Consider the following 57671-nt stretch of genomic DNA (forward strand, 5'->3'; position numbering starts at 1 on the left):
GACGCCCTTAACTCCAGCTAAAATGGTTTATCTCACCTTGCGCGAAAAGAATGTCAGCGTTTCACGCTGTGTCATTACCCTTTCGCACGATATTCACCTTGCGCAAAAGAACCGTACTCACTACGTTCGTTGTCGGTAACCTTTTGCACTATATTTGAAACAAGCTTAACTAATGGCTATGCTTAAGAGGTATTTAGAAAAGGTTTGATGTGTGTCGCTATACTTAATTTATTTACTTGTTATGTTTGCTTTATTCGGTACATCAGCGAGTTATTTTGCGCGTTTTATTTATCGCTATTGGGTTCATAAAGATATGGATCAAATGCTGATCTATAAAGCTGGGGGGTGTGCCCTATTGATAATGACATTGTCAGCAATAGGGGCTCTGCTATTTTAGTTACTTATTGTGAAGCTTTCACACTTGCTCTTAATGCATAGAGATTGAATAGGGAGCACTTGTTTGCAAGTTTCATCAGGGGTTTGTCTTTCGTTCAGTATTCGCTCTTGTGCAGTTTCAGCATCAGCTAGGCGCTCAACTTCACTTTCATCAACATTCTTAGTCGAAAACACAATATAGTTACTTGGGCCACCACACGCAGCTCTCTCACCCACACCGATTACTTTACATTGAAAGCTTGCCTCACAGCTTAGATCAGCCACATAAGCTTTCAGGGTGTTGCTCTCTTTGTTCTGAGTACCTGTTGAGGACTGACAGCCTGTTAACATGAGCAGAGTTGATGTAACTAGGGCCAAAACTGTTTTCATGTATGTTCCTTTTATTGAGCGATATAAGTACTGCCGCTTAGTGTAACACACTTGTTATTGATACATTGTGTCGCTGGCTTAGTTAACATGGCACAGATGCTTTGCATACCTGTTTGCGCATTATAAAGACTTTCGTACTTTGTCAGTTTATCTGCAACAGCTTTGGCTGTTTCATCAGTTGTAGTTTTAGTTGAGAAAAGCATATAGTGGCTAGGGCCACCACAAGCTCGGTTGCCAGCAGCTATTACCTTACATTGCGTATTGGAGTCACACTCATTATTTTTTTCTATTGCACTTATGTCAGCTCTAAGTGAGTTTAAAGTTTCTTGAGATACCTTTTCTAAACCCAGCTCAGCTTTATCTACTTTTGAAAGCTCGGTTACTTTCGGTGCAGACGCAGGCTTTTCTTCCGATGTAGAGGTCACCTTTTCAGCGCTTTGTGGTTTTGTCTGTTCGGTATTATTCATTTCATCAGTTTGACCACAGGCTGATAAAACGAATAACACAGCTGTGAAAATAGTGGCTTTTTGCATAACGTGTTTCGCTCTTTTTTCAATCAGTTTGCATGTTATTGATCATTTATTCAAGCATAGTGAAAATGAACCTGTTATGTAGAACAGTGACTTAATATATTGATAATGCACTTCCTATTTAGTCGCTTTACTCACGTTAAAATAGTTTGTTGAATTAAGAGAAGAGATATAAATCTTTTATGGTATTTGATGTGACTAAAATTCAGGCATAAAAAAACCGCTGTTAAGCGGTTTTAATACAAGTTAATGGCGGAGAAGGAGGGATTCGAACCCTCGATAGGGCTACAAACCCTATACTCCCTTAGCAGGGGAGCGCCTTCAGCCACTCGGCCACCTCTCCGGCGCAAACTTTAAATATGGCGGAGAGATAGGGATTTGAACCCTAGATACGCTATTAACGTATGCCGGTTTTCAAGACCGGTGCTTTCAACCACTCAGCCATCTCTCCATGGGCAAAGATAATACTCAGCGATTATGCTGCTGTAAATAGCTTTTGATTTGTTTGCTTAAAATTTAACCCAAAATTAAAGAAAAAATTCTTTTTTTAGCTCTGATAGCCACATCGGTTAAATTGTGTATAGTGAAATCATAAAGATAAGCGCTTTAAACGGTTACTTATATTGAGCCATATGAGCCGTCGACAGTTTTTGAGCGCAGACTGCAAAAAGAGACTGCCAGCTAAAGCTTGGCTTTTTAGTAGTTGATTTCTTTAAGCGAGGTTGCGTGTTGCTGCACGCCGCAGCTGTCTGGATCATGATGAGCTCCTAAGTTATGTAATTGAGTAGTGCTTGATTGAGTGTATTTTGCATTCGATTTGATTAATTTAAAAACAATAAAAATTACTGTTTTCGGATAAGTTTTTCTAATGTATTTTATTCTTCATTATGATTTTTGAATAGTTATTCTTATCTGTTTTTCAATATCTAAGGGCTTTTTCGGTTCTTTGTGAATAATTATTTAATAAGCTAGGTTAATTAATTTTATGCTCGTTGTTGTGAAACCAAGTGATTCGCCTTTTATCGAAGCGCAGGTTCAATGGATAAAAGAAGAATGTGTAAAAAGAGGGCTCAAGAATCAGTGGTTCTTTACATCAGGGGGTTTTGAGACAGATCTCACCGCTATCAAGCAAAAGCTAGCAGAAGTAGAAACGGTTGTTGCAGTTGGCGGTGATGGTACATTGCATTTGGTCGCGAATGCATTGGCGAATTCACCTGTTTCGCTTGCTGTGCTACCAGCTGGCACGGGTAACGATTTTGTGAGGCAGTTCGCCTATTCTCAACAGCAATGGCGAGCCTTGGTTTTTTCTGAATCTTATAGGTTATTAGATTTAGGTAAAGTCAATCAGCGCTTTTTCATTAATGTTGCAGGCATAGGGTTTAATGCTGCAGTTGTAAAAGATATGAATACGTTCCAAACCCGTCATAAGCTGAGCTATATTTTTGCGGGCATTAAGCACTTACTTAGCTTTAAACATACTTCATCTCATGACCCCTCTCTGATGCGTGTATTTGCAAATGGTCAGTTTTTTGCTGCAGGCTTAAAAGTAGCGCCGAGTGCTAGGGTTGATAATGGCAAACTATTAATGCTGCATTTTAGGGCTGAGTCTTTACTGAGTAGACTTTGGAGCTTTTTACTGATGCTAGTACATCAGCATGAAACGTCATCTCATCTTGAGGTGAGTGAGTTGATGGAGTATGAAATCTCTGATCCTGATCTGTTAATTGAAGCTGATGGCGAAATAATAGGAGAGACACCCGCAGTCGTTAAAGTCTGTCGAGGCGCACTTAAGGTGAGGTTATAAAAAGAGCTGGCATTAGCCAGCTCATAAAGGGAGATAATTAATACTGTAATCTAATAATGCTTATTTAGATTTAAAGTTGAAAAGCTGATAGCCGTTCATTGCTGGGATCTGCGCAACTAAATTTGTCTCTGCATGTGCAATACCTTCAAATTTATCGCATAAGCCATTTGCTTGTTCTTCAATTTGCTTTGCTTGTAACTGCACTTTTTCTTCAATTTGTTTGCCCATGTTTTCCATGCGCGTTTCAAAGCTTTCCATGTCGCCGCCTGAGCTGACCATTTCAGAGCCGACCATCATTAAGATACTACCGATTGATTCCATCATGGCTGATTCGACTGCTTCTTCTATGTGAGTTTCAAAGTGATTATCAAAATTTTCTCCGAACTCATGAAAGGTCTTTTCGCCCATGACAAATGCACCTTGTTGATAGAAGGTATCACTGATCTCAACGTGTAGTTCATCCATCAGACCGTTAAGAGACTCTAGTCCTTGTAGGTTGAACGCTTGTGCTACTTCATCCAATGCAACACCAGCAAGCTTTACGCCGTCAAGAGCGATGTTTGCCACTTGTGGTAGTTGTACTCTGAGTGAATCAGCATAATTCGCTAAGGCTGTTTTTTGATCGTAGGTTAGGGTGATTGCTTGTCCATCAACATAAAGCTCACCATAGCTGTCAATTGTTAGTTGCTTATTATTCTCTGCAGTGATCTGCAATTGATTTGGTGTGATGCGAACATCATTCTGGAAATCGACTTGACACTGATCGCTGCTAATTTGAATACCGTGATCTTCATGAGCGATTGCTGAAGTACTTAAAATTAGCGTTGTTGCTAGCATAAACTTTTTCATAATTATCATTCCTGTTGATAGACTCGATGATTACTTATCAAGATGAATGCCAAAAATTAAAGCCATTTAAATTCAGTCTCTTATGTTTTTTGTTTTCTTTTTGTAAGTGTGCTTATAGCTAAAATAAAAATGAAAGTGGTTTATTTAACCAATTATTACGATTTTTAACATTGTGCTCTCCGTGCTAAGTCGCATCGTAAAGTTTGCAAACCTAAAAAATCGAGCTAATTATTAATTCAGTATTGTGCTTATAGTTATGAGGTTGTCACCATGCGTAATTCCTTTTCTGAAGATGCGCCTATTGATGATGAGTTTGGTGCGGAGTTAGATGATTTAAATACAGAGTCTTCTAGCATTCAAAAGCGCCGTGCTCGAAAAAGGTTAGAAGATTATTTTGAACAAAAGCGCTTACGCGAAAGCTTAGGTGATGATGAGTTTGGAGATATTGATTAAACAAAGCGCACTGTTTGTAGCTAGTTTTCTCCGCTTAAGGTCAAAGTCAGTGCTGGAAGTAACTCTGCGTTAAATCTCAACTATCTAGACACGCTCCCGCAGTACGTCATAATGGTGCGCACGGCATAAAATAGTTTGAGATTAATATGGGCAAAGTTAAGGTTTGGGATGGCTTTATTCGAGGCTTTCACTGGTTGTTGGTTATTGCGTTAGGTGTGTTGTATATCAGTGGTGAAGAAGGCTGGTTAGAGTTGCACTTTGTTACAGGTTACGTGTTGTTAGCACTGATGTTAGCCCGATTAATTTGGGGTGTAATTGGTAGTGAAACAGCCAGGCTAAGCAAGTTGATTAATCACCCGACAAAGGTTGTTAATGCATTAAAAGGCAAAGAAGACAGGGTAGGCCACAATGCTGCGGGAAGTCTGATGGTTGTGCTGTTTTTTGTGTTGATCCTTCTGCAACTTGTCACTGGGTTATTTACGACAGATGATATTCTTGTTGATGGCCCACTAGTTCGGTATGTCAGCTATGATCTTGTTGAGTTAGCAGGGTCAATACACCACAGTAATATCGATTTTATAATTGCCGCAATTGCATTACATATTTTGGCTATCATTGCCTATCGCTTTAAAGGTAAAAACCTCATCAAAACGCTTTTAACGGGAACAGTAGAATCAAGCTTGCAACAGCCAAAAATGAAGGCTGGTTGGATAGCTTATATCATCTTTGCTCTGTTAGCGGCGGTATTAATTTTCTTGTGGGGCATGGAACCTTTAAGTCAATTGATGGCATAGGCGAATACTGAAGTGAATAAAAAACCCGATAAACTCAACTTATCGGGTTTTTGCATTTTTATGTGGTGAGCTACTTAGTCACTTAATCGGTTTAAACCATTCAATGCTGCTACGCGATAGGCTTCAGCCATGGTTGGATAGTTAAAGGTGGTATTAACAAAGTACTCGATGTTATTACCCGGGCCTTTTTGTTCCATAATTGCCTGGCCGATGTGAACGATTTCTGAGGCGCGCTCACCGAAGCAGTGAACACCTAAAATCTCTTTTGTCTCCGAATGGAATAGCAGCTTCAAGCTACCTACTTGTGTGCCTGTGATTTGCGCACGTGCAAGGTGTTTAAACTGTGCTCTACCGACCTCGTAAGGAATTTTAGCAGCTGTTAGCTCTTGTTCTGTTTTGCCCACTGAACTCATTTCAGGAATGGTATAAATACCTGCTGGAATGTCATTGATTAGTTTCTCGTTACAACTACTTGAAACTATGGCTTTAGCTGCGATACGGCCTTGGTCAAATGCGGCACTGGCTAAGCTAGGATAACCAATCACGTCACCAACGGCATAAATGTTATCGATTTCGGTTTGGTAGCACTCATTTACTTTCAATTGTCCGCGGCCATCGGCTTTTAGGCCTACAGCGGCAAGATTGAGCTTATCTGTATTACCGGTTCTGCCATTGGCAAATAAAATGCAATCGGCACGTACGCGTTTTCCTGATTGCAGATGCAGTACGACACCATGTTCATGTGGTTCAACTTTGGCAAACTCTTCATTATGGCGAATAACAATGCCACTATTCCAGAAGTGATAACTTAGTGCATCAGAGATCTCTGCATCCATAAACGCCAGTAATCTATCGCGGGTATTGATCAGATCAACTTTTGCACCTAGACCTTTAAAGATAGAAGCATACTCACAGCCAATAACACCGGCACCATAGATTAAAACGCGCTGAGGGTCATGCTCTAGACTTAAAATGGTGTCACTGTCATATATTCTAGGATGAGAGAAATCGACACCAGGTGGACGGTATGGGCGTGAGCCTGTGGCAATCACAATAATCGGTGCCGTGATCACTTCATAAGAGCCATCTGCATGTGTCACTTTAATTGAGTAACGGTCAATAAAGCTGGCATCACCTTGAAATAACTCAATGCGGTTTCTGTCATAAAAGCTGCTGCGCAGGTTTGATTGCTTAGAGATCACATTACTGGCATGGCTAAGAATATCGCCAAAAGTTAAACGTTGCGGTTTTTCAGTGAGGCTGAAAAGTGGGTTTTGTTTATATTCAATTAAGCGACTGACAGAGTGTCTGAGTGCTTTTGAAGGAATAGTGCCCCAGTGAACGCAACCCCCACCAACCGCTTTATGGCGCTCGATAACGGCAACACGTTTGTGGCTTTTAGATAGGTTCATGGCGGCGCCTTCACCGCCAGGGCCTGAACCTATAATAATGGCGTCATACATAAATGACGCCGGCTTGTCTGTATTTGATTCTGCTTTTTGTTTGGCCACAGCCCCTCCTCAACTTGCGAGTTGGCTATCACCGAACAAATTGATTTAAGCGTTCGATAATAGCCTTGCATTTAGTGCTAACCATGCTTGTTTTTGCGTTTGCCAAGCAGCTTCAAGTTCTTTGTATTGCTTGGCAATTGCCGAAGTATCACATTGCTCACGCATGGAATCAGCTTTTGCTTCTAATAACTGCTTTTGTGCCGCACAAAAGGTTTGTAACTTTTTTAGAAGCAAATCATATTCTTGTTGTAACAATGTAAGCTGATCTTGGGCTAAAGGCAATTTTGCCAGCTTAACTTTAGTCTTAAGTAACAAGGTTTCAGCTTTGGCTTTTTCGATACGCTCGACTGGTGTGCGTTTGAGTTTGCTGGCAAGGCCGACTGCCGCAAATGCACGGATCATCCATTTTGTTGGGTCGTAGTGGTACCAACGAATACCATTGCGATAGTCACTGGCAAAAATATGGTGGAAATTGTGATAGCCCTCACCATAGGTGAACAATGCTAAAAAGCCATTATCACGGGCGGTATTTTTTTCAGTATATGGGCGAGAGCCCCAAATATGCGCCAGTGAGTTGATAAAGAAAGTAAAGTGCTGACTTAATACCAGCCTTAATACACCTGCCAATAATAACATACCAATAATGTCACCAAACAGTGCACCTAGCAGTAATGGAATCCCCACATTCGTTAGTAACACAAGTTTCATGTAATGACGGTGTTGAAACATCACGATAGGGTTGCGTTGTAAGTCTCTGGCATTGCTGTAGTCGCCATAGTTTTTACCTTGGTAGTCACGCAACATCCAACCAATGTGGCTATACCAAAAGCCATTGGTTGCGGCATAAGGGTCTTTAACAGGATCATCGACTTGACCATGATGAACACGGTGGTCGCTACTCCAATGTAATGCGCTATTTTGCAGTGCGAATGCGCCACCTAGTGCAAATATCCATTGCACTGCCGGGTGAGCTTCATATGTTTTGTGCGCCCATAAACGGTGGTAACCGGCGGTGATTGATAAACCGGCATAAAACATACAGGCAACAAAAGCGATCCAAGTGCTGGTTTCAAAACCATGGGTTATTCCATACCACGGCACTAGGGTAATGGCTGCCAGAAATGACAGGGCAAAAAATAAAACATTTGTCCAAATGAGAGGGGGTTTTTTCATCTTAAAAAATCTCAGCGTACACTTGTACGCTAAAATAGTATTTCATTCTCATCACGTCAAGTATTAGACTGCACAAGTTATCGATAAACTCTAGGGAGAAAATATGTCAGGTGTTCGTGCACAACAAAAACAAAAAACCCGACAAGCCTTGATTGTAGCTGCATTTAACCAGCTCAGTGCGGAGCATAGTTTTTCTAATTTGAGTTTAAGAGAAGTGGCAAGAGAAGCGGGCATTGCACCAACTTCGTTTTACCGACACTTTAAAGACATGAATGAACTCGGTTTAACCATGGTTGATGAAGCGGGTTTAACATTACGCCAATTGATGCGACAAGCACGCCGTCGAATAGCAAGTGGTGGCAGTGTGATCAATACTTCTGTGCTGACTTTTATGGAATTCATCGATACGTCGAGTAACCAATTTAGATTGTTGTTACGAGAGCGCTCAGGCACATCAAAAGCATTTCGTGCAGCAGTCGTTCGTGAAATCCAACATTTTATTTTAGAGCTTGCGCATTATTTAGAAGCTGAAACCCCATGCGATGCGAATCATGCTTATATGCAAGCAGAAGCCATGGTGACCTTGGTGTTTAATGCCGGAGCTGATGCACTTGATCAAGACGCACAACAACGAGAAGAATTAACCGAACGTCTGATTTGGCAGTTGCGTTATATCGCCAAAGGCGCGAACCATTACGGCACACATCAAGTAAATTCAAAGCCTTCATAAAAAAATCATACAAAAATTAATCTACTCGATTGTTTACTGTTCAAATTTAAAAAGACCCTTAACTTTTATGTTTAAGGGTTTTTTTATTCTTATTTCAAACGCAATTTGCTTTTTGATTTCTTTCTTGATTCTGTTTTTGCTGTTTTGTTGAATTGTTTATGCTTGATTTTAAGTGTGCAGGCATGTTAAAAATCGCATCAGTTACAGCATAAATACAAAACATGCAGAATAAGAAATGAAAAAGTTCACACAATTGTCACTGCTATTAAACCTCTTACTGATCAAGTATCGGTGCGGGGCGGTGTGCGTGTGAAATGCAGCATAACGAAAACCCCGCACATTGCGGGGTTTTTTGTTTTTGCACTGTTATCTAATGACTGATTAAAACTATTTGCTTATAGCGATGGTGTTCAAAGGGCGATACAAAGGGGTGAGGAGCTAAGGTATGAATGATAAAGTTTGGATTTTTGATACAACATTAAGAGACGGTGAGCAGGCGCTAAAGGCGAGCTTAACTGAAGATGATAAAGTACAGCTTGCACATGCCATTAGCCGACTTAATGTGGATGTCATGGAAGTCGGTTTCCCGGTTTCAAGCCCCGCAGATTTTCGAGCAGTACAGCGCATCGCCACTGAAATTAAAGGCCCGGCGATTTGTGGTTTGGCACGCGCTGTGGCAAAAGACATCGAAGCCTGTGGTGAAGCATTACGTCCAGCAGAGCAAAGCCGTATTCATACCTTCATTGCAACCAGCCCTTTACACCTTGAGCACAAGCTACGCATGAGCCTAGATGATGCAACTGCGATGGCGGTGAAATCAATCAAGCTAGCCCGTAATTACACCGATGACGTGGAGTTTTCGTGTGAAGATGCCGGTCGTACACCGCATTGGGATTTATGTCGTATTGTCGAGCAAGCAATTAAAGCAGGCGCTTCAACCATCAACTTACCTGATACCGTGGGCTATGTGACGCCTGACGAGTATGCGGCGATGATCCACCATTTAATGAATAACGTGCCAAATATCGACCAAGCGCGTTTAAGTGTACATTGTCATAACGACTTAGGTTTGGCGGTGGCAAACTCGATTGCTGCAGTACAAGCCGGTGCGCGACAAATCGAATGTACGATTAATGGTATTGGTGAGCGAGCGGGTAACTGTTCGTTAGAAGAAGTGGCGATGATTATGAAGATGCGTCACGACCATTTAGGTGTTTACACCGATATTCGCAGCGAAGAGATTTACCGCGCTTCACGTCAAGTTGAAACCATTTGTAATATGCCTGTGCAGCCGAATAAGGCCATTGTCGGCGAAAATGCCTTTGCTCACAGCTCAGGCATTCACCAAGATGGTGTGTTAAAAGCACAAAACACTTACGAGATCATGGCTCCAGAAACAGTGGGCGTACCAAACAATCAATTAAATATGACCTCGCGTTCAGGTCGCCATGTCATTGAGCATCGCTTAGAAGAGTTAGGTTATCAAAAGTCTGATTATGACATGGATAGCTTATATGACAGCTTCCTAGCGCTAGCGGACCAAAAAGGCACAGTCTATGACTATGACCTAGAAGCCATGATCTACTTTAATCAGATCAGTGATAAAGACGAAACCTACCAACTTGAGTTTGTAAACTCAGCTTCAAATTCACAATCAGTTGCCAGTTCGACCATTGGCATGACAGTAGGCGGACAATCAAAGCAAGAAGCTGCCACGGGCAATGGCCCGGTCGAAGCCTCATTCAAAGCCATTGAACGTATTACGGGCATGGCGGTTGAAGTGATTGAATACAACCTAGATGCCACAGGCCAAGGTGCAAGCTCACTTGGTCAGGTAAATATTATTGCGAAATACGATGGTCGCCAATATCACGGCGTCGGCCTTGCTGCCGACATCGTAGAAGCTTCAGTACGCGCCATGATCCGCGTATATAACTTAATTGACAGAGCACAAAAAGTGTCTGACTTAAAACAACAAAGGAAAGCAGGATGAGCCAACAAAGTTACCAAGTCGCCGTTTTAGCTGGAGATGGCATCGGCCCTGAAGTCATGTCTGCCGCCGAGCAAGTACTAGATGCGGTTAGCGCAAAGTTTAATTTTACGCTAAAGCGTGAGCACCATGCCATTGGTGGTGCTGCCATTGATGAATTTGGTGCGGCGCTTCCTGACTCTACTTTAGCGGCATGTGAAAAAGCAGATGCCATTTTATTTGGCTCAGTAGGCGGTCCTAAGTGGGAGCATTTACCGCCAAATGAGCAGCCAGAACGTGCGTCTTTACTGCCACTTCGTAAGCACTTTGGTTTGTTCTGTAACTTGCGTCCAGCACAGTTATTACCAGCATTGAGTGCCGCATCTCCTCTACGAGCAGATATCAGTGCGCAAGGCTTTGATATTTTATGTGTGCGCGAGTTAACAGGCGGTATTTATTTTGGTGAAAAAGGCCGTGAAGGCGAGGGGGGGAGTGAAGCCGCATTCGACACGCAACGTTATTCTCGCGCTGAAATCGAGCGCATCGCGCGTTTTGCATTCGAAGCAGCGCGTCTGCGTAGTAACCATGTTACCTCAGTAGATAAAGCCAATGTATTGGCATCAAGCGTACTATGGCGTGAAGTTGTCACTGAAGTGAGCAAAGACTACCCAGAAGTGACGCTTGATTATATTTATGTAGACAACGCAGCAATGCAATTGGTGAAGCAGCCAAGTCAATTTGATGTGTTACTTTGCGACAACTTGTTTGGCGATATCTTGTCAGATGAATGCGCGATGATCACAGGCTCTATGGGCTTATTACCATCGGCCAGTTTAAACCAGTCAGGCTTTGGTTTATATGAGCCTGCAGGTGGCTCGGCGCCAGATATTGCAGGTAAGGGCATTGCAAATCCGATTGCACAAATTTTGAGTGCGGCCTTAATGCTTCGTTATTCTTTAGGGCAAGATGAAGCGGCACGCACCATTGAGAAGGCCGTGGCAGAAGCCGTTGCTGCAGGTGTTGGCACGCCAGATATTTACCCACAAGGTGGTTACACCACACAAGACGTTGCACAAGCAATCGTTTCACGTATTTAATTTTGGCTTATGGCTGCACCGTCATGCAGCCAAGATAAGAGGATGTAGCAAGTGGCTCAGACCTTATACGATAAAATTTGGCAATCTCATGTGGTTGCACAAATCAATGAACAAACCGACTTACTTTATATTGATCGACACTTAGTACATGAAGTGACATCACCACAGGCATTTGCAGGGCTGCGCGAGAATAACCGTAAAGTTCGTTGCCCTGAGAAAACCTTCGCGACCATGGATCATAACGTTTCGACCAAGAGTCGTTCGTTAGATGCCGCAAGTGAAGTATCGAAAAACCAATTAATGGCACTTGCGCAAAACTGTAAAGACTTTGGTATTGAGCTGTATGACTTAAACTCGATTAACCAAGGGATTGTGCATGTCATGGGTCCTGAACAGGGGATCACCTTACCGGGGACTACAATTGTATGTGGTGATAGCCATACCTCAACACATGGTGCATTTGGAGCCTTAGCACATGGTATTGGCACGTCTGAAGTAGAGCACGTATTAGCAACGCAAACACTACAGCAGAAAAAAGCCAAATCATTGAAGATCCAAATTAATGGTGTGCTGCGTCCAACCGTGACCTCAAAAGATTTAATCTTAGCTGTGATTGGCAAGCTAGGTACTGCTGGTGGTACGGGCTATGTGGCAGAGTTTTGTGGCGAAGGTATCGAAGCGTTGTCAATGGAAGCGCGTATGACGCTTTGTAATATGAGCATCGAAATGGGTGCCAAAGCGGGCTTAATCGCGCCAGATGAGACGACGTTTGCGTATCTTGAAGGGCGTCCGTTCGCACCAAAAGGAGATGATTTCAAAGCTGCTGTTGAATATTGGCAGACACTGAAATCAGATGAGAATGCGCAGTTTGATTTAGTGGTTGAACTCGATGCGCAAGATATTCAACCACAAGTGACTTGGGGCACAAGCCCAGAGCAAGTTATTGGTATTGATGAACTAGTGCCAAACCCAGACAAAGAAGCCGATTTAATCAAAGCTGATGCCATGCGTGCAGCTTTGAAGTACATGGGTCTTGAAGCGGGTCAGAAGTTATCTGATGCAAAAGTCGATACCGTATTTATCGGCTCTTGTACTAACAGCCGCATTGAAGACTTGCGTGCAGCCGCTGAAATTGTCAATGGCAAACAGGTTGCAACGGGTGTTGAAGCCTTGATAGTACCGGGTTCTGGTCTAGTAAAACAGCAGGCAGAGCAAGAAGGCTTAGCTGATATTTTCAAAGCGGCTGGATTTGAATGGCGTGAGCCTGGCTGCTCTATGTGTCTTGCAATGAACGATGACAAGCTGGGTGCTGAAAAGCGCTGTGCCTCGACCTCTAACCGTAATTTTGAAGGTCGTCAGGGTCGCGGTGGTCGCACTCACTTAGTGAGTCCTGCGATGGCAGCGGCTGCGGCAATAGCTGGTCACTTTACAGATATTAGAGGAGCGGTGTAATGGCGGTTTATCATCAAGGTTTATTGGCACCTTTAGACAAAAATAACGTCGATACCGATCAAATTATTCCAAAGCAGTTTTTAACTTCAACCAGTCGTGACGGCTTTGATAAAGCGCTGTTTTATGACTGGCGCTATTTAGATGATGGCAGTGCAAATCCTGACTTTGTGTTAAACGCTGACTGTTACCAAGGCGCTTCGGTATTATTAACGCGTGATAACTTTGGCTGTGGCTCATCTCGTGAGCATGCACCTTGGGCATTAAAGCAGTATGGGTTTACTGTGATCTTAGCGCAAAGTTTTGCAGATATTTTCTTTAACAACTGTGGTAATAACCAGATGTTGTGTATCGCGCTATCGGCTGACACATTAGACAGCCTGTTTGCGATTGCCGAACAGCATCAAGATATTCAGGTTGAAATTGATTTAGAAAATCAGCAGATCCGCAGTCAGTACTTCGATGCCATCGACTTTGATGTGCGTTCAGATATTAAAGCGCGTTTATTAAGTGGCTTAGATTTTATTGGTGAGACTGAGCAATTGAATGCGCAAATTGATGCGTTTGAAGCTAACTTAGCCGCTGATCGCCCTTGGCAATAAAACTAATAATTTAACGTTAATCGCGTTTTTTTGCATACAACCAGAGAGCTGACTACTCTCTGGTTTTTCTTTTTTAGGACAAGCATAATGAAAAAAAGCCTAGCCGTTCTTGCGCTACTTGTTAGTGGCTCAGCCATCGCGCGCCCAGCGCCACTGGTATCAATTCCAACCCATGATGCATTCTTCGATAAAATTGCAGCGCATTGTGGTAAAGCGTATCAAGGTAAAGTAACCCTAGATAACCAAGGCCCGAGCAAGTTTAATGAAGCTAAGCTAGTGATGCATGTGCGTCGTTGCAATGAAAAAGAACTACAAGTGCCTTTTCATGTTGGAAAAGATGCATCTCGTACTTGGATCATCACCAAAACAGGCAGTGGATTAAGTTTGAAGCACGACCACCGTTTAGAAAATGGCGATGATGACCCGTCAACCATGTATGGCGGCCATACAGTCGATGCTGGCTTTGCAAACGTGCAGTCTTTCCCTGCTGATCAGTATTCAAAAGAGTTATTTGTGAGCCAAGGCATTCCTCAGTCAATGGGCAACACATGGCAGATGTATATTTACGACGACAAGTTTACTTACCGTTTAGTGCGTGAAGGTCGCGAGTTTAGAGTTGACTTTGATTTAACGAAACCGATCACACCGCCAAAAGCACCTTGGGGTTATAAAGACTAGTCTTAATTCGCTTTTTGACACTATTGCGACTAGCTTTAGAACTATTGTGATGGTGTCGAATAGCTCGGCATCTGCCAACATGAGGTTAGTTATGTCGATCACCGAAAGGCAAAAAAAGCTAGTACAACGTAGTTTTGTTCAAATAGAGCCTCATGCAGAAGAAGCCGCAGCGCTTTTCTATCAAACCCTTTTCCAATACGATCCGTCACTCAAGCAGCTATTTAAAAGTGATATTAAAAGCCAAGGGCAAAAGTTAATGATGACCTTGCGTGTGGCAGTGAGGGGGCTTGATGATATAAATGCGCTGGTGCCCGTACTTCACCAATTGGCTGAACGGCATGTGGGGTATGGGGTGCAGGCCAAAGACTTTACTCCGGTAGGCAATGCGCTTTTATATACTTTAAAAATGGGGTTAGGGGATGCTTGGACGCCTGAATTGCGCCAAGCATGGGTTGATACGTTTCGAATGATTGCAACCGTGATGAAGGCGCATGCTTTTAATAGCTCAGCGCAGTAAAGTGTATTATCTGGGCACGCATTTTACTTCGGCTTGCAGATCTGGCTGATAAGCGCGAGGGTGAGTCGGTAATCTTTCAAAGTCTTGCACGCCTTTTTGCAAGGTCAATTGTGCATTCATGCCTTGGCAAAGCTTTTCTGAATGTCTTAATAAAAATACGCTTTGTCGTGTGAAATGTGCGTAATCATCTGAGCGGATCTTTAAGAAGTAGTGGTCATCGCTGAATTTAGTTTGTTCATAATGGATTTTGTGATCAAAGTCATATATTTTTTCAGGCTTACCTAATGGTGTCGGCGTGTGATGACAAGCGGTAAGTAGCCCGGTTAGTGCCCCAAAAGCCAATAATTTAATCCATTGTATTTTCATAACAGCCCCAAAATTGATGAGTTGGCGAGGTCCATACGCCTCTAAAAGCGGATTATTCTACCATGGGTTGGCAAGAAACGCTTTTGAGTAATACAAACTGTGCAGTCTTGGGATAGAAAAGCACACAGCCTGTTTCTCTTAGTTGTAGCACAAACCGCTGAACAGTCAGTGAATGTGCACCTAGAATAGGGTTTCCTGCATCATCAGTTGAGCGGCCATGTTCTAGCAATAATTCGCTATTGTTAAGGAAAACCGTATCAGACAACAGCGGTGCGACTCCGCCTTTTAGTGAAACGATGGCTTGCTGTAATTCCGCTTTCATGGTCGGGGTGGTGTGTTTTATAACCGCTGGAATAGGCTTTGTTGGTTGGGTGTGTGCACACCCAACCAACAATGTTACGCCCAAAAGTAGGGTAACGAGTCTGCAGTGCATTACTGCTCTTTCACCTTAATATCGACCATGCTATTGCGCATTGGGTGAAATGGCTGAGAGATATTAAGGCTGTCATCTAACACTGTTTTCTGCATGCTTGGCGCACGGTTGGCGGTTTCTTTTGCCACAACAGGGCAAGCGCCAGTTTCAATATGTGTTAGCGCCGCAGCTAGCATACCTTCTTGCTTGTCACCAAGCTGTTTAGAGAAGTCATCGGCGACATTACAGCCAGGTACTCTTGCAGATAGGCCAGCTTCAGAGTTTTCGTTTTCAACTGGGATAAAGCCGTCAGCGTAATCACCAAACTCTTTGGCGTTTGCGCCTTTAAATTGCACGGTATAGTAAACTTCGCCACAGTTTGGAGTTGGGGTAAAGCCGTATGGCTTACCGCATGTTTGACCACCAATCAGAACCACATTTACATCAATACCGCGCAAGCCATTGATCAATGATTCACTGGCAGAACAAGTGCCTGCACTTGAAAGTATATACACGGTATCTAAGCTGACGCTTGGTAAGATTTGGTTGGTATAAACTCTCTCGTTCCAATCGATTTTGCGATTTTCAAACGTATAATAATCTTCTTCAGTGCTAGCCGCTTCAATTTTGTCGTTGCGCAGCGTACGGCTGAACACCTTGGCATTATTTTGAGCGCTCTTAGCAGCTCCGTTATTTTCACTTGCTCTTGTTTGCTCTTCACCGGCTACCATATAACCAAGCTGAGCAGACATTACGACTAAGCCACCACCGTTGTAGCGCATGTCGAGTACAAGCTCGTTGATGTTCTCATCTGAAAATTGCTGGAATGCTGTGGCGAGCGGATCTTGACCAACAGAAATAAATTGGTTGAATTGTACATACCCCACTTTTTTGTCAGCGTGTTGTATCACTTGTGCATTTTGAACAGGGGTTGATTGTACATCACCAGCCGTCATTACAATCTCGATAGGGTTCTCTTCACCCTCACGCTGAATAGTAAAGGTGTGCTCTTCACCAGCTTTAGGTAGTAGACCTGCATTTAGGTTATCTACACCAGCCGAATCAGAGGTATTTATATCTGTGCCATTAATAGCTATAACTGTGTCACCTCGAAGCAAACCTGCTTTGTCAGCTGGAGAGCCGTCTTGTGTGAAAGCAGCTCTAAGCACACGAGGCGGGGTGGTACTGATGAATGCCCATCTTACGCCATAACCAGACACAACGCCTGATTGTGCTTCTTTTTTAAAGTCATCGTAACTCTCAGAGTAATGGAATTGGTCTTTTGCCTTACCTGAGTCGGTAATCGCGGTCGTTTTTAACTGTGCGAAATACTCACCAACTGAATCAAATGATTTAGGGTCGTTGTCTTCTACTTCGTCATACCAAAGATAAGTTTCGTTGGTATACGAGCGTAAGAACATTTTTTCATGCATTTCAGTCCCTGCTTTATCAGGGTAAGGTGCGTTTTCGTATGGGTCAGTGCCAACGCGAGGCGTTTTACATTGATTAACAAAACTGCTCGAAGGATCGTACTTATTTAGCGTCCAAGTAGGCTCTGTTACTGTTCCACCAGTGCTTCCTGTGTTTGTTGAAGGTGTTGTAGGTGTTGCTGTTTGTTGATTTTCGTTATTTGAGCTACCACCGCCACAACCAACCAATACTGTTGCAGATAAAGCAAGCGCAATGCTGAAGCTTAATGTATTTAGTTTCATAATATATTCCTATCACATCGTGTGTGATCAAAATACCAACAAGTGTTTGTAAACACAATTGGTACAACTTGATAAAGCAAATTTAATGCTAATTGTACCCGTACTTTTTTTGCCAAGATGTAAATAATTGTTGCTGCTTTTTAGATAACTTCAACCCATAAGTGCTCTGCATATAAAAGTAAGCATCTGCAATGCGCTTTTTGGCAAAACCAGGCGGCTCTACTGTGCGGGCTTTAAAATCGACTTTAACAGGGCAAGCACCATGCTTTAATGCAGTATTAGGCAACATACCAAAGCGATAATTACTTCTGTCACCATTTATTTCACCAATAGCGGGTGCTAAATTGTTTATATCAGCTTCCATTTTGCGAAATTTAGCGCTGACCTTTCTGCAATTTTTCCTGCCACCATCTTGCCAGCACTTTAGCTGGTGGCCAAACTCCCATGCCGACACAATATGCTCCCATTCAATACGCTTGGCGCGGCTGTTTGGTTTGCCTGCATGGGTATAGGGTTTTCTCGGTTCATAACCACAACTGTTTGCATCAGGAATGAGCTTTTTACCTTGGCGCTTGATCTTACAACCGCAGTAAAGCGTTGTGGCATTTTGAGGTAAGGTTTTATTGAGGTATTTTTTGGCTTGTGAAAAACTTGAAAATTCTTTGCCAATAGTTGGCGGGCTCAGCAACAGCAAAGCCATTAACGCGAATAGCGGGCGCATTTCTCTCACCTAAGTGGACTACAGAAAAATGCACTATATCACCGCAATAAAGGCTTTGAAATTATCTTGTTGATTGCAATAGTCTTATTAAAATAATGCTTTAGTTTGTTAGAGCAGAAGATATATTAAGTTGCTTTGTTTCTGCGCTTTCGCCAAGGCGGAGCTTGGAATAATAAGAAAATACCAGAGAGACAAAACAGCACACTGACAACAGAAAAGCTAATGAGCAGCGGGTTATTAAAGTCTTCTCGCTCGTCATAGTCCATAATGTGTAGCATCCAGAAAAAATCAAAAATACGCCAAATGGTGCTTCTTACGGTAATGATTTGCCCGCTTTGCGCCTCTAAATAGAGTGTTGTACTACACCAGTCGTTGTAAGTGACTACCCAGACGTTTTCTTTGTAGCCGATTTCTCTTGGGCCTTTAGCTAACAATTGAACAGCACTGATTTCGCCATTGCCTAAATAGTGAGCGTCGGATTGTTGCTTGATCAAAGCTTCGCTTGGTGCAGTTAATGGTTTACCAGTAATACCGTTAAACCAGGTCGTTTTATCACCTTGCACTTTAATAACGGGTATCTCTAATAGGTGCTTGAACGCAATACTTGAAAGTGCACCTTGGCTTTTTGTAATGAGATTCAAATCTACGGAGTAATCGGCCCGCTTAAATGGATTATCGAGCTGACGGTGAGCTAAGTGTTTGCCATGAACTTTTTCAAGCGGAATGGCACTCATGACAAACCCGCCTAATAACCAAGCGAATATTTGAATGGCGAGTAGGTAGCCAAGCCATTTGTGTATTTTTCGAATGGGTTTAAATGCTGTTTTTGTCATTATTTTTATCCAAGCAAATGAGAAAAGCGCTCAGTGTACCTAAAAAGGTTTCTCTGTCACTGCGACAAATTGTCTCAGCCTAAAAGTCGTATTAAATCTTGTTTAGTAGATAAGAACAATATTTGTTCAGTTTTAAAATGCGTTAGCGGTAGCAACCATTCGGTGAGTTAGTTACACTTGTCTATATTAAGTATCGCTTTGTTACACCTTAAAAAATATAGCTTAAAAAGAGAACAGTCATAATGTCAGAAATCCAATTCTTAAATGTAGACCTAGAGCTTGAATCAAAACAGGATATTAGTGCCTTGGTAGACGATTTAAAGAAGAACGCTATGGTGCTGCACTATGATAAAGATGACTATCGTCATTTAGCGCGCATTGAAGCCAACGCTGATGTGGTAAGTCCTGATAAAGCGATTAATCATTTATGTGAGCTAATAGAGTCTTGCTCTAAAAGCGCGCTTAAGCAATGGTTATCTTGCTCTAAGCGTACTTTTGATATTGGCTTTAACTCAGGCTCTGCACCTAAGTGTTTCTCTCAGCCAATTAGCGCCGATACGCTACTGAGAATTTCGGCGATTGGCGCGGGAATTGAAATCACTATTTATCCAGTCGAAAGTTAAGCTAGCTTGAATTTAACAAAAAACGCGATTTTGGGTTTCCAAAATCGCGTTTTTTTGTTTTTGAGCAAAATTTTCTTAAAACTGTTTTTAATGGTGTTTTTGCTCTTTGATAACCAAATGGAATAACAAAGCAGATCTAATTCTTTATCCTTGGCAACGCAAATCAGTATGCTTCAGCCTTAGAAAACCTTACTTCGAGTAGAAGTATTTCAGCAAGCAAACTAAGCAGACGGTTTAGGGTTAGGGGATAGATTCCATGTTGTTAAGTCAACTTAGTGCCGCGGCAAGCCCGCTGACACAAGAGCAAGTGCAAAAATTACAAGGTTTAGTGGCCGAGCTAAACCCAATTCAGCAAGCTTGGGTAAGTGGTTACCTAGCTGCAAATGCAAATACAGCTGCATTAAGCGGTGTAGTGGGCGGTCAAGCGCCAGCTGCAGGCGAAGCGGCTGCACTCACCATTCTATATGGTTCGCAAACTGGTAATGCCAAAGGCGTTGCTAACCAGCTAAAAGCGGCTGCAGAGGCGAAAGGCCTGGCGGTTAAGCTGGTGAACATGGCTGACTACAAACCTGCTCAACTTAAGAAAGAAAAGTTTATTGCTGTTGCTGTTTCTACTTATGGCGAGGGTGAGCCACCTGAAGATGCTGAAAACCTACACGCATTCTTAGCTTCGAAAAAAGCACCTAAGCTAGATGGCGTTAAAGTTGCGGTTATCGGTCTAGGTGATTCAAGCTACGAATTCTTCTGCCAAACGGCGATCGATTTTGAAGAGCGTTTTAAAGCTCTAGGCGCAGAAACGGTTGTTGCTCGCGCTGACTTAGACGTTGATTATGAAGACCAAGCAACAGCTTGGATCGGTGGTGCAGTTGATGCGTTCGAGCCTGAGCTTAAAGCACAGTCACAAGGTTCAGCACAAGTTATTCCTATGGCTGGCTTCGGTGCAGCACCAGCGCAAAGTCAATACACTAAGCAAAACCCATTTGCGGCTGAGCTAAGTGTGGTACAAAAGATCACAGGTCGCGACTCTACGAAAGATGTTCGTCACATTGAGATTTCACTAGAAGGTTCTGACATCACGTATCTTCCAGGTGATTCTTTAGGTGTTTATTTCTTAAATGACGAAGCACTTGTTGATGAAACGCTGGCACTATTAAACATTGATGGCGCGACTGAAATCACATTAGGTGAAGAAACCTTATCAATTCGCACAGCACTTATTGAAAAACTAGAGCTAACTCAGTCTTACCCTGGTTTCGTTGAAAAGTACGCACAAGCGACTAACAACGCAGAGCTATTAAAGCTAGTTGAAGACAAAGCTGCAATGCGTGAATACATCGAAGCACGTCAAATCTTCGATATTATCAAGCAAAACCCAAGCGATATCAGCGCACAAGATTTAGCAAATAGCCTACGTAAGTTACAAGCGCGTTTATATTCAATTGCGTCAAGCCAAGCTGAAGTGGAAGAAGAAGTACACTTAACGGTTGGTTTAGTCGAGTTTGATGCCTTTGGTGAAAAACACTTTGGCGGTTGTTCAGGCTATCTTGCACACCGTGCAGAAGAAGGCGTACAAGTTAAAGTCTTTAGCGAGCATAACGACAACTTCCGTTTACCAAGCGACGATAACGCACCTGTTATCATGGTCGGCCCAGGTACAGGTATCGCACCTTTCCGTGCATTCTTACAAGAGCGTGATGCACGTGAAGCTGAAGGTGAAAACTGGTTATTCTTCGGTAACCCACACTTCACCCAAGATTTCTTATACCAAGTAGAGATCCAAGGTTATGTGAAGTCAGGCCTACTAAACAAAGTAGACCTTGCATTTAGCCGCGACCAAGCAGAAAAAGTATATGTACAAGACCGTATTCGCGAGAAAGGCGAAGAAGTATTTGCATGGTTAGAAAAAGGTGCACACTTCTATATTTGTGGTGACGCTAACCGCATGGCGAAAGACGTTCACCAAGCACTTATCGACATTATTAAAGCCCATGGTGGCAAAGATGACGAGCAAGCTGAAAGCTATCTAAAAGCGCTTCGCAGCAACAACCGTTATCAAAAAGACGTGTACTAGTAGCAAGTGCTAGTACACCACACTGACCGTCACAGTAGAATTTTAGGATAAGCCATGAGCACAGATTACAAACCTAACAGCAAGCTAGACCCAAATGCTAAGTTTGCTGATAACGAAAGACTAAAAACACAAAGTAACTTTTTACGCGGTACCATTGAAGCGGATCTAAAAGACCAACTTACCGGTGGCTTTACAGCGGATAACTTCCAGCTAATTCGTTTCCACGGTATGTACCAGCAAGACGACCGTGATATTCGTCCAGAGCGTACTAAGCAAAAGCTAGAGCCAATGCACAACGTGATGCTTCGCGCACGTATGCCTGGCGGTATTATCACGCCTAAGCAGTGGTTAGCGATTGATGAGTTTGCTGGCGATAAAACCATTTACGGCAGTATTCGTTTAACTACGCGTCAAACATTCCAGTTCCACGGTGTGTTAAAGCCGGGCATTAAAGAAATGCACCAAATGCTTAACAGCGTTGGTATTGACTCTATCGCAACTGCCGGTGACGTTAACCGTAACGTACTGTGTACTACTAACCCAGTTGAGTCTGAGTTACACCAAGAAGCTTACGAGTGGGCAGCGAAGATTTCTGAGCACTTATTACCACACACTAAAGCGTATGCTGAAATTTGGTTAAACGGTGAAAAGACTGAAACAACAGAAGAGCCAATTTTAGGTTCAACTTACTTACCACGTAAGTTCAAAACGACGGTGACGATTCCACCAAACAACGAAGTAGACGTTCACGCGAACGACCTTAACTTTGTTGCGATTGCTGATAGCGGCAAACTGGTTGGTTTTAACGTACTTGTTGGTGGTGGTCTGGCAATGACTCACGGTGATGTAAACACATACCCTCGTAAAGCAGATGATTTTGGTTTTATCCCACTTGAGCACACGCTAAAAATTGCTGAGCACGTCGTATCTGTGCAGCGTGACTGGGGTAACCGTGTTAACCGTAAGAACGCAAAAACCAAGTACACATTAGATACTTTCGGTACAGATGCTTTTAAAGCAGAAGTAGAAAACCGCGCTGGCGTTAAATTTGAAGAAAGCCGCCCGTATGAGTTCACTCACCGTGGTGACCGCATCGGTTGGGTAGAAGGTATTGATGGTAAGCACCATCTAACACTATTTATCCAAAGTGGTCGTATTCTTGATTACCCAGGTCAACCACTTAAAACAGGTTGTCGTAAGATTGCAGAAATTCACCAAGGTGATTTCCGTATGACGGCGAACCAAAACTTAATTGTTGCCGGTGTGCCAGCTGATCAAAAAGACATCATTGAGAAAATCGCGCGTGAGCACGGCTTAATTGACGACTCACACTCAGAGCAACGCTTTAACTCAATGGCATGTGTGGCGTTACCTACGTGTCCACTTGCGATGGCTGAAGCAGAGCGTTACCTGCCAGAGCTTATCGAGAAAACAGAAGCAATTTTAGCGAAGCACGAAATCCCGAATGACGACATCATTATGCGTGTTGTTGGTTGTCCAAATGGCTGTGGCCGTGCGATGTTGGCTGAGATTGGTTTCGTAGGTAAAGGCCCAGGTAAATACAACGTTTACCTAGGTGGTAACCGTGAAGGTACGCGTGTACCTAAGCTTTACCTAGAAAACGTAGGTGAAGACGTTTATCTACCAGCATTAGACGAATTAATTGGCCAGTGGGCTAAAGAGCGTAACGAAGGCGAGTGTTTTGGTGACTTCGCTATCCGTAAGGAAATCGTTGCCGAAGTGAAAGTCTCAAAGACAGACTTCCACGCTTAAAAAACTATTGAGTTGGCAGGCATGATGCCTGCTAACCAAGGAACAAGCATGAGTAATTTTAAACAATTATTAGAGTTAGAAGGCGAAGCGCAAACAGCGTTACTTGCCGAAGCGAATGCTTTGTTAGAGCCAATGACACCGCAACAGCGTGTGGCATGGGCGCTTGAAAACTTGCCCGATACGGCATTTTTATCTTCAAGCTTTGGTATTCAAGCGGCAGTTATGTTGCATTTGGTTTCAACAGAAAAGTCAGATATTCCAGTGGTATTAACTGATACTGGCTATTTATTTCCAGAAACCTACCAGTTTGTAGATTACTTAACAGAGCGTTTAGACTTAAACCTAAAAGTATATCGTTCACCAATGAGTCCAGCTTGGCAAGAAGCTAAGTACGGTAAGCTTTGGGAGCAAGGTCAAGAAGGCATTAAACAATACAACACCTTAAACAAGGTGGAGCCAATGACTCGCGCTATCGAAGAAATTGGTGCAAAAACGTGGTTCAGTGGCTTACGTCGTGATCAGGCATCAAGCCGTGCTGACAAACAAGTACTTGAGATCAGCCGAGGTACTGTAAAAGTGTATCCGATCATCGAGTGGAGCAACCGCGACGTGTATATGTATTTAACCAAGCATGACTTACCTTATCACCCGCTTTGGGACGAAGGGTATGTATCTATGGGTGATGTGCATACTACCCGTAAGTTAGAGCCAGGTATGACAGAAGAAGAAACACGTTTCTTCGGCCTTAATCGTGAGTGTGGTCTACACATTGACGGTGACGGTATCTAAAAGCTCATATTGAAAAGTTCTTATTTAACCTGAATTCAGGTTATTTAAATGGCGAATTGTTAGAAACTAGTCTAAACATACAGCCATTAATAATTTTGCCTTGATGTAAATAAAAAGCACAGGTCTCAAAGCCTGTGCTTTTTTATTCCACATTTCCTATGTAATATTCCTAATTAGCAAACTAAAATAATAAAGAGTCGATACGACGGAGTGTTCTCGTGGGTTATAAAGCATATATGATGATTATGGTGATGTTGATTGGTGTGGCATCATTGTTTGTAATTAAACGTCCTGATGGTCAACCTTACCTGTCTATCGATGCGATTTTCAATAAAGTTGAAAACGATACGCAAAGCTTATTAGATGAATCTAAACGTCATTTAAATAAAGCGGTAGATTACGCTAAACAAGCCACCAGTGATGACAGTAAGGCAACAAAACAGCCGACCATTTATAAATGGCAAGACGAAAACGGTAACTGGATTTATTCAGACCAACCTAACCCAAAAGGCAACAGCCAAACTCACCAGCTTGATCCCAGCAAAGTCACTATCATGGCCGCTGAAGACACGTCAATTTTATATAAAGACAAACAAACCGCTGAGAGTGAGTCACTGAAAGCCAATGCGATGAATCCACAAGATGTCAAAGAGCTGATGAAGAATACTAAGAATATTCAAAAGCTAATGGACGATAGACAAAAACAACTAGATGCTGTTACTGAGGGTAAGAAAGAAAAAGGGAATTAGGTTGTGATATGGGCGAAGTAGCTTTAAGCAGTCTTCGCCTAAGTAAGGTGTGGGTGAACGAAACTATTTCAGCTGCTTTCTTTTACCTTCTAGCGTACCACGCTCATGTTTATCATTTTCAATAAATAAGACTTCACCATATTTACCGCGTTTTATACTGCTGTCGATGGCAATTACTTTACCTTTAAAGCGGGTTTCAATTTTTTTCTGAGAAGTGTGGCCAACAACGATGTGGTTCACATCAAAATGCTTTAATAATAAATCCAGTTCTTCAGCGGTGGCGCCGTCGTCTTTAAAGTAGCCGCGATACCAAATGGGGCCATGGGTTTTATGTAGGTAACGGGCAAAGCCTTCACGTTTTTTCGGCAGTTCTTTTTCAACAAGGTGTGATTTAAAAGTTTTGTTTATGGTGTCTAAAGTAACTTTATCTTCAGCGAGCTGAGGATGAAAACCGCCATGGGCATATAAGTGGTCGTTGATTTTTACCAGTACAGGCTTACTACGCAGCCAGCGACCTAAAATGGTATCTTGATTAAATAACTGATCAAAAGGTGTTTCTAGCAGCTTTTCGGCTTTGTCATATTTAGGATGTAAATAACGCAAGTCGCCATTTAAAACCATGACTTCATGGTTACCTAGCAGCAGATGAATTTTACCACCGGCCAGCTCGGCTTGCTTTTCTAGGTCGTGAATAAACCAAAGGATCTCAGTCACCTTGTCGCCACGGTCAAAAATATCACCTGTAATAACAAAATGGCCATCACCAAACGCCCACTGGTTTTGTGCGTTAATGATGTCATTATTTTTAAGTAAAGTGAGCATCAGCTCATACTGTCCGTGTAAGTCACTGAGCGCCGCTACGCGCTTAACACCTTGGAACTCAATCAACTGCTCATCAAATGTTAGCTGCGAAGTGTTTGCCGTTAAACCGCAATCAGTAAATCCATAGGGCAGGGAGACCCCTTCAAGATTGACCTGTTTGCGTTTAACTTGGTCATTACAAATCCAATTGACTGTTAATGCATTGGTATGCACGTCAATGTATGGACCGTCAGAAATGACTTCTTTGCTGGTCGATTCTGTAGCGCTGATTTGTGAGGCAAATATCAGTGAGGCACACGATGTGATGCGAAAGCGGCTTTTTATCATTATTTTTATCCTGTTCAAATTGGCGAGTGCTCAGTTTTCTTCTTAGAAAAGAAGCAGCCTTGAACACACGCACTTTGAGGCGATCAAGGCTGCTGTTCTAATGCTAAAAATTAAAACTTAATTTCTGCGCCTAAGTAGCCAAAGCGACCCATACCCGTGCCATAGCGGCTATAGAAGTTACCACGACCGCCCGGCATAAAGTCACCCTTGTCATCCAATAGGTTGTTAATACCACCAAACACGCGTAACTCTACGTCAGCTGCCAAGTCTGTATTATATGATACAGATACATCGTGACGCATATAGCTACCATAATTGTGATATGCCAGCGCTTCAGGGCTAGCGATACAACCATTGTCTTCTTCAGTTGATGCACAACGCTCAGCATTTCGCTCTAGTGCAGCGGTGTATTCTCGCTCACGGCTTAGGCTATCAGTAAATGACCCTAAATATTTCATCGCATAACGAACGCGCCACTCATCTAGACGCCAAACTACTGAGGCTGATAATTTGTCTTTTGAGCTACCATAGCCTGCATAGTCATCGGTCTCCAGGCCATCTAAACCAAGGTAAGTGGTTGAGCTTTCAAGGATATGGTTATAGTCCGCTTTAAAAGATAGGCGACCTAAGCTTTCAAAGTCGTATTTATACTCGATTGCGACATCGATACCACGGCTACTGACTTCATCAAGGTTATCTTCACGCTGTACGATTTCGGTAATGTTACCTTCATCATCACGGCTGATTTCGTTACAGAATGGATTGCTACTGCCAAACGCGGCACTTGAATCGTAACACTCTTGTAAGATGCGCTCATTAGAGATCACCGAGATAGCACCTTCAATGGCAATATCATAATAATCAACGGCAATTTGCAGATCTTCGATGGCACTTGGTGCCATAGTAAAACCAAATGTGAAGGTATCAGCTGTTTCTTCTCTTAGGTTAGCATTACCCGCATTCGGTGAGTATTTACTACCTGAGCTTGGATCGAATTCAAAGTCTGGGTCTTCAGCAAGTAAAGCCGCGAATATAGGATCTTGACGACACTTATCATGCCCCGCATTGGTCGAAGTTGCCGTTAAGCCCTCACAAATATCCGTAAAGCTGTCATAGTCACCGCGAGCAGGAGACATTAGCTCAGTGATAGTTGGAGCTCGTTGCGCACGGGCAAAGTTAGTACGAATAGTCAGATCTTCAATAGGTTGCCACAAAATGCCTAACTTATAGCTAGGCACAGTGCCTACGGCATCTATGCTGTATTTCGCTAAACGTAGTGAGGTTTCGAGAGAGAGGTTTTTCGCTAGTGGCGCATCTTTTAGTAGTGGCACATCAAATTCAGCAAAGCTCTCGTAGACATCGATTGAACCTTCAAATTGTGGCACAACGTTGAAAGTAATCCCGCCTTCGCGCATACCAATGCTGGTTTGTAAGTCTTGTTTATCTTTACGATATTCACCACCAAATACCGCCGACACGGCACCGGCTGGTAGCTCGAACAGCTCACCGGTCATGTAACCAACAATGTTAGTTTGATCAATATAGGTATTGATTTCAGGATTAACACGGATCCAGTCAGCCATCTCTGGAGTGATAGAGCCCTCACCAAATAGATTGATTGGCACACAGCCTGCTGCACGTGCTGCTTCGTCCTTACATTGAATAGTACCATCAGCAAGCTTTTCAGCATTTAGGGCATGGCTTAGTTTACGCACATCAAGTTCATTATAGCGTAATTGCTCTTGATGGAATTTACCTAGGCCGACTGACACATCCCAATCCCACTCTCCGTCGAATGCTGTGCCTTTCAAGCCAGCCCATGAACGTATGGTGGTACGTGTGTTATCGGTGGCAATATTACCCACTTCATTGAAGCGTCGGTCCCAATAAATACGGTCTTTGTATGGTTCGCTATCAAGAATGGCTTGCGGAACAAATGGGTTATCTAGCGGAATATAACCAGGTTTAATGCGGCCTAAGCGCTCTCCTGTTTCTGGGTCATAAACAGTCTGGCTTGCACCTTCATATTCATCTTCTGGTGACTTATCGTTGAATGATTCATCGATACTGAGTTGCACCTGACCATAAAAGCTCACGTCATCGGTTAGCTCATAATCAACTTTACCTGCGATAGAAAAGCTATCGTTAGGCACTTTTAGCATCACATATTGACGTGTATTGATACCGTAAATCTCTTCGTTGTCTTTCCAGTCGTCTCGCAATGTTTGGCCGTCATACCAAAATTGTTTGTCGTTGCGTGAATTTTCTAAGAATACGCCACCTGGAATACCGTCGCTCTTGCTTACCCAATCAGCCTGAGTGATGTCACGCATACACTGGTAACCTGTTGCGGTCTGCATCTGGTTACACATTTCGCTTTCACTGTAGCGGTATGCATCTTCAATTTGAGCACGGTCACGGTCAAAGAAGCTCATACCAAATTGGCGATCCCAGTTTGCACTGACAAAAGCATAGCCACGGCCATCATCAAAAGTACTACCAAAATCAAAATCTAGCGTGAACTCTTTACCGCCGCCATCAAATGACTCACCGGTACGCGCCTTAAATGTTGCACCTTCTTTGTCAGTTTGTGTGATGATATTTACTACACCGGCAACCGCATCGGCACCATAAGTTGCTGATGCACCGCCACTGATCACCTCAATACGTTGCACCATGCCACTTGGAATAGTACTTAAGCTGACCACGTTACCACTGTAACTGTTCGATACGACACGTCGGCCATCGATTAGGGTAAGTGTTCGGTCAGAGCCTAAGCCACGCAGGCTGATAGACGAGATACCAGTTGACGCTACACTCGATTGGCTGGTGGTGTTACTAATAGAGGCATTAATTGAAGGAATATTATCGACGAGGATTTCAGACAGAGAGCCTAAGCCAGTATCTGAAATTGCATCTTTATTCATAGTCACCAGCGGTGTGGCGACACTAAAACTATCTCGTTTAATACGTGAACCGGTGACGACAATTTTCTCAACTTTCTCTTCTTCTTGTTCTATTGTCGTTTGGTTTTGTTTTACTTTTACGGCATCTAAATCATTTTGCTGTGCATGGGTGCTGAATACGGCACCAAATAGGGCGGCTTGCACGGCAACGCAAAGTTGCTTCTTGTTCATGGTTGTTCCCGTTTTGATGAGTTAACTTGTTAAAGTGATGTCTGTTTTTGTGTTGTGTTTCTTATACCTTGATGATCAAGGACACATGAGACTTGATAAATTGCCGGTCTAACTCAACCTCGGGAACATCCGATTTATCTCTTTTTTATATCTTTTCATTAACTATCAGTGCTTTGTGAATTATTAAGTAAAATTATTTGTTGCAATTAAATGCCATTTGCTACTCCCTGTTTTTTATAAATAAGGTAAGATAAAACTATTCATCCGCACTGAATAAGTATGAATAAAAGTAGCGGCTGTAAGTAAAGTGGTTAAGTAGAGCGAAGAGCATGCAGTATGAAAAGTCGTTTCAGTTGGGTCCATATCAGGTGTTTATTGATGAACACTTGGTGATGCTGAATGGCGAAAAGGTAGCGGCTCAACCGAAAGTGATGGAGCTATTACAAGTTCTAGTACAACGATACCCTGAAGTTGTGAGCCGCAATGAGCTGATTGAAGGCGTTTGGCAAGGTAATGAAATCATTGGTGAAAAAGCGCTCACCAACACGATTTGGCAGCTTAGGCAATTATTTGCTCATCCAAGTGCGCCCCTTGATGTTGTCGAAACGATCCGTAAAAAGGGCTATAAGCTAACACTAGCACCTGAGTCCTTGACCTTACCCTCGGAAACAACTAAGTCAAAGCATGCAGTTGAAAAACAGCCTTACAAGTATCAAGTTGCTTTTGGCTTAGTGTGCTTAATGATGGTTTTAGTGGCTTGGTTCCTCTTAAACCCTCCTATTGAAGCGCCTGCAAAGTCAGCCTCTCTAATAGATGAAATCACTAAAATGCCGGGCAGTGAATTGCGGCCGAGCCCTTCTCCAGACGGAAAACAGTTGGCGTTTATTTGGCAGCAAGGACAAGACAGTCAGCTTTATTTAAAAGACTTAACCCACCCCAATGTGCCCATTACGCAGCTGACCTTTTCAGATAAAAGACCTTGGAAAGCAGTCTGGAGCCCCGATCAACAATATTTATTTTTTGCCCAGAAAAGCAGTCAAGCATGTGAAATTGTTCGGCTCTCTTTAGCTGACTTAGAGCAGTTGGTTTTGACCAGTTGCCCAACAGATTCAGGCTATAACTACATTGCGATCAGTCCAGACGGTAAAACGTTGGCGTTTAATGGCAAAGCGCCTTTGGCGTCGCAAGATGGCATCTATTTACTCGATTTAAGCCAAGATGACGCAACACCTGAGCGATTGAGCTGTGATAGTGAATGCGACCTGAGAGATCGAGATGTGGCCTTTTCACCCGATGGGCAGTATTTAGCGATCACACAGCGTAAAAGCACGTCACAAGAGCGCTTAAGCCTTTATCACCTTAGCAAAAAGCAGTTTCAAGTGCTGGACTCAAGTCATGCAGACATTGTTGGTATGAGCTTTCATCCGAATGGTCAATACCTGGTATATGGTGCACAGTCTGCGGATAAACGTCGTGGCTATGTCGTTGACTTAGAGACTAAAGTGCAAACCAAGTTGACTCCGAGGGGGTTTAGTTATCCTCATTTTGATGAAGTCGGGAACTTGTATTACCAAAAACGTCGAGAAAATTATTTTATCGCCAGTTTTGCATTAGACAGTGAAGTAATGTCTATGCCATCGCCGCTGATTGAATCTCACTATTCAAACCAGTATCCGTCTTTATCGCGTGCGCATGACAAGCTGGCATTTTTATCAAATGAATCTGGGTATTATGAGCTATGGCTGGCGAACTTAGATGGCACGGGACGAGAACAAATCACCCAGTTACATCGTAACCTACGCTACCCAAGTTGGTCTTTGCACGGTGATAAACTACTCGTCGTGAGTTCAGATGAGGCCGATGGCCACGATAAGCTCTATGTGTTCGATTATGGATCGAAGCAATTACGCCGTCTTGATTTATCTTTTGGCAAAATAGGCCGACCGTTTTGGCATGGTAATGGGCAAGATATTGTTATTCGCCAATCAACGGATGATGGATGGCAACTTTTTCGCTTAAATGCTGAAACCATGGCACTTTCAGCCCTGTTAACTAAACCAGCCCGATCCGGCCAGTATATATCTGAGCATGAACTGCTGTTTGTAAATGGTAAAGGCTTATGGATAAAGCAAGGTGAGAAGCAGGCGCTGTTAATTGCAAAAGCGCAATTTAATACCCGATATGCTTGGTTAGCGACGCAAGAAAAGGTTTTCTATAAACACTTAGGTGATGACTATAACTTTATTCATGCTTATGATTTGCAGAGCAAAACTACTGAGAAGTTATTGCGATTGCCTAAATCAAGCTTTAGTAAAGCGGCTCCGTTTGTCTTTGATGAGACAACACAATCGCTGCTATTTACTCAGAGTTTAACGCCGCAATCAGACATCAATCGTCTAACCAAATTAAAGTAAAAGCACACAGTCAATTGAGTGTGTGCTTGGCGTTTAAACAGGCTTTAACTTACTTGCACATGCCTTGTTTACATTGATCCAAAAAGTGTTGATAAACGCCTTGGCTGGTTGCACACGCTGATCCACCGCCAGTACGAGCACAAAAACGGCCCTGCTCTTGTTTGGCCCAGTATTCACAATAACTCTGGCAGTCAAAATAGGCTGCTGCACCTACAGACGTTGTAGCGGCAAAGCTTAATGCCGCTACTGCGACGAGTTTCATCATTTTAGACATGGTATTTCCTTGTTTTAATGAACGATAAAAAGGGGGCTTCTCCCCCCATTAATGTGATTTATTGCTGACAGTTAGGATCGTTACCGATCAGTTGCCAAACTTGTGAAGAACCTGGTTTTTCATCTAGCGTCCACCACTTCGCTTCGTACACTTTACCGTTATAAGTTACACGGTCAGGTTTACGATAAACGGTATTGGCATCCCATGAGCCTGCACATACTGGAATGTCAGCTGCTTTTGCAGAAATAGATCCTGAGTGATTGGTGTTGCTGCCTGCTTGTGTAAATTCAAAGGTCACGCCAGCAGTACCAGACTGAGTGGCTGTGAATTCAACATTAACACTACAGTTACCATTCTGGCTCAGTGTGCGGTTGCTACAAGTATCAGAAGTCACAACCAGACCACTTGTTACACCACTGCCGCGCACTGTAACCGTATTAAGTGCAGCTGCCTCACTGCCTGTATTGCTGATGTTAAAGCGGTGCGAAACAACTTCATATAATGTAAAGTCAGCTAAGGCTTGGTTTTGCTTATAAACTAGGTTTGAGCCGCCGCCAGCAGATTTAATTTCGTCGATCCAACCACTCAGTGCTGCCACATCGGCATAGACACCGTATTTACTTGGGCGTGCACAGCCTATACCCCAACTTACTGTACCTAGCTGTACAATCTCACCGCCACGGTTGATCACGATAGGGCCGCCACTGTCACCACTACATGAATCTTTTTGACCTTGCGGGTAGCCAGCACAAAACGCGACGCTTCCTACATTTGCATAGTTACCACCTGATTGATTACAGACAGCATCAGAGACTAGAGGCACGTCGACTTCTTGAATGAATGAAGGACGGCTACCGCCTTCTGATAAACGGCCTAACCCGGCAACAGATAATAAGTCACCGCTGCGGGCGTATTGGCTTAGAGAGCCTGAAGCGAGACGCACTGCTTGGCCTTGTGTTGGCGTGCGCTCAAGTTTTAATAGTGCGATGTCATAGTTCAATGTGCTGCGGTTATATTGTGGGTGCACGTATTTTTCAATAACGCCAATGCGGTCGCCATCTGTGCCACCGAGTCTAAAACCGGCTACTTTTACATCAATAAAGCGGGCTGCTTTACTGCTGACACAGTGAGCGGCAGTCAGAACATAGCCATCACCAATGTAACTACCACCACAAAAAGCAGTCGTACCATTTGAGTTCAAGATTTGAGTATAGAACTGCCAATTCGCAGTGTTTGCAGGACCACCACCAACAATTTGAGGGGTGATTTCAGCACCATCTTGCTCAGGAATAAATGGCAAGGTGTCGCTTTGTGCTTGGGCTGCAAATGCACTTGAAAGCGCAATCGCTAAACTTGTTGTTAATAGGTTAAGTTTTTTCACAACGGATGTCCTTGTTGTTTTTTTAATCGAGTGGTGATTATGGGTACTGGTGAGTTAAATGCAAATAAAATGTTAATGATTATTTTTCATGTTGGTGTGGAGCTGAGTTGTAAGTTCATAAATGCTGAGGTTTGATGGTTGTTATTAAAAATAATTATTAAGAGGTCTGATTTCTATGCGTTTACAGTCTGGTAACTTATAAGGTTTTCAATTATTTCTACATCCATGTAGAGGGAGAATCCTTTGAGCTATTTTGCGTATTGGAATGGCTGAACCCAATTACTTTTCAGAATCGAGTGCCTTAAACTCTTTTTGCGAAATCTTACCGTCGCTATCAGCATCTAGGCGGTCAAAAAGTTGCGTTAAGGTGTTTGATACTTTTGCTTCTTTTTGACTGATATAGCCATCACTATCTGTATCAAAGTCACTGAAAGAAGCGGCGAATGCTTGTGCACTGATTAAAGTTGCAGCAGCGATAATAGATAAATTAATCATAGTTTTCATAGTCTTGATCCTTAATGTGATTATTGCTTAAAGTTTTTAAATTCAGCTTCAGAAAGCTCGCCGTTTTTGTTCTCATCAAGTTGATAGAACTGAGCAGCCACTTTTGGAACCGCCTTCGCTTCAGTTTGCGAAATAACGCCATCTTTGTTGGCATCGACGCTTGAGAATTGCACGTCGCTTGCAAGTGCAAAGGCGCTGATGAAAAGTGAAGTTGTCATAAGTAATGTTTTTGAAAGCGTCATAATGAGCTCCTAATTTTTAAAAATGTAAGAAAAGGGTGATAAAGCTAAAGTGAATTAGTCTTCAAATTTACCGAACTCAGCTTTACTCAGCTCACCGTTACCATCGCTATCTAATTTCTTGAACTGGTCGTTGAGGCGCGGATCTGCACTCGCTTCAGTTTTGCTGATGCTGCCATTACCATCTTTGTCGAACTGCTCAAAAGTGGTTGTCGCTAATGCACTGAAGCTGCTACCTACTAATGCGATGCTCGTTACAAGTAGTGCTGAATTAATATGCTTTTTCATCTTCATTTCCTTCTTTTGGACCACCTCGTTATTGAGTGTGGTGTTCGTCAATGTCGAAGTAGATAACTCAAAAACGGTGCCAAAAATAAAAAGTTTATAACTATCAGTTGCTTATGTTTTTTGGTGGGGTTTTATTCAGAAATGATTCAGTTGCTGTGTTGCTAAATAGCAACAGTTAAACGAGTTGGCTTTTTATTTGTCATTTAAAATCATATGTTTAGCTTGTTGCTTTTTAGCGACAAGTGAACTTTCGAAGGACGAGCACAGTGGCTGCAGGGTTAAAAACTAAGATCAGAGCGTGGCGCGTAATTTTAAAAAAATTAAAAATTTCTAGCTCTTTTGTACACCAGGCTGTTTTCGCGGTTGTTGTTTCGACTTTACCGCTGATTGCGTTGACCTTGTGGTTCTCTTCTTCTCTGCAGCAGTCTTCTTCACAAATGCGTGACTTTTACAAGCTATCTCAACAGGTTGAGCGGGATTTTAAGGCCGTTTCACAAGCCCTAAAAGCGCTGCAAGACGCCGAGCAAAATAATCAAATATTACAAGACAGTCAGTTAACTCAAACTCTCGAAAATAAGTGGTTTGAAGTTGAAAATATGGCCGTGGCATTAAAAAAATATGCCCGCTCAGAAGGCTTTGTTGCTGATTTGCAACAGCTTCAACAGACCATGCAATTGCACGCTAAATCAGACGATACATTTGCAAGAATTTGGCGAGATTATTATCAACTAACCGATACGCTAAAGGCAGATTTAGAGCAAACGCAACAGCAACTCGATGAACATATTGCTCAGCAGCAATGGTTGTTTTTTATTGGATTGAGTGTATTGGTGCCCTTGTTGGCAGCGGTGAGTATTCGTTTGTTAGTAAAAATTCGCAGCAAGTTATCGGCCATAGAAAAAGCCACTGATCAGCTAGGGGTCGGTGAATGGGAAAAACCTATCGCATTATCGGGCAGTGCCGAGTTGGCTAAATTAGGCGCGCGCTTAAACTGGTTAAGATTGAGTTTAAAAAGCCAACATGAAGAGCAAGATACCTTTTTGCGTCATGTCAGTCATGAGCTTAAAACCCCCCTTGCGTCCATGGTCGAAGGTACATCATTACTCAACGAGCAAGTGCTCGGGGCATTAAATGCGCAGCAAACTAGGGTGTTATCAATCATGGACAAAAGCGCTATGCAGCTTAAAGCGCTGATTGAAGATTTATTGTTATTTAGCGGTACCGCTAAGCTCACTCAACTAGAACAAAACAAACCCTGCGGCGAGTTAAAAGCTGAGCTGCAACTGTATTTTGCTGATTTACCCATGGCACAACATAAGCAACTGAGTTGGCAATTAGACGATTTAGAACAATTAAGTGTGCCGTTTTTACCTTGCAAACTGGCACTGACACAAGTGATCAGCAATGCTCTGCGATTTGCTAAACATCATGTTGAAGTGTGTTTTAGCAAAGCTGCGGACGGTTATCAGTTTGTGGTAACCGATGACGGGCAGGGTTTTAATGAAGAGGCGGCAAGTCGAGCACTTGAACCATTTTATAAAGGCGCTGATCAGCAACACAACAACGAGGCACATATGCACAGTGGTTTAGGTTTATCAATTGCACATGAATGCTGTAAAGCGATGTCAGGTGCGCTGATCATTCGCGCTCAACAAGGTGGTCATGTCACCATTAAATTTGGCCTAGGAGCGGCTTAATATGAAACGATTAGTTTGGTTTATTTGTCCTTGGTTACTGACCGGTTGCGTACTGAGTAGTGATCCAAGTCCCATTGAGCCTACAGTGCCAGTGGTGCAACTGCCTAGTTATGCGCCCGTATCGGTATTGATGTCTTGGTACTTAGTAGCTTGTGAGAAGCAGTCCTTTCAGCAAAACGACAGTTATTTGCATGAATCGTATTTACATGACTTTTTTAAACGTTATTGCCGAGCAAAAAGTAGCGCGAGCCGTTTAGCTGCGCTAAAGCGGGTGCAAAAACAAGCACCTTGGCCAGAATCGTATCAACATTTTTTTTCGTTGCTGAAAAGAGAAAACCAACACACTCAAAAGCTTGCTGGCGCATTGCATGTGCAGCAAAAAGCCGTAAAACGCTTAACCGCAGAATTGAACGAAGTAACGACTCAATTAGATACCTTAAAAGCACAGCTCGCGCAGTTGCAACGCAAGCGTTTAGAGCAAAGCCTGCAACCCTTAAACGATGAGGAGTAGATGATGGCGAATACAAATTTATTGATTGTTGACGATGATGTGCACTTTGCAGAGTTGCTGTCATTGCGCTTAGAAAGCTTAGGGTATCAAGTGCATTTAGCGCATCGCGCCACCCTTGCTCTGTCTATTTTGCAAAAGCACGCCATTGATGTGGTGCTCACCGATCTGCGTATGGAGCACATGGATGGGCTGGCACTATTTAATGAAGTCAATAAACGCTTTAGTGCCTTACCTGTGATCATCATGACCGCCCATGGCTCAATTGAAGAAGCGATTAAAGCGACCGAATCGGGCGTATCGGGTTTTTTAACTAAGCCAATCGACATCGCAGCGTTAGAGCGCTTATTAGACGGGGTGTTAGAGCGGCGTTCAAGTGCTGAGAAAAAGGTCGGTGAGTTTCATGGGTTATTCTATGAAAGTGATTTAATGCACACGCTAGCCTATAAGTTAGAGGCGATTTCTCGCAGTCAGGCCAATATATTAATTCAAGGTGAAAGTGGCACGGGTAAAGAAGTCACCGCTCAGGCAATTCATAAAGCCAGTGCAGTGAGTGAGGGCCCGTTTATCGCCATTAACTGTGGCGCGATGCCCGCTAATTTATTGGAGTCAGAATTGTTCGGTCATCAAAAAGGGGCTTTCACTGGCGCCACCAAAGATAAGGTGGGTTTGGCACAATTGGCTGATAATGGCACCTTATTTCTAGATGAAATTGCCGATATGCCGTTGGATCTGCAAGTGAAGCTTTTACGTGTATTACAAGAGCGCAAGATCAGACCGGTTGGTGCAGAGTTCGAAATTCCCATAAATGTGCGAATTTTAAGTGCCAGCCACAAAGATTTAAAAAAAGCGGTAGAAGCAGGCACATTTCGTGAAGATTTATATTATCGCCTTAATGTTATTTCTATTACCTTACCAAGTTTAAAAGAGCGACCTGAAGATATTCCTCTGTTGGCAAATCACTTTTTGGCAAAGTTTGCCGACAAGTCATTTAGCCGCGATGCGATAGCCAGATTAGTGCAATACCCTTGGCCGGGTAATATTCGACAATTACATAATGTGGTTGAATACGCGGTGGCGCTTACGCCGGGTAAGCTTATTTCGCTGCAAACGATCAATGAGGCGTTACCCGAAGAAATAGACGCCCCATTTATTGGTTTAAACGAAGCAAAAGTGCAGTTTGAGTACGAGTATTTGCAAAAAGCACTCGCGATCACTCGAGGCAATGTGGCTGAGGCCGCAAAAATTGCCAAGCGCAATCGTTCTGATTTTTATAAATTACTTAAAAAGCACAACATAGAGCCAAGCGCGGTTTGAGTAAGTCGCCTGTCAGGAAAAGCCGAATTGCAGCTCAGCAGTTCGGCTTGCTTGTCGTTATAGACTGCGGCCACACCAGACGATGCGACCCGCCACGCCGTGTTGCTCGGCGTTCTGACTATCTATTTGCCAGCTTGGGTAGGCGTCGTTATCTGACACCACAGCAATATGATCTGATTTTTGCTTTAAACGCTTTGCCATTAAACCATCTTGGGTTTGGATCACATACACACCCTCACGACTGACTTGTTGTTGGCTTAAATCAACCAGCACCATGTCGCCATGCTCAAGGGTTGGCAGCATACTGTCACCGCGAATAGACACGAATGCCAAACGGTCACTGTGCACACCAAGTTGTGAGCTTAACCAGCGCTTATTTAGCGCAAATTGCTCAGTGACATCTTCGCTGCCGCCCATGCTACCAAAACCGGCACTGGCCTCAACGTCGAGCTGTGGCACCATTAATAGCTCATCTTGGCTTGATGAAAATGGTTTGTCGATGGGTTGCTCGCCAGTTAATAGCCAATTTAAGTCGATACTAAATAGGCCATACAGGTGTTCAAGATAGGTCATTGAAGGGCGACTCAAACCACGACAAATACGATAAATATGCGAAGGTGACTTGCCTGTTAAAATGGCAAATTGGCGTTTGTTTCCGCCAGCAAATTGCTCAACCAGCTCCATAAAACGACGAGAAAAAGCCGTGCTCATAATACATCACCTCAACATCTTTAATTTGGCCGCACAGCATAATCTCTGGCCTTACACTTGTATAGCCAAGTGCAGTGCAAATGCGGAATAAGTAGACAGGTTTGGGTTAATAATAAAGAAAGCGGCCTGAAACCGAGGTTAAAGGCCGCTTTGACTTGCTGGGTGTATTTACCCTTCCTTCTTGAAGAGTCAGCAGCGTTACCTACTCTCACTTACTGGGACGCCAGTCCGACCCAATCACTTAGCCTACTAAGCTCAAGGGGATAAGTTCGATTGCCGCCTTGCTGTCTCACCAATTAGTTTGGGTAGCGCAAGTATTAGGAGTAAATCGTTGCTTTTGTGTAGCTATTTAGTTTATTACGCTGCGCTTGCTTCGGTTTGTGATTCATCGCTGTGGCGAATAAGGTAATCAAAAGCCCCTAAGCTGGCGGTTGCCCCTGAACCCATGGCGATAATGATTTGCTTAAAGGCAGAGTCAGTCACATCGCCCGCAGCATACACACCGCTCATGCTGGTGGCGCCGTGTTTATCGACTTCAATTTCACCAAATCGGCTTAGTTGTACGTCGGTCTCTTTTAAGAATTCACTGTTCGGGATTAAGCCGATTTGTACAAAAATACCCGCTAAATCTACTTGGTGTTGCTCACCCGATACGCGGTCGGTGTAGCTTAACCCTGTTACACGTTGACCATCGCCAAGCACTTCGGTGGTTTGGGCATTCTTGATGATGGTGATATTTGGCAAGCTGTTGGCTTTGCGAATAAGCACCTCGTCAGCACGTAATGTGTCGGCAAATTCTAATACAGTGACGTGCGAAGTAATGTTGGCAAGGTCAATTGCCGCTTCAATACCTGAGTTACCGCCGCCGATCACCGCAACTGGTTTGCCTTTAAATAATGGGCCGTCACAGTGTGGGCAGTAAGCAACGCCTTTGCCTTTGTATTCTTGCTCGCCTGGTACATTCATGTTTCTCCAGCGTGCACCCGTTGCCATTATCACTGACTTCGCTTTTAACGTCGCTCCTGATTCAAGGGGTACTTCGATGTAGTCTCCGCGAGAAATACCCGCAGCGCGTTGGCCTTTCATAATATCGACATCGTATTCTTTAACGTGTTCTTCAAGTTGTGCAACCAGCTTTGGCCCTTCAGTGGCTTTAACTGAAATAAAGTTCTCAATGGCGAGGGTATCGGCAACTTGGCCACCAAAACGCTCGGCGACGACACCGGTATTTAAACCTTTACGTGCGGCATAAATGGCTGCCGATGCACCTGCAGGGCCACCACCGACAACCAGTACGTCGAATGGGTCTTTTTCATTGAGCTTCTCGGCTTGTTTAGCCGCCGCGCCAGTGTCTAGTTTATTGAGAATATCGCTCAGTGATACCGCGCCTTGTGAGAATTGCTCACCGTTTAAAAATACACTCGGTACAGCCATGATGTTGCGTGCGTTGACTTCATCTTGGAACAGTGCGCCGTCGATCATGGTCGCTTTAATATTGCTGTTTCTGGCCGCCATCGTATTCAGTGCTTGAACCACTTGTGGACATGTTTGGCAGCTCAGAGATATATAGATTTCAAAGTTTAATGGCTCAGTAATGCCATCAATGATGCTAAGCTCATCTTCAGAGGCTTTGCTTGGGTGTCCACCTGTTTGTAACAGTGCCAATACCAATGAGGTAAACTCATGACCCATAGGAATGCCCGCAAAATCGATGTGTGTATTACGCTTAAGTGAGCGCACAGACATGTTCGGTGCACGGGTCGCATCACTTTGTTCTGACACTGTGATATGTGTGCTTAATGAACTTAAATCGTTTGCTAAGCTTTTTAATTCGTTTGATTTGTTGCTGTCATCTAGGGCAAGCACTAGCTCGATAGGATCGGTAATGGCAGCAAAGTGGCTTTGTAATTGCGTTTTAATGTTTTGGTCTAGCATGGTGATTGTCCTATTTATTTTTGCTTATTAAAGGCTGTTGCTGTAACAGCCTTTAACTGACTCAGTGAATATCCTAGAGATTTCGTGCTGCACGCAGCCAAGGCTGGTGCAGTGCGAAAGATGACGGATAGTTAGATTTTGCCAACTAGGTCTAGTGACGGCGCTAATGTCTCTTCGCCTGGCTGCCAAGAAGCAGGACATACTTCACCATCGTGGCTTGCAATGTACTGAGCTGCTTGTACTTTACGAACTAACTCACCCGCTGCGCGGCCAATACCTAGGTCGTGTGTTTCAACTACTTTGATTTCGCCTTCAGGGTTGATAACGAAAGTACCGCGAAGTGCTAAACCTTCTTCTTCAATCATTACACCGAAGTTGCGTGTAATACGACCTGTTGGGTCACCAATCATTGGGAATTGGATTTTCTTAATTGTGTCTGACGCATCGTGCCAAGCTTTGTGCGTGAAATGTGTGTCAGTTGATACTGAGTAAACTTCAACGCCCATGTCTTGAAGCTTTGCGTAATGGTCAGCAAGGTCACCTAGCTCAGTCGGACATACAAATGTGAAGTCAGCTGGGTAGAAGAATACAATTGACCATTTACCTAGTAGGTCTTTTTCACTTACTTCAACGAAGTCGCCATTGTGGTAAGCCGTTGCATTGAATGGTTTGATTTGTGTGTTGATCAATGAAGTAGTCATAATGTTTACTCTCTTAGTTAGTTTGTATTTACATCGTTTGGGGCATCCTGTTGCTGTGCCCCTTTGCTTGGTAACTAAGATAGTGGGTTTGACTCATTAAATAAAATGGATTGTTTTGATTGTTTCAATCGATTTTTGTGAACGCGGTTTGGAATGCTATATGCGTCATTAACTTAAAGCTTTGAGTTTAAACTGATCAGAAAGAACGTATTGGTTTTCTTGATTTAATAAGGTGGGATATACTCCTTTTACTTGATTACTTGGCGCTGAAATGAAAACACAATAGCGATGAAAGTATTGTGTTTAGCTTTGAGGCCTAATTTCATTATTTTGCCAAAGTAACATGGCGTATAGCCTAGATGTCATCAACGTGAGGAAGCTCTGTCTACCATGAAAAAACGAAACATATTGCTGATTACGAAAAACTTTCATATGGGTGGTGCAGAGGTTCATGTGTGTGATCTCGCAAATCAGCTAGCAGAATGTGGACATCATGTTGTTCTGATATCAAACGCGGGGGGGCAAACTGAGCATCTGGTGCCTCAAGTGAAACATTATGCGCTAAAAGTGAATGATATTAATTATTTGAAAAACTTATTTTTTATTAAAAAGATAATCAAAGAGCAGAAAATTGACATCGTTCACGGTCATCAAAGGTTAGGTATTTCACTCGCTGTTATAGCATCAAAGCTAACAGGCACACCGAATGTTGCAACGATACATGGCCAGCTCAAATATGATATTCGTTCATTTATGATACGTCGTTGGGTTCAAAAGTTAATTTGTGTTCGCAGCAATACCTATGAGCAGACTAAGAAATATCCAAAGCTACATCAAAATTCGTCACTTATTTTAAATGGTGTACGTCCTTACTCTCTTAGCAAAAATAAAGAACCTTTGACTTTAATGTATGGAAGCCGTATCGATAAACGACACTTTGCGGTTTTAACTATGTTGATTAATGATGTCTTGCCAGAGTTATATCAACAAAATAATGATGTAAAGTTACTGGTTTTCGGTGAAGGGAAGTTTTCGTCAGAATTAAAAGAGCTGATAGAACAAACTAACTCTTCATTAGGCAAGCAGGTAATTGACTTTAGAGGGTACACATCTGAGCTTGGTCTAGAATATCAGCAAGCAGGTCTTGCACTAGCTTGCGCTCGTTCCGCGATGGACGCGTTATGTAATAATACGGCTGTATTGCCTGTCAATGTTCATAATCTTGGCGAGCCAATTACAACAGAAAACTTTTCGGCCTTGATGTCAAATAACTTCGAGCCGACCACTTTTCCTGCACCTACGCCTCAAGGTTTGATCCAACAAATCTCTAAATATCTAGAAAACCCAGCATATTATCAGCAGCAAGTAGAACTTTTACAGCAAGATATTTCTGCTAACTTAACTTTGCAAGGTGCCGTTGAGAAAACACTTAAACTATATGGTTCTTTGCTTAAAGAGTAGCAATGGCTCGCTTTTAAAAATGTATTGGTGTTTCTAATTGATTACTCAGCTTTAAGTCGCGACAAATCTACATTAGGGTCTGTGATCCTATCGAATACTAGGCTTGCTCGACTAAGCGGAGGGCGATTTTGTAGCTGTCTGAAATCGCTTGGCTTAATGCTACTTTCAGACTGCTTGGCTATCTCAAAAGAAAACACATAAAAACCTTCTAAGCCCATTCTTAAATCACTAAAAACATAAGTCTGATCTTGTTGGTAAACCCCGTATAGGCCTTTGGTAAAACTTTGTAGTAAGGCAATACGTTGGTCTTCACTCAAGGTATCAAGGACATGATTTTCGGTTTTATAAAATCGAATATCTACTTCATCAACTGAATCAAAGACTGATGCATAAATCTCATAATGGCCTTGCTCAGTGGTTGCCACGGCGCGCCACAGCAGAGTATTAAATGGAGAAGGGGTACTTTCGACTTGGTTGAAAGTAATGGCTTGCTTGTCTAAAGCCTGCTTTATTTTATTGTCGATAAACCATTTTGCACTAAGGCTCCAAGTCAGATAGAGCGAACTCAATACAAGTGCGGTGGAGTTAATTTTACTTGCATAGGGTTTTGCACGAGCAAAGCACAGGGCAACAAACGCAAATAGTAAAGGCAGGCTATACATGGGGTCGATAATAAACACACTGGAAATGCCAAATGGATAATGACTCAAAGGCCAGAGTAATTGTGTGCCATATACCGTAAAGGTATCGAGCAGGGCATGGGTGCTCATGATTGAAAATATGGCAACAGACCAGCGTGTCAGCGACACAGATTTTGTCCAGTGCATTTTTGCAATGAGCCATGCAATGATTGGACTCAACAGCAATTGAATAATTAAGGAGTGGCTAAAACTGCGGTGATAAACAAAGTTTTCGACGTCACCTCCAAAGTTTATCAGTACATCTAAGTCGGGCAGGGTGCCAAATGCCGCGCCTACAAGCAATGACTTACGACCAAGTTTATTGCCTAAAGTAGCGTAGCCCACGGCACTGCCGAGTAAAATTTGCGTGACTGAATCCAAGTTGTTACTCCCAATGAACTTTGTTATTAATAGTGCTGTGGTGCGCAATACGATCTGTTTTAATTTAAATTATGCTTTTCTAGGCGATATAAAAACTGCTTGTAGCTAATCCCCAATAGTTTGGCAGCTTGGGTCTTATTGCCGCTTTCTCTGTTAAGAGTTTGCTGTAAGCAATCTTTCTCGAATTCGTCCCAATTTAACCCCTCACTTGGCAGGGTAAACAGTGCATTGGTTTGTGTGCTGTTTGCAGTATTACTTAGGTTAGTTTTTAGCTCAGTTTCATCTTGTAACAGTACAAACTGTTCTAGAGAATTGGAGAGTTGTCGCACATTGCCGGGCCAATTAAAATTGAGAAGGTGTTTTAGTAGTGTGCTACTTAGCTGAGGAGCTTCAATACCATACTGCTGACTAAAGCGTTTGAGGAAGTGCTCGATTAAGCGTGGAATATCTTCTTGTCGCTCACGCAGTGGTGGCATATGTAACGGTACCACATTTAACCGGTAGTATAAGTCTTCTCTGAATAAGTCATCTAGTACCATTTGCTGCAGGTTTTTATGGCTAGCAGCAAGCACTCGGACATCAATATTATGCTCTTTGGTATCACCTACCGGTGTCACCACACCTTCTTGTAGTAAGCGAAGCAGTTTAGTTTGTACATTGAGGCTCAGCTCTGCCACTTCATCTAAAAATATGGTGCCCTTGTTGGCTGCGGCGAATTTACCGAGTTTATCTTGGTTTGCCCCAGTGTATGAACCTTTAAGTGCACCAAATAGTTCTGATTCGGCTAAGTTCTCAGGAATAGCGCCGCAGTTAATGGCGATAAAGGGTTGTTTACTACGATTTGAAAGTTGATGAAGCGCGCGCGCAGCAAGCTCCTTACCAGTGCCGCTTTCTCCACTGATTAACACCGTGGCGCTGGTGGCACTGACTCGCTCTATACGCTGAAAGACTTTTTGCATACACGGAGCATGACCAATGATATCGACCAACTGGTTTTGCTCGCTTATTTGCGAGCTGAGTTGCTGGTTGGCAAGGCGTAACTGATTAGCCTTATTGGCTTTGGCGAGTGCCAACAATAACTCTTGGCGCTGAAACGGTTTACTCAAGTAGTCATCGGCACCGAGCTCGATGGCTTCAACGGCATGCTCAATTGAGCCATAGGCGGTGGCGACGACAATGCCTATGTGCTTTTGTTGTGCGCGGACATATTTGATTAAGTCCATGCCCGATAGATTTCCTAGCTTCCAATCGGTAAAAATGAGTTCGATGTCTGCGTGATTTTTAAGGGTGACGATGGCATCTTCAACACTAAAAGCGCTATAAACTTGATAGTTCGCGGCACTTAACATGGCGCTGATGAGTGTGTTTTGAGCCTGGTCGTCTTCAACCAACAAGATAGGCTGTGGTTTAGTCATGAACTGCTCCTTCTTCAACCGATGGCTGCGCTAATTGTAAGGTAACACGTGCGCCATTTTGTATGTTTTGAACTTTTATATCACCTTCATAGTAAAGTTCTGCTAAGCGTTTGGCTAAATACAAGCCCATGCCCGCGCCATCTGCTTTGCTGCTCACATGGGGGTCAAATAGCTGAGCAAGAATATGTTCGTCAAAACCGCCGCCATGATCTGCAACTTCCACATACAGCATACTTTCTTCACTATAGGCTTTTACTTCAATTGCTTGGGTGTTTTGATTGGCCTGTTGCGCTTCAATGGCGTTGATCAGCAAAGTATGTAACATAGCGCGGATCTCAGATTCAGAACCTTGTATAGACAAGTTGTCAGCTACTTGAATATCAAGGTCAAAATTGAGTTGGCCTACTTCGAGCTGAATATCTTGAAGTACCGCAGCAATAGGTACGATTTGTGCTCTAGAAGATTGCTGATTACTAAGTTGCAATAAGGCACTGATGCTCTTATTCAAGTGGGTAATTTTATTATCCGCAATGGTTTTTAAGTTGTCCTTGAGTTGGATGTCTTGGCTTTGCCAAAATTGCTCAAGCGTGAGGCCTAAAGTATGTAATGGGTTTCGCAGAGAATGGGCAATCGCGCGACTGAGTTCGCCGAGTTCCGCCAATTGTTTTTGTTGTTGTAATTGTTTTTCGACCTGATTGAGTTGCTCAAGCTTGTTGCTGGTGGCATTAAAGCTGTCAATGCAAGTTGCAATTTCACCCACGCCTTGTGCTGGCAGTTGAGTGCCTAGCTTACCGTTTGATAAATCATTGAAGCCTTGCTTGAGTGCAGTGATTGGTTGGGTAAGGCGATGCACAAAATACAGCATAAGCGCAATGGCAATCAGTGTTGATAAGGCGATGCTCCATAAAATGAGTGACGTAAATCGTTCAAAACTCTGGCTTTGGGTTTGATCATTATGTTCTTTCATAATGACTTGCTTTATTTTGTTTTCGTCTTCGAAATGAACAAATACCGAGTTAAGCTCATTCTGTAGCACTTCAGTTTTAATGTTTATTTGAGGTCTTACAGGTTGGGCAGGTAAGGGGCTCTCAGGTGGCTTGGGGGCACTTAATGGGGTATTGGGTTTAGGAGGTGGAGGTGGTAACGTGGGTGAATTACTAATAGTGATCTGATCAGAGATGATGACTACTTTGGGAGCATCAGTGCCAAGACCCTGTACAATGTTATTTATACCTTCTCGAGCTTTACCAATAAGTTGCTTAGTGATCACTTTAGATTGTTCAGTAATATCAGCACTGACTTGTGATTTAAAATGTAAGACCAGTAAAGTTTGGCTCACTGCAAGCAAAAGAAATATCGCCAAAATGCCTAAAATAAAATAGCGCTTAATTGTCACACCCTCTCCTAAATAGATCTTTAAGTTACCTCTACAGCACTTATTACAAGATGCATTCCAAAGTGCTAGATCGCAAGTGGTTTGTAAGTCTATGAAAATAATTAGATTAATCAGTACTTTTTGTAACTGTTAGATTTCATCAACTAAACATTCCCGATATCGGCCTTTTCATATCCTGATATCAGGATATTTTTCATTGGCTTTTCCAAGCAAAATTAGTAACGCCATGAAAATATTATAAAAAGTTACTTGGCATGCCTTTTTCAATATCTAGGTCGACATTTTATTTTAGCGTGTATAAATCGCACCATAAGGAGAAGACCATGTTTTCAACCATTAAGTATAAAAAAGTCGCCAAAGCACTTGCTGCTGTCGGTATTGTTTTTGCGGCCAGCAGTTACGCCACAGAAAAAGAAACACATCATGTGATTAAAGTTAAACAAATTCATGATGATGTAAAAGTGATGGTGAGTGAAGGGCACAACAGTGATGTTCGAGTCATTAAGCTTGATAAAGCAGATCTGAACAGTGAAGTGCTTGTTGAAAAGTTGGCTGATTTACCTGATGAAACTCGAGAGAAAGTAGAGGAAGTGCTCGAACAAATCGACCTAAATGAAAATAAAGTCACCATCTTTGCAGATAAGGTGGTTCAAAAGCTAAGTAAAGATGGCGAAGTAAACAAAGTGGTATTTGTACAGCATGATAGTGAAGACTTTACACTTCACCTGCCACCAGAGCCACCGTTACCGCCAGGTGCTCCAAAACCCGTTAAGCCAACTAAAGCGCCTAAAGTATTTAAGTTCTCGTTTGGTGCAGACGGTGAGGGCGATCATGAGTTTAAGTTGATCACGTCATTACTGAAAGAAACTAAATTAACGCCTGAGCAAATTGATGAGCTACAAACCCTTTTAAATGAAAAGTATTAACTGAGTTTGATAAAAGAAAACGGCCCGAATGGGCCGTTTTTATGTGTATTGCGGGGGTTATCGGTTGTATTGATGTACCAGCAAAGTTGGCTCGGTATACTCACTTTCACCTAAATTGAAATACTCCAATGAGCGACGCATATTATGTGCTTGGTCAGCCATTTGCTTCGCAGCAGCCATGGTTTCTTCGGTAATGGCCGAGTTTTCCTGAATAAGATGAGTAAGGCGCTGTACCACCGTATCAACTTCTCGAATAGCCTGCTGCTGAGTCATAGTCGATTGGTTGATTTTCACAATCGAGTGATTCACTTGTGCAACTGCACCAACAATTTGCTCAAGCTTTTGGCCTGAACTGTTGGCAAGCTCTGTACCTTGTTCAACTTTGGCATTCGAGTTGGCGATGATGTCTTTGATCTGTCGAGCCGAAGATGCGCTTCGACCAGCCAATTCACGAACTTCATTAGCGACAACAGCAAAACCACGACCATTATCACCGGCGCGTGCCGCTTCTACCGCAGCGTTAAGTGCAAGTAAATTCGTTTGGAACGCAATGCCGTCGATCACAGACACAATTTCATTGATGTCTTTGCTCGCCGTGTTAACTTCGTCAATCGCCAATACTGTATCGTGCGATAGTGAGCCACCTTCTTTAGCAATGGCTTCAGCGCTTTCAGCGAGTTGCACAGCGACACCTGATTGGTCGGCAACTTGGCCAATTTCATCCAACATATTGCTGGTGCTGGCGCTGGCTTCTTCAAGGTTGGCTGCTTGTTCTTCGGTACGTGAGCTGATCTCTGTATTACTATTGGCGATTTCGCCGGCACTTTGTGACACTTGATTTGCAGCAATTTGAATGCCTTGGATCACCTCTGTAAGTTTTGCAATGGTGCTATTCACATCATGCTTCAGGGTTAAGAATACCCCTTGGTAATCACTATTAATTGAGTGTGTTAAATTACCCTGTGCCACTGCGCTAAGCACTTCTGTCACTTCATTGATGGCATCAGAAATGGTATCGGTTGAGCCATTAATGTCTTCTTTAAGTTGAAGTAGCTGGCCTTGTAAGTCTGACTCAATCTTCTGTGTGAAGTCACCCTCAGACATTGCCGCCATGACACTTGCAAGCTCTTGAATAACTTGGTCCAGAGTTAATACTGAGCGATTGATGTCTTGCTTCAGGGTGTTGAGCTGGCCTGTCATTGGTGATTCAATGGTGCGGTCGAAACGGCCGTGGCTAATTGCCATCATGACCGCTGAAATCTCGCCCATTGCTTTATCTAGGCTGTTAATCGAGGCATTAATATCTTGTTTAAGTTGGCCAAGCTCACCTTCAGCGTTACATTCAACGATATGTTTGAAGTCACCCTTATTCACAGCTGCCATGACATTGCTGATATCACTAATGATTTCAGCCAAGTTAGCAACGCTGAAATTGATATCGTCTTTCAATGCTTCAAGTTGACCCTGAAGTGGTAAGTTAACACGCTTAGAGAAATCACCCTGACGAATAGCGCCCATCACCATATTAATCTCAGCAACAGCACCATTGATGCTTTTCACGGAATCATTCACGCTAACCTTTAACTCGTTTAGCTTACCTTGTGCTTCAACTTGAATGGTGTCGGTAAAGTTGCCTTTCGCGACATTGGCCATGGTCTCTACAATGGCATTCATGGTGTTATCGAGCGAGTTTAATGAACAATTAATGTTGTCTTTAAGGTGCGCAAGATCCCCTGACATTGGCGCTTGTAATTGCTTGTCGAATTGACCTTGAGACATAGCGCTGATGACATGATTAATCTCACCAATCGCCACGTCTAAACTATTTGCACAGTTATTAGTTGCTTGCTTAAGGGTGTTTAATTCACCTTTACATTCAACCTTGATACGGTCATGGAATTTACCATCAGCCATTTCATTGAGCACGCGGTTCGATGCGCTAATTGAAGTTTGCAGCGCTTCTAACAGTGAGTTGAATGCTAATGCGCAACGGCCGATTTCATCTTTTGATGAAATCGGTGCACGAAGTGAAAAGTCACCTTCTTTTTCAACGCGGCGCATCGTGGCCATTAAATCATGTACAGGTCGAGTCAGTGAGCGTGCGAAGAATACTGCAACAGCAATTATCAAGGCGATGGAAATAACCAAAATAAGTAATAACAAGTTACGCAACATGATCACTGCTGCAAAGGCTTCTTTCTCATCGATCTCAGCCAATAGAGCCCAATTATACCCAAGTACATTGAGCTGACGATAAGCTGACAGCACAGGTTGGCCGTTGTAATCAGTAATGACTTTTTCACCTTCTTGGCCCGACATGGCCAAACGGAATGCTTCGGTTTTTACGCTACCTTTATTTGGATATTTAAATGAATTAATCACAGAGTGATTTTCTGGATCTAAATAAGAGTCTGAGCGCATTAGGCCTTCAGGTCCGACTAAGTAAGTTTCACCGGTTTCGCCTAAGCCTTCTCGCTCAGTCATGATTTTATTTAGAGCATCAATCGATAGTTGGAAGATCAGGGTCGACTGCGGCGCTCCATCATAAATAATTGGCGCTGCAATAAAGCTCGCGGGTGCATTATAAGACGGCACATATTGCTGGTAGTCAACAAATGCAAATTCGGATTGGCTAAATAAATCTTTGGCTTGATTAAATACCACCGCGATATTGCTGTTCGAATAAGGTCCGCTTGTTAAAGAGGTGGCGTAATCGAGCTCTTTGTATACTGAATAAACGATGTTTCCTGATTGATTATCGACGATGAAAATATCGTACAAGTCGTAAATATCGGCTATTTCAGAAAAGAAAGGGTGAAATTTTTGGTGTGCCAAATCATAACCATCTTGATGACCTGTACTAACTAACTTAATTTTTTCACCAAGAGGGTTAGGGTTATCAGAAATATATCTGGCTTGTAACTCCAGTGCTTGTGCATTTAAACCATTAATGATCTCGCCGGGCATAGCTTGGTTTGGGTTTTCAGCTTTAAATTTGTTATTAAAGTCTTGCTGGTAATAGCGTTGTAAGCTCTGAGGTTTACTGGCTAACCCATCAATTTGATTGAAGCCGTCGATAAATTGTTGGCTTGCTTCGGCTGTTTTTGGGTTAATGGTTAACGCATAAAGGTTATCTTTTACGTTTTCAAAATGGCGTCTGACCGCACTTTTCTTTATTTCTCCCACAGCAGCGAGTTGTGAGTAAGCTTGTTGCTCTAACGCTGAAGACGCTTTAAAAAGCGCAATTGAAATAATTACAACGATGGGAACAAGGGCCACAGTTAAAAACGCGGCGATGAGTTTTCTGCTCAAATTCAATGAGCGGAAAGACGTCAATGGGCTGGTCATAGCGCATTCCTTTTTAAGATTATATCTTACTTGAGATGGTGACTAATATAGGTGCAAAGTTTAGAACAATTATTAGTTGCGTCTACACTTATCGCCCGATTTTGTTGCAAATTTAGGTGATTTTTTTATGAATATAAAAAAGGCCGCTGATTTGCGGCCTTTTGAAGTTTTTACACTACATCAAACTGTAACAATTAACCTGAGCTTGGCTATTAATGTTTCCAGTGATACTTATGTGCTTTTTCTTCCATGTAGGCTTCGGTTGCTGAGTGCATAGGCGCTTTGCTACCGTTTTCGAAGAAGAATGGCTGACGCTTACGATTGTAGTTACCTACTTCGTTCATCGTTGCAGCATCATAGATACGGCCATTAAGTACTGTGTAAGCGACTTTTTCTGACTGACGAATATCGTTTAGAACGTCCCCGTCGATGATCACTAAGTCAGCTAATTTGCCTTTTTCAATGGTACCTATGTCATTGTCTAGCGCTAGGTATTTAGCACCATCAATTGTACCACTACGTAGCGCTTCCCATGCTGTGAAGCCACCTTGTGCCATTGACCATAACTCCCAATGCGCACCTAAACCTTCACGCTGACCGTGTGCACCAATGTGAACTGTCACGCCTTTATCGCGTAACTGCTTCGCAGACTTAGCGGCATTGATGTGGTTATAGTGGTGCTCTGGTGCGGTAGGGCGACGAATTGAGCGTGGGTTTAGAATATAGTCAGGTACGAATGCTTTTAAGCGCTCGTTTTTCCATACTTCTGTTTTGTCGTAGAAGTAATCTTCCCCTTTAATACCACCGTAAGCGACGTTAAACGTTGGTGTAAAGCCCGCTTTGGTTTGGCTCCACATTTGTACCACGTCTGAGTAGATGTTTGGAATTGGTAGCGCGTGCTCAAGACCTGTGTGACCATCGATGATCATATTCATGTTCTGTTGGAACTTAGAACCGCCTTCAGGCACCACCATGATTTCCATTTCTTTCGCTGCTTCTAGCACTTGCTGGCGTGTGTCACGACGAGGGTGGTTGTAGCTTTTAACAGAAATAGCCCCCGCATCTTTCAGGCGCTTAACGTGGAACTGTGCGTCTTCAAGATTGTTGATCGGCGTTTTATAACCCGGTGCATTACCTGCGTATAAAATACGACCTACAGAGTAAATACGAGGAGCAACGGTTAGACCAGCACGCTGAAGCTCAGCCATTGAGAACACTTCGTTTGAATCGTTCGATGGGTCATGGATGGTTGTGACACCAAAGCTCACGTTTGAGAACTGGTTCCAGTTCTGCTCAGGCTGTAAGTTGCGGCTACCATAGCTGCCGTGTGCGTGTGCATCAACAAGGCCTGGGATCACAGTCTTACCTGAGATATCCATGACTTTTGCTTTGCTAGGAATGTTCACATCGCTGCGCGTACCTACTGCGATAATACGGTTGTCTTCGATAAGGACCACACCGTCTTCGATGATTTCTTGTTCTTGGTCTGCGTTACGCATGGTGACGACTTTACCGCCAACTAGGGCTAGTACGCCTTCTGGCTTATCCGCTTTTTTCTCAAAGCTTAAGTCGATGCCTTCAGCCGTTAGCTCGCTGACATCATCTGCTGCGCCTTCTAAGAACGCAAATGTATCAGTTAGCTTGCGCTGATAAAGGTTAGGACCAAACGCCCAAGTTAATGCGCTGCTGTCAGCTTTCCAGTTTAAGAAGTCACCAGAGTACTTAGACACTTGCTTAACAGGGAATGATTTAGTGCCCTTGTTAATTGATAGCGTTTTACCTGTGCTTGTGAATGGCGCTACAAAGGTATTGAAGTTTTCAATGAAGGCTACGTATTTGCCGTTTGGTGATACGCGGTAATCAAAGATGTACTCACCTTTGAAGTGTGAGCGCTCTTGCTGACCGTTTAAATCTACTGATTTAAGTTCACGGCTAGTTTCGCTACTTGCAACATTGAAGAAGATGCGATCGCTGTCAGCGCCAAAGTGTGGATTGTCACCACGTTTGATGATGCGCTTTGCTTCTCCGCCTTTAACGCTGGTTAAGTAAATGCCCGGTTCCATTGACCAGTCACCACTGAGTAAGTAACCACCGGTTACTTTACGGTAAAGTACTTTTTTACCATCTGGTGAGAAGCTTGGGTTGATGTAGTGACCAGGCTCTTGTGTGATCACTTTGCCTTTGCCACCTTTTGCAGATACCACGCGAACCGCGCCTAAATCTTGGTCATCCCAGCTTGTATAGACAATATATTTGCCATCACGAGAGAAACTAGGATAGAACTCAAAATGATCGTTTTGCTTAGTCACGCGCTTTACTTTACCTGACGCGATGTCTTTGGTGTAAAGGTGACCTAGTGCTTGGAATAGGGCTGTTTTACCGTCTGGAGAAATTTGTGACCAACGTGCCAGTTTCACTTTGAATGTGTCAGGAGCAACCTCTACTGCAAACTTCAGCGCTGGCGTGATTTGCTTTTCAGCCACAACACGCGTTGGGATCACTTGTGCTTGTTTGCTAGCAATGTCTACTTTGTGGAATACACCACCTGACCAGAACACTAATGCTTTACCATCTGGCGTGTATGCGAATGCTGGGGTATTACCTTGTGCACCGTTTGCTTCTTGTAGGTCACGGTCTAGGCCTGCAAAGATTTCAGTTTCGATACCTGATTTAAGATCTTTGATATACAAAGCGCTTTGCATCTCTTTGCCGTTCTCGATACGTTTTACAAACGCAATCGATTTACCATCTGGGCTTGGCGTTGGGCGAATTGCACCACCTGAGCCACGGATCACAGTTTCTTCTTCACCGGTTGCTAAATCCCAAGAGCGGATCTCAAAGACTGACTCAAGCGCGTTTTTATTGTATTGCCAGCGTACACCTGCCGTGGCATCAACTGAGTAGTAAATTTTTTTACCATCTTTTGAGAAAGCTGGCTCTGCAACGTTCTTTTGTGACTTCGCACCATGTAGGCGCTCACGTACAACTACGCCTTTACCACCTGAAATGTGGTACATGCGGATAGAGCCACCTGGAATAGTACGACCCGTTACTTGACCTTGTTTAACCGCAATATATTGACCATCAGGTGACCAAGCTGGGTTATGTAGTAGGTTGTGAGATTCGCCAGACACTTTACGCATGTTCTCGCCGTTCACATCCATAACCCATAGGTTCTCAGCGCCTTCTCGGTCAGAGATAAACGCAATTTTAGACCCATCCGGAGAGAATTTCGGTTGGAAGTTCCACGCTCTGTCATTGGTAATTGCTTTTGCTTTACCACCTGAGATAGGCATCACATAAATGTCGCCTAACATATCGAAGATAATGTTTTTGCCATCAGGACTAACGTCTAAGTTACTCCACGTGGTTTCGTTGGTGTCGATGGTGATGGTTTGTTTTTCACCTGGTGGGTTTAGTACATCCCACTTGTCTGATTTTTTAGCTTCAGTTTTTACAGCGGCCTTATCGGTTGCTTTACTATCAGCATTAGCAAGCGCAGGAGCACTTGCACCGAATACGGCTAAACTGACGGCTAGCGCCAGTGGTGTTTTAAGTAATGCCATAATGGTTCCCTTTGTTTTGTTATATGTGTGATATTCACACTTGTCATTAGCATGACGAATTTGCTTCAAGGTGTCGACTCTGCGCGATAAAACGCCTTAATTCAGCGTTTGGGAGCGAACGAATTGCAAATATGCCGATAAGCTGTCTTGCCACAAGACCATGGCTTGGGTCAGTTCTTCGTGGGCAGATTTATCTTCTAGTAAACGACGCTCTATGGTTTTTAGCATTTGCCCATAGCGATTAAAGCCTAATTGTAAGGCTGTGCTCGCTTGGCGATGCAGCATTTTTATGCATTGGTCGTTGTCTATGTCTAATTGCTGTTGAATGCTAATTAATTTGTTGCGCGCAGAAAGTACAAACTCATTGTAAATAGAAGACACTTCATCTTCATTAAAGTTTTTCTGTAAAGAGCTCGCCGCGGTTTCATCGTATAGCACATCAGCCAGTTCTACACTGATGGTAGGCTCTTTCAGTGTCTGTGAATCACTGAGCGCTTGTCGTAGCTTCTCTTGTTTGATGGGCTTGGCAACAATGTCTTTGATACCCAGCATCATATACTCTTTGATTTCATCCGGGCTTAGGCTTGCTGTAAACGCGAGGAAAGGCGTTCGCTGATTTTTATGTTCTATTTTCTTCAATGACTTCAGTACTTCTTGACCGGTCAAATCGGGTAGATTCATATCGAGCAACACAGCATCAAACTGGTGGTGCTGGAGTAAGTCGAGTGCTGACTGCCCTGTGGTCGCGAGCTTAACTTTGTGCTCATCTTCAGCCATAAACTCAATGGCAATTTTTTGGTTTAACTCTAAATCTTCGACTAATAAGATGTTAAGCCCAGTCACGCAGTCTGTTTCATGAAGACGTTGCGGGACAAGACTGAGCTCACCAATAGCAAGGTTTAAACTAAAACTAAACACACTGCCTTTATTTAACTGACTGGCAATTTCAAGCTTCGAACCTAAACGTTCGAGTAAGCGTGCGGTAATCGCTAGTCCCAAACCAGTACCGCCTTTTACTTTACCTGCGCTACTTTGCACATAAGGCTGAGTCAGCTTTTCAATATCGTCATCTTCAATACCTGGGCCTGAGTCGATCACGCTGAATGTGACGGTATGTGCCATAGCACTGTCTTGCTCAAGGTGGACTTTAATTTTTACTGATCCTGCGTCGGTAAACTTAATGGCATTGCCGACGAGGTTAATAATAATTTGTCGAAGCTTTTGTTGGTCACAGTAATAACAAGCCTGTTCAGGCAGGTCGTAGTCGAGCTCGAACTTCAATTGCTTTTGTTCTGCTAATGGTGTGAGCAGCAAGCAGAGATTATTTAACCAAGTCTTGAGCTCGATATCTTCTTCATAGAGTGACTCATCACTTTGCTCTAAACTGGCGTAATCAAGCACTTTATCAATGAGTAAATTAAGCGACTCTGCGGAGTTTATAATGGCTTCGCAATAAGCTTTATTTTTTGGGCTCTTAGTACGGCTTAATACCAGTTGTGCGCTGCCTAGAATACCGTTAAGTGGGGTACGAATTTCATGGCTTACCGTAGATAAGAATAAGCCACGTATTTCTAAATCTTTTTGTGCTTTTTCAGTCAACGCATTTAGATGTAATTCACGTCGTTCATTACAAAGCAGGGCCATACCAGTGGCATAGAAGATTGGAGAGAGCACGCCATTAATGAATACGGTAGTGGTGAACCAAGTGTCTTTCATAATTGTTAGGTGTGTGACCTCTCCCATCATAATTGAGCGGCCAATAAAAGCGATAAGCAGTAAACCAAGCACTATGGTATATACGATGGTGCCATTGGGGTAGCGTGGGCGGGCAAATCGCCAAAACATTGATAGCAGTAACACAATTTCAGCGATGTGCTGTAAGTCCGAAATCCAGATCCGCGCTCTTAAATTATCATCGACTATGCTGTAGTAGCCCAAAGCAACGAGTAAAACGCAGGTAAATGCTAAGAAACTCTTTAACTCCCAACCTTTATGCTCTAAGAATTGGCTGATTGCTAATACATGAATAATGGATGCGGCAAATAAAAGCGCATTACCAATGCCTATGGTTTGCCAATGCTCTAAATAACCATGAAGTGAAAAGCTCATCGTTGCCAGAAAAAGTACCAGCGGGTAGAGGGTATAAGTGGCAGTGCCGGGTATGTTTTTATTGGTTCGCCAAGTTAAGTAACATAACAAGGTCATCATGGCCATCATAGCGCCACTGGTGAAATAGAGAGTTTTGGGATCAAACATACGCGTCGAACTTATTAAGTAATGGCTCTAGCATAGAGGGAAGTTAGGAGCAGGTAAAGAAAGAGGAAGCTAGGCTTCCTCTTTTTAGAATTGTTTTGTTAACGAATTTCGTCTGGGATATTTTGTTGCGCCCAAGACAATAATTCAATTCGGTTACGGCATTTAGTCTTTCTGAATGCACTGTACAGGTGTGTTTTAACAGTATGCGGGCTGATATTTAAATCTTCGGCGATTTCTTTGTTCTTAGCACCTTTACTCATCAGTGAAATGATGGCTTTTTCACGTTTGGTCAACTTAACCGGTTCAATATCGCCTTCAGTGAGTTTATGAAGTGCATCTTTATTGAATTGCAACATACGGTTAAGGGCGTTACACATGATGTCACGACGATACCAAAGTTGGTTTTCCATCAGTAAACGGATCCCTTTCATCAGTACATCAGCGTTATCTGTGGTGTAAAACACACCGCGAATACCACTTAGCAATGCACGGTTTGCAAGTTCAGGGTTTTCGTCTAGATTAAATAGCACGATATCGCAATTTACTTTTAGCTTAACTAAATGTTCTTTTAGTTTGTTCCATGCATCGTTTTGTGCGGTTTCGATGAATAACAATCTGGTATCTTCTGGCACTTCAGTAATGTTTGTGCCGGTAGTGACTTCTAAACCTTGGGTTTTGAGTAAAGGTTGAAGGACATTAATGCCAATTGTATTAATTGGCTCTTTATCTAAAAGTAAAAAGGCGGTACTGCTCATTTTAAATGGACGCTCTCATTCAAATTATTGCTTTAATGCTAACACGCGACTCAGACCTTTTGTATGAGTTTGCTACTAAAAATATAGAAAATTTTGCTATATATACAAGCATTTTTGTTAAATAATGCGACTAATTGGCATTTTCAATTTTAACCAATTGATAATGTTATTATTTTGTTAGCCGCATTAATAGCTTATTCATTTACATTTATTAACGCAGAATTTTTTAAATTAATTCTTTTTTCTTATTTGTGAACGGCGG

The 57671-nt window shown here is 43.0% G+C and carries 49 protein-coding genes, 2 tRNA genes and 1 pseudogene (1 of these 52 running past the window's edge); 21 read left to right on the top strand and 31 right to left on the bottom strand.

The features are described from left to right. Positions 1-393 precede the first annotated feature (393 nt). The 5 genes from AC1HJP_RS18365 to AC1HJP_RS18385 form a co-directional block, all read right to left on the bottom strand. Entirely contained in the window at positions 394-765 is a 372-nt protein-coding gene (locus tag AC1HJP_RS18365) for a hypothetical protein (RefSeq protein ID WP_480363022.1), read from the bottom strand. Positions 766-776: 11 nt separating this feature from the next. Continuing rightward, complete coding sequence (locus tag AC1HJP_RS18370) at positions 777-1298, bottom strand: hypothetical protein (RefSeq protein ID WP_480363023.1); 522 nt, start codon at positions 1296-1298, stop codon at positions 777-779. A gap of 247 nt (positions 1299-1545) precedes the next feature. Next, positions 1546-1638 (bottom strand) — tRNA-Ser (locus AC1HJP_RS18375). A gap of 17 nt (positions 1639-1655) precedes the next feature. Then, positions 1656-1746 (bottom strand) — tRNA-Ser (locus tag AC1HJP_RS18380). A gap of 163 nt (positions 1747-1909) precedes the next feature. Further along, positions 1910-2053, bottom strand: coding sequence for a hypothetical protein (locus AC1HJP_RS18385; RefSeq protein ID WP_390448602.1), 144 nt, complete (start codon positions 2051-2053; stop codon positions 1910-1912). Between the two features lie 227 nt (positions 2054-2280). Between AC1HJP_RS18385 and AC1HJP_RS18390 the strand changes: the two genes are divergently transcribed. Beyond that, positions 2281-3099, top strand: coding sequence for a diacylglycerol/lipid kinase family protein (locus AC1HJP_RS18390; protein ID WP_480363024.1), 819 nt, complete (start codon positions 2281-2283; stop codon positions 3097-3099). A 60-nt stretch (positions 3100-3159) separates the two neighbouring features. Here AC1HJP_RS18390 and AC1HJP_RS18395 read toward each other — a convergent pair whose 3' ends face one another. After that, complete coding sequence (locus AC1HJP_RS18395; protein WP_421965610.1) at positions 3160-3948, bottom strand: YggN family protein; 789 nt, start codon at positions 3946-3948, stop codon at positions 3160-3162. Between the two features lie 270 nt (positions 3949-4218). On the opposite strand from AC1HJP_RS18395, the gene AC1HJP_RS18400 reads away from it, so the two are divergent. Continuing rightward, complete coding sequence (locus tag AC1HJP_RS18400; protein ID WP_480363025.1) at positions 4219-4401, top strand: PA3496 family putative envelope integrity protein; 183 nt, start codon at positions 4219-4221, stop codon at positions 4399-4401. Between the two features lie 146 nt (positions 4402-4547). Further along, positions 4548-5195, top strand: a complete 648-nt coding sequence (locus AC1HJP_RS18405) for a cytochrome b/b6 domain-containing protein (protein WP_480363026.1) — start codon at positions 4548-4550, stop codon at positions 5193-5195. A gap of 74 nt (positions 5196-5269) precedes the next feature. On the opposite strand, the gene sthA is transcribed toward AC1HJP_RS18405, so the two are convergent. Next, a complete protein-coding gene (gene sthA / locus AC1HJP_RS18410; RefSeq protein WP_480363071.1) occupies positions 5270-6658 on the bottom strand; it encodes a Si-specific NAD(P)(+) transhydrogenase in 1389 nt (462 codons plus the stop codon). Between the two features lie 93 nt (positions 6659-6751). Then, entirely contained in the window at positions 6752-7879 is a 1128-nt protein-coding gene (locus tag AC1HJP_RS18415) for an acyl-CoA desaturase (protein ID WP_480363027.1), read from the bottom strand. 103 nt (positions 7880-7982) lie between these two features. Here AC1HJP_RS18415 and fabR point away from each other — a divergent pair, with 103 nt between their 5' ends. The 7 genes from fabR (at position 7983) to AC1HJP_RS18450 (ending at position 14921) form a co-directional block, all read left to right on the top strand. Then, positions 7983-8609, top strand: a complete 627-nt coding sequence (fabR, locus tag AC1HJP_RS18420; protein WP_480363028.1) for an HTH-type transcriptional repressor FabR — start codon at positions 7983-7985, stop codon at positions 8607-8609. Positions 8610-9054: 445 nt separating this feature from the next. Continuing rightward, the gene (gene leuA / locus AC1HJP_RS18425; protein WP_480363029.1) at positions 9055-10602 is read left to right on the top strand and encodes a 2-isopropylmalate synthase; all 1548 of its coding nucleotides are present in this window, start codon (positions 9055-9057) and stop codon (positions 10600-10602) included. Then, complete coding sequence (leuB, locus tag AC1HJP_RS18430; protein ID WP_480363030.1) at positions 10599-11675, top strand: 3-isopropylmalate dehydrogenase; 1077 nt, start codon at positions 10599-10601, stop codon at positions 11673-11675. Before leuA ends, leuB begins: the two co-directional genes overlap by 4 nt. A gap of 51 nt (positions 11676-11726) precedes the next feature. Next, positions 11727-13127, top strand: a complete 1401-nt coding sequence (gene leuC, locus AC1HJP_RS18435; RefSeq protein ID WP_480363031.1) for a 3-isopropylmalate dehydratase large subunit — start codon at positions 11727-11729, stop codon at positions 13125-13127. Continuing rightward, positions 13127-13726 carry a 3-isopropylmalate dehydratase small subunit gene (leuD, locus tag AC1HJP_RS18440; RefSeq protein WP_480363032.1) on the top strand — a complete coding sequence of 200 codons (600 nt, stop codon included), beginning with the start codon at positions 13127-13129 and terminating at the stop codon, positions 13724-13726. The genes leuC and leuD overlap by 1 nt, the downstream gene beginning before the upstream one ends. Positions 13727-13813: 87 nt before the next feature. Next, positions 13814-14404 carry a hypothetical protein gene (locus AC1HJP_RS18445; protein ID WP_480363033.1) on the top strand — a complete coding sequence of 197 codons (591 nt, stop codon included), beginning with the start codon at positions 13814-13816 and terminating at the stop codon, positions 14402-14404. 91 nt (positions 14405-14495) lie between these two features. Continuing rightward, positions 14496-14921, top strand: coding sequence for a globin family protein (locus tag AC1HJP_RS18450; RefSeq protein ID WP_480363034.1), 426 nt, complete (start codon positions 14496-14498; stop codon positions 14919-14921). Positions 14922-14927: 6 nt separating this feature from the next. On the opposite strand, the gene AC1HJP_RS18455 is transcribed toward AC1HJP_RS18450, so the two are convergent. The 5 genes from AC1HJP_RS18455 to AC1HJP_RS18475 form a co-directional block, all read right to left on the bottom strand. Then, positions 14928-15287, bottom strand: coding sequence for a hypothetical protein (locus AC1HJP_RS18455; RefSeq protein ID WP_349285160.1), 360 nt, complete (start codon positions 15285-15287; stop codon positions 14928-14930). 52 nt (positions 15288-15339) lie between these two features. Continuing rightward, on the bottom strand, positions 15340-15720 hold the full coding sequence (locus tag AC1HJP_RS18460) for a hypothetical protein (RefSeq protein ID WP_480363035.1): 381 nt from the start codon (positions 15718-15720) through the stop codon (positions 15340-15342). Further along, entirely contained in the window at positions 15720-17411 is a 1692-nt protein-coding gene (locus AC1HJP_RS18465; protein WP_480363036.1) for a S41 family peptidase, read from the bottom strand. Before AC1HJP_RS18465 ends, AC1HJP_RS18460 begins: the two co-directional genes overlap by 1 nt. 88 nt (positions 17412-17499) lie before the next feature. Further along, complete coding sequence (locus AC1HJP_RS18470) at positions 17500-18132, bottom strand: endonuclease (RefSeq protein WP_480363037.1); 633 nt, start codon at positions 18130-18132, stop codon at positions 17500-17502. Positions 18133-18257: 125 nt separating this feature from the next. Continuing rightward, entirely contained in the window at positions 18258-18965 is a 708-nt protein-coding gene (locus AC1HJP_RS18475; RefSeq protein WP_480363038.1) for a hypothetical protein, read from the bottom strand. A 242-nt stretch (positions 18966-19207) separates the two neighbouring features. Here AC1HJP_RS18475 and AC1HJP_RS18480 point away from each other — a divergent pair, with 242 nt between their 5' ends. From AC1HJP_RS18480 to AC1HJP_RS18500, 5 genes are all read left to right on the top strand, one after another. Next, positions 19208-19588 carry a hypothetical protein gene (locus AC1HJP_RS18480; RefSeq protein ID WP_480363039.1) on the top strand — a complete coding sequence of 127 codons (381 nt, stop codon included), beginning with the start codon at positions 19208-19210 and terminating at the stop codon, positions 19586-19588. A gap of 256 nt (positions 19589-19844) precedes the next feature. Further along, a complete protein-coding gene (locus tag AC1HJP_RS18485; protein ID WP_480363040.1) occupies positions 19845-21659 on the top strand; it encodes an assimilatory sulfite reductase (NADPH) flavoprotein subunit in 1815 nt (604 codons plus the stop codon). Between the two features lie 54 nt (positions 21660-21713). Further along, the gene (gene cysI, locus AC1HJP_RS18490; protein ID WP_480363041.1) at positions 21714-23432 is read left to right on the top strand and encodes an assimilatory sulfite reductase (NADPH) hemoprotein subunit; all 1719 of its coding nucleotides are present in this window, start codon (positions 21714-21716) and stop codon (positions 23430-23432) included. Between the two features lie 48 nt (positions 23433-23480). Then, positions 23481-24221: a phosphoadenylyl-sulfate reductase gene (locus AC1HJP_RS18495; RefSeq protein WP_480363042.1), complete on the top strand. Its 741-nt coding sequence runs from the start codon at positions 23481-23483 to the stop codon at positions 24219-24221. A gap of 218 nt (positions 24222-24439) precedes the next feature. Continuing rightward, on the top strand, positions 24440-24970 hold the full coding sequence (locus tag AC1HJP_RS18500; RefSeq protein ID WP_480363043.1) for a DUF4124 domain-containing protein: 531 nt from the start codon (positions 24440-24442) through the stop codon (positions 24968-24970). Positions 24971-25033: 63 nt separating this feature from the next. On the opposite strand, the gene AC1HJP_RS18505 is transcribed toward AC1HJP_RS18500, so the two are convergent. Beyond that, positions 25034-26119 (bottom strand): metallophosphoesterase, encoded by a 1086-nt coding sequence (locus tag AC1HJP_RS18505; RefSeq protein WP_480363044.1) that lies wholly within the window; start codon positions 26117-26119, stop codon positions 25034-25036. A gap of 110 nt (positions 26120-26229) precedes the next feature. Next, positions 26230-29256 carry a TonB-dependent receptor plug domain-containing protein gene (locus AC1HJP_RS18510; RefSeq protein ID WP_480363045.1) on the bottom strand — a complete coding sequence of 1009 codons (3027 nt, stop codon included), beginning with the start codon at positions 29254-29256 and terminating at the stop codon, positions 26230-26232. A gap of 329 nt (positions 29257-29585) precedes the next feature. Here AC1HJP_RS18510 and AC1HJP_RS18515 point away from each other — a divergent pair, with 329 nt between their 5' ends. After that, positions 29586-31670, top strand: coding sequence for a winged helix-turn-helix domain-containing protein (locus AC1HJP_RS18515; protein WP_480363046.1), 2085 nt, complete (start codon positions 29586-29588; stop codon positions 31668-31670). A gap of 49 nt (positions 31671-31719) precedes the next feature. Here the strand turns inward: AC1HJP_RS18515 and AC1HJP_RS18520 are convergent, their stop codons facing one another. The 5 genes from AC1HJP_RS18520 to AC1HJP_RS18540 form a co-directional block, all read right to left on the bottom strand. Beyond that, the gene (locus AC1HJP_RS18520; RefSeq protein WP_480363047.1) at positions 31720-31944 is read right to left on the bottom strand and encodes a hypothetical protein; all 225 of its coding nucleotides are present in this window, start codon (positions 31942-31944) and stop codon (positions 31720-31722) included. Positions 31945-32002: 58 nt separating this feature from the next. After that, positions 32003-33325: a trypsin-like serine protease gene (locus AC1HJP_RS18525; RefSeq protein WP_480363048.1), complete on the bottom strand. Its 1323-nt coding sequence runs from the start codon at positions 33323-33325 to the stop codon at positions 32003-32005. Between the two features lie 279 nt (positions 33326-33604). Further along, positions 33605-33829 (bottom strand): EF-hand domain-containing protein, encoded by a 225-nt coding sequence (locus tag AC1HJP_RS18530; RefSeq protein ID WP_480363049.1) that lies wholly within the window; start codon positions 33827-33829, stop codon positions 33605-33607. A 20-nt stretch (positions 33830-33849) separates the two neighbouring features. Next, positions 33850-34071, bottom strand: coding sequence for a crotonobetainyl-CoA--carnitine CoA-transferase (locus AC1HJP_RS18535; protein ID WP_480363050.1), 222 nt, complete (start codon positions 34069-34071; stop codon positions 33850-33852). Positions 34072-34125: 54 nt separating this feature from the next. Beyond that, positions 34126-34356 (bottom strand): EF-hand domain-containing protein, encoded by a 231-nt coding sequence (locus AC1HJP_RS18540; protein ID WP_480363051.1) that lies wholly within the window; start codon positions 34354-34356, stop codon positions 34126-34128. 266 nt (positions 34357-34622) lie between these two features. Between AC1HJP_RS18540 and AC1HJP_RS18545 the strand changes: the two genes are divergently transcribed. The 3 genes from AC1HJP_RS18545 to AC1HJP_RS18555 are packed head-to-tail and all read left to right on the top strand — an operon-like array spanning position 34623 to position 37878. Continuing rightward, positions 34623-36053: a sensor histidine kinase gene (locus tag AC1HJP_RS18545; protein ID WP_480363052.1), complete on the top strand. Its 1431-nt coding sequence runs from the start codon at positions 34623-34625 to the stop codon at positions 36051-36053. A gap of 1 nt (position 36054) precedes the next feature. Beyond that, positions 36055-36564: a hypothetical protein gene (locus AC1HJP_RS18550; RefSeq protein ID WP_480363053.1), complete on the top strand. Its 510-nt coding sequence runs from the start codon at positions 36055-36057 to the stop codon at positions 36562-36564. 3 nt (positions 36565-36567) lie between these two features. Further along, positions 36568-37878, top strand: a complete 1311-nt coding sequence (locus AC1HJP_RS18555; protein ID WP_480363072.1) for a sigma-54-dependent transcriptional regulator — start codon at positions 36568-36570, stop codon at positions 37876-37878. A 57-nt stretch (positions 37879-37935) separates the two neighbouring features. On the opposite strand, the gene AC1HJP_RS18560 is transcribed toward AC1HJP_RS18555, so the two are convergent. The 3 genes from AC1HJP_RS18560 to ahpC form a co-directional block, all read right to left on the bottom strand. Next, a complete protein-coding gene (locus AC1HJP_RS18560) occupies positions 37936-38589 on the bottom strand; it encodes an XRE family transcriptional regulator (protein ID WP_480363054.1) in 654 nt (217 codons plus the stop codon). 357 nt (positions 38590-38946) lie between these two features. Next, positions 38947-40524, bottom strand: coding sequence for an alkyl hydroperoxide reductase subunit F (gene ahpF, locus AC1HJP_RS18565; protein WP_480363055.1), 1578 nt, complete (start codon positions 40522-40524; stop codon positions 38947-38949). Between the two features lie 131 nt (positions 40525-40655). Next, the gene (gene ahpC, locus AC1HJP_RS18570) at positions 40656-41225 is read right to left on the bottom strand and encodes an alkyl hydroperoxide reductase subunit C (RefSeq protein ID WP_480363056.1); all 570 of its coding nucleotides are present in this window, start codon (positions 41223-41225) and stop codon (positions 40656-40658) included. A 390-nt stretch (positions 41226-41615) separates the two neighbouring features. Between ahpC and AC1HJP_RS18575 the strand changes: the two genes are divergently transcribed. Next, complete coding sequence (locus tag AC1HJP_RS18575; RefSeq protein ID WP_480363057.1) at positions 41616-42686, top strand: glycosyltransferase family 4 protein; 1071 nt, start codon at positions 41616-41618, stop codon at positions 42684-42686. A 41-nt stretch (positions 42687-42727) separates the two neighbouring features. On the opposite strand, the gene AC1HJP_RS18580 is transcribed toward AC1HJP_RS18575, so the two are convergent. From AC1HJP_RS18580 to AC1HJP_RS18590, 3 genes are read right to left on the bottom strand one after another with little or no spacing between them, the layout of a single operon-like run. Continuing rightward, complete coding sequence (locus AC1HJP_RS18580) at positions 42728-43747, bottom strand: metal-dependent hydrolase (RefSeq protein ID WP_480363058.1); 1020 nt, start codon at positions 43745-43747, stop codon at positions 42728-42730. A 59-nt stretch (positions 43748-43806) separates the two neighbouring features. Next, positions 43807-45162 carry a sigma-54-dependent transcriptional regulator gene (locus AC1HJP_RS18585; RefSeq protein WP_480363059.1) on the bottom strand — a complete coding sequence of 452 codons (1356 nt, stop codon included), beginning with the start codon at positions 45160-45162 and terminating at the stop codon, positions 43807-43809. Then, positions 45155-46558 carry an ATP-binding protein gene (locus AC1HJP_RS18590; protein WP_480363060.1) on the bottom strand — a complete coding sequence of 468 codons (1404 nt, stop codon included), beginning with the start codon at positions 46556-46558 and terminating at the stop codon, positions 45155-45157. The genes AC1HJP_RS18585 and AC1HJP_RS18590 overlap by 8 nt, the downstream gene beginning before the upstream one ends. Before the next feature lie 323 nt (positions 46559-46881). Here AC1HJP_RS18590 and AC1HJP_RS18595 point away from each other — a divergent pair, with 323 nt between their 5' ends. Next, positions 46882-47484, top strand: a complete 603-nt coding sequence (locus tag AC1HJP_RS18595) for a hypothetical protein (protein WP_480363061.1) — start codon at positions 46882-46884, stop codon at positions 47482-47484. A 57-nt stretch (positions 47485-47541) separates the two neighbouring features. On the opposite strand, the gene AC1HJP_RS18600 is transcribed toward AC1HJP_RS18595, so the two are convergent. From AC1HJP_RS18600 to AC1HJP_RS18620, 5 genes and pseudogenes are all read right to left on the bottom strand, one after another. After that, entirely contained in the window at positions 47542-50832 is a 3291-nt protein-coding gene (locus AC1HJP_RS18600) for a methyl-accepting chemotaxis protein (RefSeq protein WP_480363062.1), read from the bottom strand. 212 nt (positions 50833-51044) lie between these two features. After that, positions 51045-54398, bottom strand: coding sequence for an amidohydrolase family protein (locus tag AC1HJP_RS18605; protein ID WP_480363063.1), 3354 nt, complete (start codon positions 54396-54398; stop codon positions 51045-51047). A gap of 96 nt (positions 54399-54494) precedes the next feature. Then, positions 54495-56654 (bottom strand): ATP-binding protein, encoded by a 2160-nt coding sequence (locus AC1HJP_RS18610; protein WP_480363064.1) that lies wholly within the window; start codon positions 56652-56654, stop codon positions 54495-54497. 98 nt (positions 56655-56752) lie between these two features. Then, complete coding sequence (locus AC1HJP_RS18615; protein WP_480363065.1) at positions 56753-57409, bottom strand: helix-turn-helix transcriptional regulator; 657 nt, start codon at positions 57407-57409, stop codon at positions 56753-56755. A 226-nt stretch (positions 57410-57635) separates the two neighbouring features. Then, a pseudogene (locus tag AC1HJP_RS18620) lies at positions 57636-57671 on the bottom strand (histidine triad nucleotide-binding protein); it runs 334 nt beyond the window's last position.

The organism is Pseudoalteromonas sp. NFXS53 (assembly GCF_056629255.1).

What these genes read in the sequence shown, in the direction of transcription:
- AC1HJP_RS18615 (WP_480363065.1), bottom strand. Translation starts at nt 57,409, where the DNA reads ATGAGCAGTACCGCCTTTTTACTTTTAGATAAAGAGCCAATTAATACA.
- AC1HJP_RS18400 (WP_480363025.1), top strand. Translation starts at nt 4,219, where the DNA reads ATGCGTAATTCCTTTTCTGAAGATGCGCCTATTGATGATGAGTTTGGT.
- AC1HJP_RS18560 (WP_480363054.1), bottom strand. Translation starts at nt 38,589, where the DNA reads ATGAGCACGGCTTTTTCTCGTCGTTTTATGGAGCTGGTTGAGCAATTT.
- AC1HJP_RS18415 (WP_480363027.1), bottom strand. Translation starts at nt 7,879, where the DNA reads ATGAAAAAACCCCCTCTCATTTGGACAAATGTTTTATTTTTTGCCCTG.
- AC1HJP_RS18480 (WP_480363039.1), top strand. Translation starts at nt 19,208, where the DNA reads ATGTCAGAAATCCAATTCTTAAATGTAGACCTAGAGCTTGAATCAAAA.
- AC1HJP_RS18510 (WP_480363045.1), bottom strand. Translation starts at nt 29,256, where the DNA reads ATGAACAAGAAGCAACTTTGCGTTGCCGTGCAAGCCGCCCTATTTGGT.
- leuA (WP_480363029.1), top strand. Translation starts at nt 9,055, where the DNA reads ATGAATGATAAAGTTTGGATTTTTGATACAACATTAAGAGACGGTGAG.
- AC1HJP_RS18475 (WP_480363038.1), bottom strand. Translation starts at nt 18,965, where the DNA reads ATGACAAAAACAGCATTTAAACCCATTCGAAAAATACACAAATGGCTT.
- AC1HJP_RS18390 (WP_480363024.1), top strand. Translation starts at nt 2,281, where the DNA reads ATGCTCGTTGTTGTGAAACCAAGTGATTCGCCTTTTATCGAAGCGCAG.
- AC1HJP_RS18385 (WP_390448602.1), bottom strand. Translation starts at nt 2,053, where the DNA reads ATGATCCAGACAGCTGCGGCGTGCAGCAACACGCAACCTCGCTTAAAG.
- ahpF (WP_480363055.1), bottom strand. Translation starts at nt 40,524, where the DNA reads ATGCTAGACCAAAACATTAAAACGCAATTACAAAGCCACTTTGCTGCC.
- fabR (WP_480363028.1), top strand. Translation starts at nt 7,983, where the DNA reads ATGTCAGGTGTTCGTGCACAACAAAAACAAAAAACCCGACAAGCCTTG.
- AC1HJP_RS18470 (WP_480363037.1), bottom strand. Translation starts at nt 18,132, where the DNA reads ATGCGCCCGCTATTCGCGTTAATGGCTTTGCTGTTGCTGAGCCCGCCA.
- AC1HJP_RS18395 (WP_421965610.1), bottom strand. Translation starts at nt 3,948, where the DNA reads ATGAAAAAGTTTATGCTAGCAACAACGCTAATTTTAAGTACTTCAGCA.
- AC1HJP_RS18460 (WP_480363035.1), bottom strand. Translation starts at nt 15,720, where the DNA reads ATGCACTGCAGACTCGTTACCCTACTTTTGGGCGTAACATTGTTGGTT.
- AC1HJP_RS18505 (WP_480363044.1), bottom strand. Translation starts at nt 26,119, where the DNA reads ATGATAAAAAGCCGCTTTCGCATCACATCGTGTGCCTCACTGATATTT.
- AC1HJP_RS18585 (WP_480363059.1), bottom strand. Translation starts at nt 45,162, where the DNA reads ATGACTAAACCACAGCCTATCTTGTTGGTTGAAGACGACCAGGCTCAA.
- AC1HJP_RS18495 (WP_480363042.1), top strand. Translation starts at nt 23,481, where the DNA reads ATGAGTAATTTTAAACAATTATTAGAGTTAGAAGGCGAAGCGCAAACA.
- AC1HJP_RS18575 (WP_480363057.1), top strand. Translation starts at nt 41,616, where the DNA reads ATGAAAAAACGAAACATATTGCTGATTACGAAAAACTTTCATATGGGT.
- AC1HJP_RS18485 (WP_480363040.1), top strand. Translation starts at nt 19,845, where the DNA reads ATGTTGTTAAGTCAACTTAGTGCCGCGGCAAGCCCGCTGACACAAGAG.
- leuB (WP_480363030.1), top strand. Translation starts at nt 10,599, where the DNA reads ATGAGCCAACAAAGTTACCAAGTCGCCGTTTTAGCTGGAGATGGCATC.
- AC1HJP_RS18535 (WP_480363050.1), bottom strand. Translation starts at nt 34,071, where the DNA reads ATGACGCTTTCAAAAACATTACTTATGACAACTTCACTTTTCATCAGC.
- AC1HJP_RS18540 (WP_480363051.1), bottom strand. Translation starts at nt 34,356, where the DNA reads ATGAAAAAGCATATTAATTCAGCACTACTTGTAACGAGCATCGCATTA.
- leuD (WP_480363032.1), top strand. Translation starts at nt 13,127, where the DNA reads ATGGCGGTTTATCATCAAGGTTTATTGGCACCTTTAGACAAAAATAAC.
- AC1HJP_RS18405 (WP_480363026.1), top strand. Translation starts at nt 4,548, where the DNA reads ATGGGCAAAGTTAAGGTTTGGGATGGCTTTATTCGAGGCTTTCACTGG.
- AC1HJP_RS18550 (WP_480363053.1), top strand. Translation starts at nt 36,055, where the DNA reads ATGAAACGATTAGTTTGGTTTATTTGTCCTTGGTTACTGACCGGTTGC.
- AC1HJP_RS18520 (WP_480363047.1), bottom strand. Translation starts at nt 31,944, where the DNA reads ATGTCTAAAATGATGAAACTCGTCGCAGTAGCGGCATTAAGCTTTGCC.
- AC1HJP_RS18595 (WP_480363061.1), top strand. Translation starts at nt 46,882, where the DNA reads ATGTTTTCAACCATTAAGTATAAAAAAGTCGCCAAAGCACTTGCTGCT.
- AC1HJP_RS18605 (WP_480363063.1), bottom strand. Translation starts at nt 54,398, where the DNA reads ATGGCATTACTTAAAACACCACTGGCGCTAGCCGTCAGTTTAGCCGTA.
- AC1HJP_RS18465 (WP_480363036.1), bottom strand. Translation starts at nt 17,411, where the DNA reads ATGAAACTAAATACATTAAGCTTCAGCATTGCGCTTGCTTTATCTGCA.
- AC1HJP_RS18600 (WP_480363062.1), bottom strand. Translation starts at nt 50,832, where the DNA reads ATGACCAGCCCATTGACGTCTTTCCGCTCATTGAATTTGAGCAGAAAA.
- AC1HJP_RS18555 (WP_480363072.1), top strand. Translation starts at nt 36,568, where the DNA reads ATGGCGAATACAAATTTATTGATTGTTGACGATGATGTGCACTTTGCA.
- AC1HJP_RS18450 (WP_480363034.1), top strand. Translation starts at nt 14,496, where the DNA reads ATGTCGATCACCGAAAGGCAAAAAAAGCTAGTACAACGTAGTTTTGTT.
- AC1HJP_RS18455 (WP_349285160.1), bottom strand. Translation starts at nt 15,287, where the DNA reads ATGAAAATACAATGGATTAAATTATTGGCTTTTGGGGCACTAACCGGG.
- AC1HJP_RS18530 (WP_480363049.1), bottom strand. Translation starts at nt 33,829, where the DNA reads ATGAAAACTATGATTAATTTATCTATTATCGCTGCTGCAACTTTAATC.
- AC1HJP_RS18445 (WP_480363033.1), top strand. Translation starts at nt 13,814, where the DNA reads ATGAAAAAAAGCCTAGCCGTTCTTGCGCTACTTGTTAGTGGCTCAGCC.
- AC1HJP_RS18515 (WP_480363046.1), top strand. Translation starts at nt 29,586, where the DNA reads ATGCAGTATGAAAAGTCGTTTCAGTTGGGTCCATATCAGGTGTTTATT.
- sthA (WP_480363071.1), bottom strand. Translation starts at nt 6,658, where the DNA reads ATGTATGACGCCATTATTATAGGTTCAGGCCCTGGCGGTGAAGGCGCC.
- AC1HJP_RS18370 (WP_480363023.1), bottom strand. Translation starts at nt 1,298, where the DNA reads ATGCAAAAAGCCACTATTTTCACAGCTGTGTTATTCGTTTTATCAGCC.
- AC1HJP_RS18610 (WP_480363064.1), bottom strand. Translation starts at nt 56,654, where the DNA reads ATGTTTGATCCCAAAACTCTCTATTTCACCAGTGGCGCTATGATGGCC.
- AC1HJP_RS18365 (WP_480363022.1), bottom strand. Translation starts at nt 765, where the DNA reads ATGAAAACAGTTTTGGCCCTAGTTACATCAACTCTGCTCATGTTAACA.
- ahpC (WP_480363056.1), bottom strand. Translation starts at nt 41,225, where the DNA reads ATGACTACTTCATTGATCAACACACAAATCAAACCATTCAATGCAACG.
- cysI (WP_480363041.1), top strand. Translation starts at nt 21,714, where the DNA reads ATGAGCACAGATTACAAACCTAACAGCAAGCTAGACCCAAATGCTAAG.